Source organism: Mycobacterium sp. E796 (assembly GCF_001672815.1).
Classification (GTDB): domain Bacteria; phylum Actinomycetota; class Actinomycetes; order Mycobacteriales; family Mycobacteriaceae; genus Mycobacterium.
The window spans coordinates 1-49,914 of sequence record NZ_LZKK01000004.1 but is presented as its reverse complement, the minus strand read 5'-3'; the positions used below and the strand labels follow the sequence as shown (position 1 = coordinate 49,914).

Annotated in this window: 54 protein-coding genes, 4 tRNA genes and 2 pseudogenes; 20 read left to right on the top strand and 40 right to left on the bottom strand. The window is 64.9% G+C overall.

The annotated features are described in order from the left end of the window. Positions 1-180, bottom strand: a 180-nt coding sequence (locus tag A5706_RS31875) for a helix-turn-helix domain-containing protein (protein WP_231984904.1), incomplete at its 3' end; no start/stop codon positions are given. A 325-nt stretch (positions 181-505) separates the two neighbouring features. Continuing rightward, complete coding sequence (locus A5706_RS00390; RefSeq protein WP_255406284.1) at positions 506-1,228, bottom strand: FadR/GntR family transcriptional regulator; 723 nt, start codon at positions 1,226-1,228, stop codon at positions 506-508. 705 nt (positions 1,229-1,933) lie between these two features. Between A5706_RS00390 and A5706_RS00385 the strand changes: the two genes are divergently transcribed. Continuing rightward, positions 1,934-2,716 (top strand): SDR family oxidoreductase, encoded by a 783-nt coding sequence (locus A5706_RS00385; RefSeq protein ID WP_068125935.1) that lies wholly within the window; start codon positions 1,934-1,936, stop codon positions 2,714-2,716. A gap of 266 nt (positions 2,717-2,982) precedes the next feature. Here A5706_RS00385 and A5706_RS00380 read toward each other — a convergent pair whose 3' ends face one another. Next, a complete protein-coding gene (locus A5706_RS00380) occupies positions 2,983-3,336 on the bottom strand; it encodes a DUF732 domain-containing protein (protein ID WP_231984900.1) in 354 nt (117 codons plus the stop codon). Positions 3,337-4,006: 670 nt separating this feature from the next. Here A5706_RS00380 and A5706_RS35105 point away from each other — a divergent pair. Beyond that, a pseudogene (locus A5706_RS35105) lies at positions 4,007-4,117 on the top strand (CAP domain-containing protein); the annotation flags it as partial. Between the two features lie 203 nt (positions 4,118-4,320). Here the strand turns inward: A5706_RS35105 and A5706_RS00375 are convergent. Both A5706_RS00375 and A5706_RS31870 read right to left on the bottom strand, forming a co-directional pair. Beyond that, on the bottom strand, positions 4,321-5,184 hold the full coding sequence (locus A5706_RS00375; RefSeq protein ID WP_369831773.1) for an alpha/beta hydrolase-fold protein: 864 nt from the start codon (positions 5,182-5,184) through the stop codon (positions 4,321-4,323). Positions 5,185-5,248: 64 nt separating this feature from the next. Beyond that, entirely contained in the window at positions 5,249-5,689 is a 441-nt protein-coding gene (locus A5706_RS31870) for a lipoprotein LpqH (RefSeq protein WP_156766874.1), read from the bottom strand. A gap of 615 nt (positions 5,690-6,304) precedes the next feature. Between A5706_RS31870 and A5706_RS00365 the strand changes: the two genes are divergently transcribed. Then, positions 6,305-7,267, top strand: a complete 963-nt coding sequence (locus A5706_RS00365) for an AraC family transcriptional regulator (RefSeq protein WP_068125931.1) — start codon at positions 6,305-6,307, stop codon at positions 7,265-7,267. A 147-nt stretch (positions 7,268-7,414) separates the two neighbouring features. On the opposite strand, the gene A5706_RS32755 is transcribed toward A5706_RS00365, so the two are convergent. From A5706_RS32755 to A5706_RS00300, 13 genes are all read right to left on the bottom strand, one after another. Next, positions 7,415-7,636 carry a hypothetical protein gene (locus tag A5706_RS32755; protein WP_156766873.1) on the bottom strand — a complete coding sequence of 74 codons (222 nt, stop codon included), beginning with the start codon at positions 7,634-7,636 and terminating at the stop codon, positions 7,415-7,417. Positions 7,637-7,777: 141 nt separating this feature from the next. Continuing rightward, a complete protein-coding gene (locus A5706_RS00355; RefSeq protein ID WP_156766872.1) occupies positions 7,778-8,467 on the bottom strand; it encodes a hypothetical protein in 690 nt (229 codons plus the stop codon). 62 nt (positions 8,468-8,529) lie between these two features. Next, positions 8,530-9,225 (bottom strand): hypothetical protein, encoded by a 696-nt coding sequence (locus tag A5706_RS00350; RefSeq protein WP_082964090.1) that lies wholly within the window; start codon positions 9,223-9,225, stop codon positions 8,530-8,532. Then, on the bottom strand, positions 9,189-10,652 hold the full coding sequence (locus A5706_RS00345) for an MCE family protein (protein WP_068125927.1): 1,464 nt from the start codon (positions 10,650-10,652) through the stop codon (positions 9,189-9,191). Before A5706_RS00345 ends, A5706_RS00350 begins: the two co-directional genes overlap by 37 nt. A gap of 1 nt (position 10,653) precedes the next feature. Further along, positions 10,654-11,802, bottom strand: coding sequence for an MCE family protein (locus tag A5706_RS00340; protein WP_068125926.1), 1,149 nt, complete (start codon positions 11,800-11,802; stop codon positions 10,654-10,656). After that, a complete protein-coding gene (locus A5706_RS00335) occupies positions 11,799-13,190 on the bottom strand; it encodes an MCE family protein (RefSeq protein ID WP_255406283.1) in 1,392 nt (463 codons plus the stop codon). The genes A5706_RS00340 and A5706_RS00335 overlap by 4 nt, the downstream gene beginning before the upstream one ends. A 20-nt stretch (positions 13,191-13,210) precedes the next feature. Next, positions 13,211-14,617 (bottom strand): MCE family protein, encoded by a 1,407-nt coding sequence (locus A5706_RS00330; protein WP_068125948.1) that lies wholly within the window; start codon positions 14,615-14,617, stop codon positions 13,211-13,213. Then, on the bottom strand, positions 14,614-15,645 hold the full coding sequence (locus tag A5706_RS00325) for an MCE family protein (protein ID WP_068125925.1): 1,032 nt from the start codon (positions 15,643-15,645) through the stop codon (positions 14,614-14,616). The genes A5706_RS00330 and A5706_RS00325 overlap by 4 nt, the downstream gene beginning before the upstream one ends. 24 nt (positions 15,646-15,669) lie before the next feature. Continuing rightward, complete coding sequence (locus A5706_RS00320; protein ID WP_068125923.1) at positions 15,670-17,181, bottom strand: MCE family protein; 1,512 nt, start codon at positions 17,179-17,181, stop codon at positions 15,670-15,672. After that, a complete protein-coding gene (locus tag A5706_RS00315; protein WP_231984898.1) occupies positions 17,181-17,900 on the bottom strand; it encodes an ABC transporter permease in 720 nt (239 codons plus the stop codon). The genes A5706_RS00320 and A5706_RS00315 overlap by 1 nt, the downstream gene beginning before the upstream one ends. 128 nt (positions 17,901-18,028) lie before the next feature. After that, positions 18,029-18,796 carry an ABC transporter permease gene (locus A5706_RS00310; RefSeq protein WP_068125946.1) on the bottom strand — a complete coding sequence of 256 codons (768 nt, stop codon included), beginning with the start codon at positions 18,794-18,796 and terminating at the stop codon, positions 18,029-18,031. A gap of 29 nt (positions 18,797-18,825) precedes the next feature. Then, positions 18,826-19,401, bottom strand: a complete 576-nt coding sequence (locus A5706_RS00305; RefSeq protein WP_197517712.1) for a DUF305 domain-containing protein — start codon at positions 19,399-19,401, stop codon at positions 18,826-18,828. A 1,325-nt stretch (positions 19,402-20,726) separates the two neighbouring features. Continuing rightward, the gene (locus A5706_RS00300; RefSeq protein WP_068125918.1) at positions 20,727-21,230 is read right to left on the bottom strand and encodes a CAP domain-containing protein; all 504 of its coding nucleotides are present in this window, start codon (positions 21,228-21,230) and stop codon (positions 20,727-20,729) included. A 416-nt stretch (positions 21,231-21,646) separates the two neighbouring features. Between A5706_RS00300 and mihF the strand changes: the two are divergent. Further along, positions 21,647-21,951: pseudogene (gene mihF, locus A5706_RS00295) on the top strand (integration host factor, actinobacterial type); the annotation flags it as partial. Between the two features lie 112 nt (positions 21,952-22,063). On the opposite strand, the gene A5706_RS00290 reads toward mihF, so the two are convergent. From A5706_RS00290 to A5706_RS00280, 3 genes are all read right to left on the bottom strand, one after another. Beyond that, positions 22,064-22,891: a hypothetical protein gene (locus A5706_RS00290; protein ID WP_156766870.1), complete on the bottom strand. Its 828-nt coding sequence runs from the start codon at positions 22,889-22,891 to the stop codon at positions 22,064-22,066. A gap of 417 nt (positions 22,892-23,308) precedes the next feature. After that, a complete protein-coding gene (locus A5706_RS00285; protein WP_068125913.1) occupies positions 23,309-23,935 on the bottom strand; it encodes a TetR/AcrR family transcriptional regulator in 627 nt (208 codons plus the stop codon). 884 nt (positions 23,936-24,819) lie between these two features. After that, positions 24,820-24,894: transfer RNA gene (locus tag A5706_RS00280), tRNA-Val, on the bottom strand. Positions 24,895-25,071: 177 nt separating this feature from the next. Here A5706_RS00280 and A5706_RS00275 point away from each other — a divergent pair. The 3 genes from A5706_RS00275 to A5706_RS00265 all read left to right on the top strand — a co-directional run bounded on the left by A5706_RS00275 (position 25,072) and on the right by A5706_RS00265 (position 25,339). Beyond that, positions 25,072-25,144, top strand: a tRNA-Gly gene (locus tag A5706_RS00275). Positions 25,145-25,173: 29 nt separating this feature from the next. Then, a tRNA-Cys gene (locus tag A5706_RS00270) sits at positions 25,174-25,247 on the top strand. 17 nt (positions 25,248-25,264) lie between these two features. After that, positions 25,265-25,339 (top strand) — tRNA-Val (locus tag A5706_RS00265). A gap of 662 nt (positions 25,340-26,001) precedes the next feature. Here the strand turns inward: A5706_RS00265 and A5706_RS00260 are convergent. After that, positions 26,002-26,382 (bottom strand): hypothetical protein, encoded by a 381-nt coding sequence (locus tag A5706_RS00260; protein ID WP_068125911.1) that lies wholly within the window; start codon positions 26,380-26,382, stop codon positions 26,002-26,004. Positions 26,383-26,437: 55 nt separating this feature from the next. Here A5706_RS00260 and A5706_RS00255 point away from each other — a divergent pair, with 55 nt between their 5' ends. Beyond that, positions 26,438-26,923 carry a hypothetical protein gene (locus A5706_RS00255; RefSeq protein WP_068125910.1) on the top strand — a complete coding sequence of 162 codons (486 nt, stop codon included), beginning with the start codon at positions 26,438-26,440 and terminating at the stop codon, positions 26,921-26,923. On the opposite strand, the gene A5706_RS00250 is transcribed toward A5706_RS00255, so the two are convergent. Beyond that, positions 26,900-27,127 (bottom strand): hypothetical protein, encoded by a 228-nt coding sequence (locus A5706_RS00250; protein WP_156766869.1) that lies wholly within the window; start codon positions 27,125-27,127, stop codon positions 26,900-26,902. The genes A5706_RS00255 and A5706_RS00250 overlap by 24 nt on opposite strands. Positions 27,128-27,377: 250 nt before the next feature. On the opposite strand from A5706_RS00250, the gene A5706_RS00245 reads away from it, so the two are divergent. Continuing rightward, the gene (locus A5706_RS00245) at positions 27,378-27,971 is read left to right on the top strand and encodes a PE family protein (RefSeq protein ID WP_231984891.1); all 594 of its coding nucleotides are present in this window, start codon (positions 27,378-27,380) and stop codon (positions 27,969-27,971) included. Positions 27,972-28,026: 55 nt separating this feature from the next. Here A5706_RS00245 and A5706_RS00240 read toward each other — a convergent pair whose 3' ends face one another. Continuing rightward, positions 28,027-28,509, bottom strand: coding sequence for a hypothetical protein (locus A5706_RS00240; RefSeq protein ID WP_156766868.1), 483 nt, complete (start codon positions 28,507-28,509; stop codon positions 28,027-28,029). 147 nt (positions 28,510-28,656) lie between these two features. Here A5706_RS00240 and A5706_RS00235 point away from each other — a divergent pair, with 147 nt between their 5' ends. Further along, positions 28,657-28,965 carry a hypothetical protein gene (locus A5706_RS00235; RefSeq protein ID WP_231984889.1) on the top strand — a complete coding sequence of 103 codons (309 nt, stop codon included), beginning with the start codon at positions 28,657-28,659 and terminating at the stop codon, positions 28,963-28,965. 21 nt (positions 28,966-28,986) lie between these two features. On the opposite strand, the gene A5706_RS00230 is transcribed toward A5706_RS00235, so the two are convergent. From A5706_RS00230 to A5706_RS00205, 7 genes are all read right to left on the bottom strand, one after another. Then, positions 28,987-29,271 (bottom strand): hypothetical protein, encoded by a 285-nt coding sequence (locus tag A5706_RS00230; RefSeq protein ID WP_068125903.1) that lies wholly within the window; start codon positions 29,269-29,271, stop codon positions 28,987-28,989. 77 nt (positions 29,272-29,348) lie between these two features. After that, positions 29,349-29,849, bottom strand: coding sequence for a hypothetical protein (locus A5706_RS00225; RefSeq protein ID WP_068125902.1), 501 nt, complete (start codon positions 29,847-29,849; stop codon positions 29,349-29,351). A gap of 131 nt (positions 29,850-29,980) precedes the next feature. Then, positions 29,981-30,328, bottom strand: coding sequence for a DUF732 domain-containing protein (locus A5706_RS00220; protein WP_068125901.1), 348 nt, complete (start codon positions 30,326-30,328; stop codon positions 29,981-29,983). Between the two features lie 108 nt (positions 30,329-30,436). Then, positions 30,437-30,739 carry a hypothetical protein gene (locus tag A5706_RS00215; protein WP_231984888.1) on the bottom strand — a complete coding sequence of 101 codons (303 nt, stop codon included), beginning with the start codon at positions 30,737-30,739 and terminating at the stop codon, positions 30,437-30,439. Positions 30,740-30,874: 135 nt separating this feature from the next. Continuing rightward, the gene (locus tag A5706_RS00210; protein ID WP_068125898.1) at positions 30,875-31,168 is read right to left on the bottom strand and encodes a hypothetical protein; all 294 of its coding nucleotides are present in this window, start codon (positions 31,166-31,168) and stop codon (positions 30,875-30,877) included. Between the two features lie 10 nt (positions 31,169-31,178). Beyond that, complete coding sequence (locus tag A5706_RS32750; protein ID WP_156766867.1) at positions 31,179-31,382, bottom strand: hypothetical protein; 204 nt, start codon at positions 31,380-31,382, stop codon at positions 31,179-31,181. A gap of 25 nt (positions 31,383-31,407) precedes the next feature. Then, positions 31,408-32,574 carry a glycosyltransferase gene (locus tag A5706_RS00205; protein ID WP_068125896.1) on the bottom strand — a complete coding sequence of 389 codons (1,167 nt, stop codon included), beginning with the start codon at positions 32,572-32,574 and terminating at the stop codon, positions 31,408-31,410. 50 nt (positions 32,575-32,624) lie between these two features. Here A5706_RS00205 and A5706_RS00200 point away from each other — a divergent pair, with 50 nt between their 5' ends. Beyond that, on the top strand, positions 32,625-33,545 hold the full coding sequence (locus A5706_RS00200; protein WP_068125894.1) for a cation diffusion facilitator family transporter: 921 nt from the start codon (positions 32,625-32,627) through the stop codon (positions 33,543-33,545). Here A5706_RS00200 and A5706_RS00195 read toward each other — a convergent pair. After that, a complete protein-coding gene (locus A5706_RS00195; protein ID WP_068125892.1) occupies positions 33,542-34,495 on the bottom strand; it encodes an alpha/beta fold hydrolase in 954 nt (317 codons plus the stop codon). The genes A5706_RS00200 and A5706_RS00195 overlap by 4 nt on opposite strands. Then, entirely contained in the window at positions 34,492-35,124 is a 633-nt protein-coding gene (locus tag A5706_RS00190; protein WP_231984886.1) for a hypothetical protein, read from the bottom strand. The genes A5706_RS00195 and A5706_RS00190 overlap by 4 nt, the downstream gene beginning before the upstream one ends. 127 nt (positions 35,125-35,251) lie before the next feature. Between A5706_RS00190 and A5706_RS00185 the strand changes: the two genes are divergently transcribed. Beyond that, the gene (locus A5706_RS00185) at positions 35,252-36,277 is read left to right on the top strand and encodes a methyltransferase (RefSeq protein ID WP_156766866.1); all 1,026 of its coding nucleotides are present in this window, start codon (positions 35,252-35,254) and stop codon (positions 36,275-36,277) included. Positions 36,278-36,283: 6 nt separating this feature from the next. Here the strand turns inward: A5706_RS00185 and A5706_RS00180 are convergent, their stop codons facing one another. Next, positions 36,284-36,661 (bottom strand): DUF732 domain-containing protein, encoded by a 378-nt coding sequence (locus A5706_RS00180; RefSeq protein ID WP_068125942.1) that lies wholly within the window; start codon positions 36,659-36,661, stop codon positions 36,284-36,286. A 48-nt stretch (positions 36,662-36,709) separates the two neighbouring features. Further along, positions 36,710-37,636 (bottom strand): cytochrome c oxidase assembly protein, encoded by a 927-nt coding sequence (locus tag A5706_RS00175; RefSeq protein WP_068125889.1) that lies wholly within the window; start codon positions 37,634-37,636, stop codon positions 36,710-36,712. 421 nt (positions 37,637-38,057) lie between these two features. Here A5706_RS00175 and A5706_RS00170 point away from each other — a divergent pair, with 421 nt between their 5' ends. Beyond that, positions 38,058-38,861 (top strand): transglutaminase family protein, encoded by an 804-nt coding sequence (locus tag A5706_RS00170; RefSeq protein ID WP_068125885.1) that lies wholly within the window; start codon positions 38,058-38,060, stop codon positions 38,859-38,861. A gap of 25 nt (positions 38,862-38,886) precedes the next feature. Here the strand turns inward: A5706_RS00170 and A5706_RS00165 are convergent, their stop codons facing one another. From A5706_RS00165 to A5706_RS00155, 3 genes are all read right to left on the bottom strand, one after another. Beyond that, complete coding sequence (locus A5706_RS00165) at positions 38,887-40,521, bottom strand: fatty acyl-AMP ligase (RefSeq protein WP_068125883.1); 1,635 nt, start codon at positions 40,519-40,521, stop codon at positions 38,887-38,889. Positions 40,522-40,710: 189 nt separating this feature from the next. Next, positions 40,711-42,201, bottom strand: a complete 1,491-nt coding sequence (locus A5706_RS00160; protein ID WP_068125881.1) for a sodium:alanine symporter family protein — start codon at positions 42,199-42,201, stop codon at positions 40,711-40,713. Positions 42,202-42,303: 102 nt separating this feature from the next. Next, positions 42,304-42,636: a DUF732 domain-containing protein gene (locus A5706_RS00155; RefSeq protein WP_082964094.1), complete on the bottom strand. Its 333-nt coding sequence runs from the start codon at positions 42,634-42,636 to the stop codon at positions 42,304-42,306. A gap of 99 nt (positions 42,637-42,735) precedes the next feature. Here A5706_RS00155 and A5706_RS00150 point away from each other — a divergent pair, with 99 nt between their 5' ends. From A5706_RS00150 to A5706_RS00140, 3 genes are read left to right on the top strand one after another with little or no spacing between them, the layout of a single operon-like run. Further along, positions 42,736-43,473 (top strand): Clp protease N-terminal domain-containing protein, encoded by a 738-nt coding sequence (locus A5706_RS00150; RefSeq protein ID WP_068125878.1) that lies wholly within the window; start codon positions 42,736-42,738, stop codon positions 43,471-43,473. Positions 43,474-43,494: 21 nt separating this feature from the next. Next, the gene (locus A5706_RS00145) at positions 43,495-44,004 is read left to right on the top strand and encodes a hypothetical protein (RefSeq protein WP_068125873.1); all 510 of its coding nucleotides are present in this window, start codon (positions 43,495-43,497) and stop codon (positions 44,002-44,004) included. Then, positions 43,992-44,528, top strand: a complete 537-nt coding sequence (locus A5706_RS00140) for an N-acetyltransferase (protein ID WP_068125872.1) — start codon at positions 43,992-43,994, stop codon at positions 44,526-44,528. The genes A5706_RS00145 and A5706_RS00140 overlap by 13 nt, the downstream gene beginning before the upstream one ends. Here A5706_RS00140 and zapE read toward each other — a convergent pair. Continuing rightward, positions 44,485-45,561 (bottom strand): cell division protein ZapE, encoded by a 1,077-nt coding sequence (gene zapE / locus A5706_RS00135; protein WP_068125871.1) that lies wholly within the window; start codon positions 45,559-45,561, stop codon positions 44,485-44,487. The two genes, A5706_RS00140 and zapE, sit on opposite strands and share 44 nt — an antisense overlap. Here zapE and A5706_RS00130 point away from each other — a divergent pair. From A5706_RS00130 to msrB, 4 genes are read left to right on the top strand one after another with little or no spacing between them, the layout of a single operon-like run. Then, entirely contained in the window at positions 45,560-46,315 is a 756-nt protein-coding gene (locus tag A5706_RS00130) for a pyrimidine reductase family protein (RefSeq protein WP_068125869.1), read from the top strand. The two genes, zapE and A5706_RS00130, sit on opposite strands and share 2 nt — an antisense overlap. Positions 46,316-46,339: 24 nt before the next feature. After that, on the top strand, positions 46,340-47,899 hold the full coding sequence (locus tag A5706_RS00125) for an alpha/beta hydrolase (protein ID WP_068125937.1): 1,560 nt from the start codon (positions 46,340-46,342) through the stop codon (positions 47,897-47,899). A 13-nt stretch (positions 47,900-47,912) separates the two neighbouring features. Next, the gene (gene aftC, locus A5706_RS00120; RefSeq protein WP_231984884.1) at positions 47,913-49,250 is read left to right on the top strand and encodes an arabinofuranan 3-O-arabinosyltransferase; all 1,338 of its coding nucleotides are present in this window, start codon (positions 47,913-47,915) and stop codon (positions 49,248-49,250) included. A 9-nt stretch (positions 49,251-49,259) separates the two neighbouring features. Beyond that, entirely contained in the window at positions 49,260-49,670 is a 411-nt protein-coding gene (gene msrB, locus A5706_RS00115) for a peptide-methionine (R)-S-oxide reductase MsrB (RefSeq protein WP_068125865.1), read from the top strand. 38 nt (positions 49,671-49,708) lie between these two features. On the opposite strand, the gene A5706_RS31860 is transcribed toward msrB, so the two are convergent. Further along, positions 49,709-49,914: peptide-methionine (R)-S-oxide reductase (locus tag A5706_RS31860; RefSeq protein WP_197517711.1), on the bottom strand; the 206-nt coding region annotated here is incomplete at its 5' end.

Genomic DNA, 49,914 nt, shown 5'->3' with positions numbered 1-49,914 from the left:
TCGAGCATACAAGTCACGCTTGTTCGGAAAATAGTGATATAGCGTCGCTCTCGACACACCTGCGCGCGCCGCGATGTCCTCCATCGAGACGTCTTCATAGGGTGCTCGTGCGAACATCGCGGCGCCGGTGTCAAGCAGCTGTTCGCGACGCTGCCACGGCAGTAGCCGGTGCCTTGTCACGTGCCGACGATAGTTGATCATCAACACCCTCGACAACACATACAGGTAAATGATCCAACGATTAGAAGCAGGTGGGTTTGCCTCACCATCGTCGAAAGTATGTGACCGGGAGTATCGCGCGACAGGCGAAAAGCTCACACCATTGGACCAGATGATGAAGTCGTACCGACGACTCGTCGACGTCGTGGCAGTCCTCGAAGATGCACTGGTATGGCACATTGGCGCCGGCACATGGAGAACTCCGCCCGAGCGCCGGTTAGTGAGCAGGAGCAAACCAAGGCGCGAGACGTCCTCATGTGAGCCGCCTGCGGGGCGCCCCTACCCGTCAGTAGAGCAGGTCGATGACGCGATCTTGCTTTTGCGTCCTGGCAATATAACGGCGCGCGCTCTTCATGTGTTCGCGCCACGCCTGCTCGGCGCCCTCACCGTCTCGGGCCCGGATGAGTTCGGCGATTTTCTCGTAACCGCGCAGGGCCCGCCGATCGGCGCGGCGCACCTCGTCGCTGTCCGGCCCGATCTCGATTAGCGACTTCGCCAGTTCCCGCTCGATAATTTCCGAAAGCATGCCGATCACCGCGGTCAAGGTATGGTTCCCGGACAGCTCTACCAGCTTGACGTGGAACCGCACACCGGCCCTGCTGAACTCGCGGGGATCGTCCACCGCGGATCGGACGTCGTCCAGCGCAACGTCGAGTTGTTTGAGTACGTCCTTGGTTGCCGACTCCGCTAGCCGCCGCACCGCCGCCGGTTCGATGGTCAGACGCGCATCCCAGACGTCGCCGATCGTGGTGCCCGACAGCATCAGGATCATGCCGAACAGGTCTGCCACCGCATCGGGCCCGGGGAGGGTGACCCGGGCGCCGCCAGGCGGACCGCGGCGAATGGTGACCAGTGAATCACCTTCGAGCAGCCGAAACGCTTCCCGTAGCGTGGGACGCGACACACCGAAGCGCTCAATCAGTTCCGCCTCGGTGGGCAGCCAGTCACCGTCGACGAGTTCGCCGCGTGCGATCATCCGCCGGATTTGACCGGCTACCTGATCCGACATTTTCATGGGCCGGACTCGCTCATGAGCGCGGACTAGGCCGTCACGTTGCCATCCAGCCACGCCCGGTCCCTCCCAGAACGATGTCATCGGTCAATGAATACACACAATATAGCAAATGTAGCTCCGCCAGCTTTAGTCGCTTCAACGATCACGCGTCGCCGGAACCATCTCCGGACTCGTTGCGGCGCTCGTATCAGTGAATTACGCCGGCGCGGCCCCAGGAAGCGACGCTTTCACCCGATAGCGCGTCGACGAGCAGCCACTGCGCATCGGCATAACGTCGGTAAATGGCGTTTTCGCCCTATCCAGCCGCCCCGGCAACGTCGTCAACGTGAAGGCTCGACCAGCCCTCTCCCGCATACAAATTCGTCGCACCTGCCGTAGCCGGTTTACCAATCGTAACCCCGAGCTGCACCCGCCGTTCGCCTCAGCGTTCGACCACCCCGCTCGCGTGGAGTCGCCGGATCGACCGACCGTACCCCGCTTTCATCGATGTCCTTCGTCCGACCGAGTTTACGGCGCAGCGGCGAAAGCGAGGCAGCATTGCGGACGATCAACGTCCGTATTAGACTCCGGGCGGATCACACGCACAACTGAGCGTGCAGGGCACCGGCGTCGCGGGCGGGGCGCAGCGTGGTTCGGATCGTCGCGCACCGCATACGCATCCGCGTCCCGCATCGACCCATCAGAGGAAGGACCGATGAGATGAAGAAGGTCATCGTGACGGGGGCCGGTTCTGGGATCGGCAGGGAATTCACCAAGCTTTGCATTGAGGACGGCTCCTGCGTGCTCGCGGTCAGCCTCGTGCAGTCAGAGCTGGACCAATTGGCCGAAGATTACAGTTTCGCGGCGAGCCGCCTGGAGACGTTGCAAATGGATCTGTCGAAACCCGATGCGGCCGAAGCACTCTTGCGGTGGTGTAACGACCACGACTGGTTCCCCAACTGGCTGATCAACAATGCGGGTTTTGGGTGCTTCGGAGACGCGGTGGACCTGCCCACCGAACGCGTGGCCAACATGCTGGAGCTGAATGTCGTCACGTTGACCATGACATCGATGCTCTTCGGCCATGAGATGAAGCAACGACGCGGCGGCGCCATCCTCAACGTTGGGTCCACTGCCGGCATGGTCCCCTCCACCCGCATGGCGGCCTATTGCGCCAGCAAGTCCTACGTCAACACTTTCACGTATGCGCTGGCAGCAGAGCTCAAACCGTTCGGGGTAACGGTGACGTGCTTGACGCCGGGCGCCACGCAGACCAAGTTCGCTCAGGCCGGTGGAATCGACGAATTCACTGGAAAGTCAATGCTGCAAAACATGTTCAAGAATCACAAAGCGGGCTCACCCGCCGAAGTCGCCCGCGGTGGATACGATGCGCTCGTCGCCGGCAAGACTCAGGCGCTGGTCGGCAAAGGAGCTAGGCTTGCCGCACTGATGTCGCGCGCGGTGTCGCAGAAGCGGCTACCGACCCTGCTCAAAAATCCGTGACCGACGGGCCGGCATTTCCGGCGGGTTCCACGCGTCATTGATCACCGAAGAAGGTGTTGTCGCGAGGACTCATGCGACCGTGGGCACACGCACGGGGGTTGCGATCTCACCGGTCTCGATCGGCCGTGTCCCGGACGTGCACGCGCGGCCCGACTTGGAACGCTAACGCCGGTTGGGCGGTCATGGAATACCTTGGTCCCTGCCCGCGCCCACGCCAACCATTGTGCCAAACGGCGTCGTCAGGAACGCCGAAGTTCCAGAATGGACTACTCCGGCGGGGGCTGGTAGTGCGCCGCGGAGTTCCGCAGCTGCCAGATTTGCTCGGGGCACATCAGATTAACGGCGTTGGATACGAGATAATTCGCGGCGAATTCGTCACTCGGAGTGATGTCACTTTTCACTTCACTCATTACTTGGGCATAGCTTTCGCCCTGAGCCACTTTGTCGCAGATCGCATGCCCGTAGCCGATCGCGTCGTTGTTCGGGAAATTGTAGTGTCTCCTGACGGAAACGTCATACATGTATTCCACCTCGGGCGCTGGGGCGGCGTGCGCGCGAGGCATGGCTCGTTGGGCCGCTCCCGCAACGCCCGCTCCGCTGATTAGCAACGCGATCAGCAAGCCGCGCCCCATCCCACCTCGAAACCCTATCCACTCACCACGGCGAATCCTCTTGCCACTGGCCGCTCTACGTCCGCCACGGGATCCTCCTATACCGGGCCTCAACTCGCCCGCGAGACAAAAGCGAAGATTTAACACCGTATGATTTCTCCTAGTATAAGTTCGGCAGAAACCACTTTAGGACAACTAGGCAAGTTATGAAATACTCTGGGCCAGTTGGCATGCGGAGTCGAATCTGCGAGGCGAGTGCGTGGCGCCGTGCCGATCGTCTACGAGTGCTGGGTGACGACATGACGACATCTATAGCCGCCCGGGGTTCCCGACGGCACGACGGCGGTACATCATCCCTCAGTCCGGCTGGTCAGCTTGACTGAAGCCAGCGCGGCGTTCGACGTTTTCGCACGAGCAAACCGGTTGTACGCGCCGAGGGAGTCCGGCCGGGACGTCTCAGAGCTCACTCGAGCAGATCCAGGCCGCGTGCTGGTTACGGCCAATGATTGGGCCCGGCGGGTTTCTCGAGATCGACGACACGGTCTAGGCGTCGCTGCCAGGTTCGGTATTCGATATGAGCGCGACCGGAGAATCGCTCTCTGACAAGGCTTTTCATTTGGCGCCCAAACCTCTATATTCTGTATAGGACAGCAACAAACGAGTTAACGAGGCGCGGCATATGGACCCGAGCATTGATTACGACGCCAGTGACGAAATCGAGCACTTCTTCAACTGGCTGCCCTGGGCACTCAGAGGCGTCCACCCAGCGCCGGCCTATCCACCGGACTAGTTGACTCAACAACATTGGCCGCGGCTGCCGTGAGTCGCCGTCGGCGCGGCCATCGCCTCGGTATCAACTGAGCCAAGCCCTGGTACGCGTGGCAACACGAGCAACAAGCCGCCAGGCTCAACACGTGCGTGTGCCAAATGCACGATGGCGTGAGCTTGACGGTTAGCGCCACCCGCAACTAGCTCCTCGCGGCGCCGGCCTGGCTATCTGATGGTGGTGGCGAGGTGGCCCGACATCGCCGATAGTTGCGGCCCCCAGCTGCTCCAATCGTGCTGCCCACCACCGCTGATATCGAAGTGGCCACTGGTCCCGCGCACGGTGCGATAGTCCTGATAGAACGCGCGGTTACTGCCTTGGGCTTGATCGCAGAATCCGATCATCGCCGCCGGATCACTACATGTCAGGGTCGTCGGGCTGTAGACCCACACTTCAGTGTTGTTGTCGGCTAACAGCTGAACATGTACGTCGGGATCGTGCCACTTCCAACGGCCTAACTGAGGTGCGCCCCACATGTTGCCAGTATCGACCCCGCCGAATTGGGCCAAGCCAGCCGAAATGGCACCGTTCATGTCCGTGGCCGAGGGAGTGAGGAAGCCCGAGAGCGACCCCGCGAAGCGGTAGCGATCTGGGTGAAACTCCGCCATCGCCAATGCGGCGGTGCCGCCCTGCGCTACGCCAACGATGGCATGACCCCCGGGGGCGAGGCCTTTGTTCGCGGCCAACCAGTCGGGGAGCTCCTGGGACAAGAAGGTCTCCCACTGCTTGCTGCCGTCGTGCTCCCAATTTGTATACATGCTCCACGCGCCGCCTGCGGGCGCGACGACTGCGATGCCCTTACCCGATAAGGTGCTCATCGCATTACCGGCGGTGACCCAGTTGCTGACGTCAGGTGCGGCATTGAATGCATCGAGTAGCACGACCGCATGCGGGCCACCACCCTGGAAAGCGACGGGGATCTCGTGGCCCATGGCAGCCGACGGCACCATCAACGTCTCAACACCCGCCGCGTGCGCGGTCACGCCCGTCAACGAGCCGGCAGCCAGCACCATCGCCAAGGCTGCCCGCATCAACACTGCTCGCATTACCACGTACCTCACCTCGTTGCGTCCGCCTGGCTCACGCCACGGCCGATCAGCATGCCACGCGTATGGAGAATGTCCGGTTTGTCACCACGCTTGGCTTATCGACGTCAAAACCCCGAGCAACGCCGTCGAATGTGTACGTTTGGCCTACTAAGCCCGCCCGCGCGTCGCCCTGAACGTTCTCGTGATAACTGCCGGTGAAGCCCTCAACGTTGTTGATGGCAATCGATTTCGCCGTCAGACCTCTACTGGTATCGATGGCTATCTCGACTCCAGCGGACCGATCACCGATAAAGATCGTGGTGGCCGAACCACCCGGCGAATTGCAGGCGACGTGACTACTGCCAGAACCCGCTGCGGCATCAATCGACACCAGCGACGTGCCGGCGTTCAATGAGCCGCGGGGTTTCGGTGCAGCAGCCGGCGTCGACCCGCACCCGGCGATAGCCATGACTGCCGCCGCGACTGCGACCAACACCCCGTTGCGCATGCTCTTCACCGTTCATGAATGGTTGGACCCCGAACCTATCGTGACCGCGCCGCCGGACACCAGCCCTCAGATATAGATTCTTTAGTTAAACCCCGTCCGCCGCTCTGAGCTGCAACGCTGCAACCGAAGTATCTAGAGAATCTTGATCTTATGGTTGACAACATGTGTGATGCACACTACATTCCCCCGATGTGGTGGGGCGACGTTAGCGCGGAAGGAACAGCGGAGGTCGACGAGGGCGCCGATGGCAGGAACAGCAGAGGGACTCGGTGTGCACTGGCTCCCGAAGAACACAGATGCCGACACAAAGTGCCGGTTTTGTGCGTCGCAGTCCCAGCGGCAGAAACCCCGCTCGGTGTCGCGGTGCCAGGGCACGGTGGGATCGCCTCGGTCAGGACGTACGCTCGAAATGACACGCCGATGACCAGCCTCCTCAGAACGCCGACGCGCCCCTCGGTCTCAACCGGTGTATCCCATCGGCTAGCCCTGCACCGGTTGTCGCCAGTTGGGCAACCCGTCGCCTGCCGCGAGGCGCCGGTTCCAGGGGGGGACGGACACGGCCGATCCGTCATGGCTTACACACTTCCGGCTTACCGTGTTCGCGAATTCGCTCGAATGGCGGCCATCAAGCGCTGGGATATCCGGGCTGTCCTGTCCACTGCCGGCATCGCCCCAGCGTCTGTGCACCGGGCTTGCCCAGCGATCACACCGGAAATGGCCGCTGCGGTCCTCCGCCAATTGTGGGCGATGACCAATGACATGTTTCTGGGCCTCGGACCGCATCCGGTGTCGCGGGACACGGTGCGAGTGTTGGCATTCGCAATCTCGAGCGCACCGACGCTGGGAAGCGCCCTGACCCGACTCGAGCAATTCGCGCCGCTATTCGCCGGGTTGCCCGCCCCGGTTGTGTGCTCAGCGGGCGGTCGAACCACGCTGTCGCTGCGCCTCGACGAATTCGACGACACGCTATCGCTTGTTGCGGACTCAATTCTTATGGTCGCCCACCGCGTCATCAACTGGGCCACCCGCAGGCAGGTGGACCTCGAGCGTGTCGACGTTACTTATCAGCGACCACGCGGAGAGACCGATCACGATCTCATCTTCGGCGCTCCCACCTATTTCGGTATGCAGTGCAACGCGTTGACTTTTCCCACAAACGTCCTCACCGCACCGGTGGTGCGCCGCCAAGAGGAGATCGAGCAGTTCCTCACAGATATCCCGTCAACGCTTCTGTCGGAATTCGAATTCAATGCATCCCACGCGCTTCGGGTGCGCACCATGATCGAGCGTTGCTTGGGACACCATGTCTGCTCTGCTGACGAGATAGCTACCGCGATGGGGATCAGCCGCCAGACTCTGCGTCGTCGGCTGCAGGAGGAGAACACCTCGGTCAGCGCTATTCGAGATGACGTGCTGCACAAGGCCGCCCGAGACAGCTTGGCTCAAGGAGGGGAAACCGTGTCCGCACTGGCTGGCCGACTTGGCTTTTCTGAGCCCAGCGCTTTTACTCGAGCGTTCAGGCGCTGGACAGGAGAGTCGCCATCCGCGTTCCTGCGCCGACACGTGGCGATAGCGTGACCGCTGCTGTCCGGCAGCGCAATACGGCTGTAGAGCGGGCTCCGAGGAACGTAGATCAGGTTGTGTCGATAAGGGCGTTGAAATGATTCGGTGGTTGGCACTCCCAGTGGCAGTAGTGGCGTTGAATGCAACCCCCTGCGTCAACGCCTACGCTTCGCCGTCGGATGCCGGCGACACCAGCGGGGGCGGGCAATGCACCTGGCAACCGATACCACCAACCGTCGTGATGTTGTCCAACACCAAGATGGCCACGGCCGGGATGCAGATTGGCCCCTGCACCGTGGAGGGTAATCCCAGCGGAATGACGATATGCCTGTCGATCAAAGGTGAGAGTTCGGCCGGTCGATGCAAGGACACGATGAGCTCCATGCCAGTGCACGTCTATTATCCTTACGTCGCAGGCGCGACATATGTGACGAAAGGCATTGGCTGCGTTGAGATCTACGTCGAACCGTTCAAGCTATGCCAGACCTTCGGTCCGACCGAATACACGCTGTAGTGCTGCGGCGCCTACACAGGGTCAAACTCGGACATCATCCAACGATCATTGACCTTGTTCATCGTGACGCGCACGGTGGACTGTAGGTCAGTGGGCGGCTTGTCACCAACCGTGGTCGTCTGGTCGACGTACAAGAGCAAGACCGCGCGGTCACCGCTGGCCGACACCGCCGAGGCCGCCGGCACAGTCGCCACCGTTGAGATGTGCTGCTGATGCGAACCCGGGATCACCACTTTATTGATCAGATCCTCATACTGCCGCCGGAATGATCCGGTCAGGCGGGGGGCCGCCGCGGCCAGATCCTTGTCAACGGTCTCGGGTTTATAAGACAGCAAGGCGACAACGGTGCCCTTGGCTGCTTCTATGGATTCGGCTCTGGCGGCGGCACTTTCGTGCATGACTGCCTCCTGCCATTTCAGGAAAGCCGTAACGAGCGCCAACACCAGCGCCAAAGTAGGTAGCATCCAAAAGGCGGCGATTGGTGCCCAGCGCTTCTTGCGTTCGCGCGCGCCCAGCCCCCTACCCGCCGTCGCCAGGTCGGCGTTGCCCGCCTCGTCGGTAGGTTCTTGCGAATCCTCCACCGACTCAACCGTGGTGGTGGCCGCCTTCTGCGGATCGGCCTCCCGAGATGCTTTGTCGGAGCCGGCGCCTGTCACCGCCTCGTTCGAGTCATTGCCGGTGCGTCGGCTTCTGGAAAACATTTGAACAGAAATCCTTTCGAAGCCTTAGCGGAGGTCATTCGATTCGAGTGCTCGATGCCGCATCAGGGCACGAACTTGACGTCAGAAACTTTGACCTCATCGCCATCCTTATGCACAGAAACGCGCATTCGCCATGAATGTGGTTGTTGCTCTGGCTGATTGACCATCGTGGTCTTCACTGACATCGCCACCATCACCTGAGCGTCATTGCCAGACATCGATTCCAGCCCGGCACCGATGACCGTGCCGACCGACTTCGACTGCACCTTCTTGACCACATCGATGAATGGCTTCGAGCGGGCGGCAAAGTCTTCTTGGAAGGTACCCGTCGCTGAGTCCACGATGCGCTTGACATCGGTGTCCACGTGCTGCCAATCGATCGTTGTGAGATTCACAGCGCCTTGTCGCGCCACTTGAACGAACAGTTCCCGCTGCTCGTCGGCTTGGTGCAACTGATAGATCCGGAAACCGAACCAGCCGGCCGCCGCGGCCAGCGTGACGACCGTCGCTATGCCGATCAGCACCGCCTGCTGCACACGTGAAAGCGATCGTCTCGCGCGCGGCGCAACCGTCGCCGGGTCCGTTTCGCCCTCAGCGTTGTCTTCGGTACTGTCGCCGCCCGGGTGATGGATCGTCTCACCCGTAGCTTCGACGATGGCCTCGCCGGGGTCGCCGGAGCCACCCAGAGGGACGTCCTCGGTGCAATCCGGTTCTGATTGCGTCACTGCTCGTTCGGCGGCATCAACATGTCCTGCCACGTTTTCTCCTTTACGGCACCGCGCGCGAGATCCCTTTGGGTATAGATCTTCCCGTCGGGACCGACGTAGTCGCCTGTTGCTGGATCGTACTGCGCCGCGGCGATGGGCGGAAGCGGCGGCGCCGCGGGTGATGGCGGCGCGGCCCCGGACGGTTTGGCCGCCGGGCGCGGCTGGGGGATGTCTTGTCCGGTCGTTGTTGCGTTCGGGTCGCCCTTCCAGTTCCACCCGTCGTTTAGCGGCACATATTCTTCGTCACTTTCACACATCGCGGCCGTCGGGGCGCGCTTGCCGGGCTTGGTCTCACACGGATAGTTCCGCGCGCCGCGGACATCGGTTGGCGCGTCCTGCGGGATCCGGCAGTAGAGATCGCCGTTAGGACGGTCGGGGAAGTCCTGGGAGACCGGCGTACGGATCTGGCTGGATGGCAGGAAGCCCGTGGTGCACGGCTTAGGAATATTCAAGTTCAGGTTGAACGCCAGGAACGCGCCCGGTCTCTTGGTGAAGCGGTTCGGCGTCAGAGGGCCCTGGAATATCTCAACCCCGCGCGGCAGCAGGACGAGGACCGCCTCGAGGTCGGGCCGGTAGGTGACCGCGACCTGGTCAACGCTGACCAAGTTGGACAAAAAGATCGGCAGTGTCGGTTGTAACCGGTCGAAAAGTCCACGCACCTCAGCGGCCGCTCCGGGACCTTTATCCAAGATGCCCCGTACCGCGGCGTCCTTGTCGTGGAGCTGCGAGCTGATGCTGGCCAGGTTGGTGGCCCACGCTCGGATGGAATCAGAGGTGCGGGTCTGGCTCCCCAATATGGGCTGGGCGCCTTCGATCAGCGCGATCTGCGAGTCCAACGTTCTGCGAGCGTCGCGCGCCAAATTGGTTGATCCAGTCACCAACCGCGACAGGTCCGGCCCAAGCCCGGCGAACGCGGTGTATGACTCGTCCACCACTGTTTGGAGGTTGTCGCCGGGAATCGCCTTCAGCCCGCGGTTGGCGGCCTCGAGCAAGCCGTTGATGTCCGGCTGGACCTCGGTCCGATCCTGGGGAATCACGTCGCCGTTTTTGAGGGAAGGACCCGCCCCGCTTTGTGGGGATAGCTGCACGTACTGTTCGCCGATCGCCGACACGCTGTGCACCGAGGCCTTGAGATCGGCCGGGATCTTGAAGGCGGTATCAAGTTTGAGGACCGCTTCGGCGCCGTTCGCTCGCAGACGAACGGCGTCGACGCGTCCGACCTCGACGCCGTTGTAGGTGACATTGCCGCCGGGGTAGAGGCCCCCCGCCGCGGGCAGTTGCAGGGTCACGGTGTAGCGGTGCAGGTCGAAGAACGCTGTCGGGATCTGCATATAGCCGAAAAACATGACGGTCACCGACGCCACAGCGATGACGGCGAACACCGCCAGCTGGAGCTTGATCGTCCGCGTCAAACGCATCTCAGGGCCCTTGATCGAAGTGGTACGGCGCGACGAGCGGATTGCGCGCGGTGTACGGGCTGGGCATCTGGCCGAGCGTGCGGCCCCACTGCAGTTCCAATTCCGTCAACTGGCCCTCCCACCGAGTACCCGTGAACAGTCCCGCATCGAGACGACTCAGGGTCAGGTCGAAGATGCCGGTCAGGTTCGCGAAATCGCCACGCACCCATTTCGACAGCGTGTTCTTAGGCCAGGGGAACGTCGCGAAGTAATCCAGCGATCGGGTCAGTGCGGGTCCCGCGTCCGCCAACGACTTGAGCACCGGCCCTAGATCGTTGAGTTCTTTCACCACGTTTTCTTTGGTGCGGTTGACCGAGTCCGCCGCCAGGGCACCGAACTTGCCCACTTTGTCCAGCGCCTCGGTCAGGTTCTGGCGCTCATCTTTGAGGACAGTCAGCGCCCTGGGAATTGTTTGCAGTGCCTTATCGAGTACCGGCCTCTGGTCGGCGAACTGTGCGACCAGATTGTTCAGACTGTCCGTCGCCGCGATGATGTCGTCCTTCTGGTCGTTGAGGTATCCGACGAAGGTGTCAAGCTGCTCAATCAACTGCCGAAGATCCTGATCTCGGCCGCTAAAGGCGGTGCTCAGCGCGGCGGTGATGTCTTGGACCTGACCGAGTCCGCCACCGTTGAGCAACAGGGAAACGGCGCTGAGCGTTTTCTCGGTCGACGGATACGCCGCGCTAGACGACAGCTGAATCACCGATCCATCTCTGAGCTTTCCCTCGGGGGGGACGTTTGCGGGCGGCGCGAGTTCGATGTGGACCGAACCCAGCAAGCTTGTCTGACCGAGCTTGGCGGTCGCATTGGCGGGCAGATCGACGTCAGGGTCGAGGCTCATCGTGACCAGCGCATGCCACCCCTGCAATTCGATATCGGTGACATTGCCGACGGTGACATCCTTGACGCGAACGCGCGAGTTCCGTTCCAGATTCTCGACGTCACGCATCTCGGCGCGCACCGTGAACGAACCGGCACCACCACCATGCGTCCCCGGCAGGGGAAATGTGTTCGCGCCCTGAAAATTACGCAGGTAGCCGCATCCCGAAAATGTAGTGCAGACGACGGCGAGGATGGCCACGGCGGCACACCGCAGAGATATCGATCTCATTGTCCGCCCGTCGGGGGGGTCATCATGCCGGGCAGACCTTGCGCCGGGTTGGTCGCTATCGGCGTGGGTACGATCGGATCGCTCGCCAGCGGGCTGTCCGGTCGTGCCGGCACGTACGGTGCTTGGCCATCATTCGGATTCGCGCCGGCACCGTAGGCATTAAAGATTTGATTCGCCGGCGGCGGCGGGCCAGGTTGAGAACTCGGCGCTGGAGCTTGGCCATTGTCGCCATTGGGCGGGATGTAGTCAGGACGCAGCCAGTCTTCGCTGTAGGTGATCTCGTTGGCGTGCGCCACCGCGCCCACGAACGGGTTCATCCCGAGCGGCAAGAAGTTGTATTGCCGGTTTTTGATGATGGGCGCCAAGTACTGCACGCACAGCTTCGCTGATTGTTCGGCGTTCATTCGTGACGCCGCCTGCAGCGAGCCGCACAAGAACTGGATGGGGTTCGCGAAGTTGGTCAGCGCCAGCGCCCCCGTCAGCCCGCCTTGGGCGGGCTGGTAGATGTTGACGAAGTTCTGAAACGCCGTCGGAGCGACATGCAGCGTCTGTTTGATATCGGCGAGGCTTTCCACCACCGCAGACGACACCGCGGCCAGCTTGTCCGAGGTGGTGCCCAAGGATTCGCGGTTGTCGGCGACGAAATTCTGAACGTCGCCCGCGACGTCGTTGAGATCGCGCACCGCGCGAGCGACCTCATTGGGATCGTTGGCCAACAGATTGGTTACCGCAGCCAGGTTACGGTTCAGGTCAGCCATGGCACCTGAGCTGTCCTGCAGCGCCGACACCAAAGTGGCGAGATCTTGCAGGGTGCCGAACAGATCGCCGCTGTGGTCGCCTAGCGCACTGATGGCCTGGGCGAGCCTGATCACGGTCTGACGGATGTCGGCGCCCTGCCCGCGGAGATTGTTGGCAGCGGTGTTGATAAACGCACCGAGGGTGCTGGTGCCCCCCGGCTGAGACGGTTGCAGCGTCTGCGTCAGGCGTTGCAGTTGCTGGCGCAGATCATCGAACTCGACGGGCACCGCCGTGCGGTCCTGCGGAATAATCGTGTCATCGGACAGCTGCGGGCCGCCGGTATAGGCCGGTGTCAGCTCGATGGCGCGGGCGGTCACCAGGTTCGGGGACAAAATCACCGCTTTGGCATCGGCGGGCACCTGATACTTCTTGTTAAACCAGAACGAGACCTTCACCCGCGTCGGCTGCGGCTCGATCTTCTCGATTTTACCGACCGGTACGCCGAGGATGACCACGTTGTCGCCCTGGTAGATGCCATTGCTGTTCGCGAAATACGCCACCACGTCAATTCGCGCGGTTCTCGCGTCGGCGCCGCGCATCACCGCCACAGCCCCGCCGACAAGGGTTACCGCGAGCGCCGCCGCCAGCACCGTCCTTGCCTTCCTAGACCTCACCGCGCTCCTCCTTCGGCGGGCGAGCGTCCCGTGGGCGGGGAGACAGGCCCTGGCCCGCTTTGTCCGGGCTGCTGGGGCGCCTGCACCTCGCCGGGTGCCGGCTGCAGCGGCGGCGTTGTGGGCGGCGCGACAAACTGCTCCCCCGGCGGTGCGACTGCGGGAGGCCCGGGAGGCGGACCGCCGGGCGGCGGCGCGGGCGCCGGGTTGCGGTACGGATAGCAGCCGGGTCCAGGCAACGGCACGCCGGGCGGGCCGCACGGCTGGTCACCCGGGTTGCCCGTGATGGCATCGGGCAGATTGCGTCTCGGCGGCCCATCTTGACCGGTCCTGGGGTAGGGCAAGGGCAGCGGCGGTGTCGCCGGCTGGCCGGTGGGGGGGTCGGCGCGCTCGGTGGGTGCCAGGGTGGCCGGATCCAACCCGAGGTCTTTAAACGCCGCATCAATAAACGGCTGGATGAATTGGCCGGGGAGCAGGTTGGCGAGGTAGGCATTGTAGAACGGCCCCGACGCAACCGATTCGCCTAGTGACAACGCGTAGTTGTTGAGGCCCTTGATGGATTCCTGGATCTCCTTTTTGCGGTGATCAAGGATCGCCAGCACCCCGTTGAGTTTGTCCAGAGCGGGCTTGAGCGGTTGACGGTTCTCCTCGATGAAGCCCTTGACCTGCTGCGCCAGCGCGGACAAATTATGGGAAATCTGGTCGAGCGCCCCACTCTGCGTACGCAGTTCCGCAAGCAAGTTGTTGGTGTTGACGACGAGGTCGACCACTTTTTGGCTGCGTTCGGCCAGGACCGCCGTCGCTTTCTTCGCGTTCTCGAGCAAGGTCCGCAGTTGCTCGTCGCGGGCGTCGAGAGTCTGGGAGAACCGACCCACGCCCGCGACGGCTGCCCGCAGCTCAGGTGCGGTGTTGGCGAAGGTGTCCGACAACACTGCCAACGAGGTCGACAGCTGGTCGGTGTTCAGGCCGCTGATGGTTTTGGAGAGATCCCCCAGAGCTTCGGGTAGCTGGTACGGAGAGGTGGTGCGTTCCAACGGAATGGTCTGCGTGAGCTGACCGTCGCCGCGAGGGGTGATCTCGAGGACTTTGTTGCCCAGCAGAGTCGCTGTCTTGATCGCCGCTTCCGCGCGGTTACCCAGCCGGATGTGGTGGTCGATCTTGAAAGTGACCAACACCCTCGGACCGTCGAGGGTGACACTTTCGACCGTGCCCGCCTGGAACCCCGACACACGTACCTTGCTCTCGCTGGACAGGCCGCCCGCTTGCGTGAAATAAGCGGAATAGGTCGTGCCGGAGTCGAAGAGGGGCAGCTTCTGGTAGTTCAGCGCAGCGAGCATCAACGCGAGCGTCACGCCGATACCGACCGACCCGATCACAAACCGGTTGCGGTCAAAGAAGGGCTTCATCGGGGCGCGCACCTCCCGGACTTCTGTCCGGCGAGTTTGATGTAGACCGGTTGGCCCCCCTTACCGTTTACTTTCAAGATCAAGTCACAGAGGTAGAAACTGAAGTAGTCCCCGTAAAGCCCGAGTCGGCCCAAAATCTTGTAGGCGTCGGGCAGGGTGGCCAGCAGATTGTCGACGAAGTCGTGGTCGGCCACGACCAGTCCCGCGGTGCGGTCGGTCTGAGCGACGACCTGTTTCAGCGGCTGCCGGGCCTCGGCGAGCAGATTGGCGATCGAACCGGCGGCGGCATTGCTGTAAGCCAGGCCGTTGGTGACGTCCTGCTTTCGGGCTTCCAATCCGTCGACCAGAGCCGAAAGGGAGTCAATCGCTTGGGCGAACTGCTTGCTTTGGCCCCCGAGCGACCCGAGCACGGTATTGAGATTGCCGACGACTTGGCCGATGAGCTGGTCGCGGTCGGCCAGGGTACCGGTCAAGGCGGCGGCCTGGTCGAGGAAAGCGTTGATGTTGGCGCCCTCACCCTGGAAGGCGCTGATGAGCTGGCCGGTCAGCGCGTTCACTTGCTCAGGTTGTAACGCGCGAAACAGCGGACGGAACCCACCGACAAGCGCGTCGAGATCCAGCGCGGGCGCAGTGCGGTCGATGGGAATCGTGTCGCCGGGCTTAAGCCGACGCAACCCCCCGGGGCCCTCCCCCAACGCCAAGTACCGATTGCCGATCAAGTCCTGATAACGGATATCGACACGACTGCCCTCGGTCAGCGCCACGGTGTCACGGACGCCGAAGGCCACGCGGACAGTGCCGTCGTCGTTGATCGTGATGTCCTGCACCTTGCCGACTTCGACGCCGGCGATGCGGACAAAATTGCCGCTCTTGAGGCCCGACACGGTGGTGAAGATCGCGTTGTAGGTCTTCTCCTTCTGACCAAACCGAAGCTGGCCGAAGACCGCGAAAACCCCGACGACGAAGAAGCCGCATACGACTGCATAAATGGCGAGGCGCCAGAGCGTGCCGGTCAAGTGTTGTCGCATATCCGCCTTTCTCGTTCGCAGTTGTCAGGATGTCGGGACGTCCATTGGCGCCAACTCGTCGGCCGGGGACGCCGGCGACGGCGCAGCAGCCGGCAGTGGTGGAGGCGCGATCGGCACCGGGGTCGGCTGCACCTCCATCGGGTGCGCAGGCGTAAACGGCTCCAATCCAAACACCGGCCCCGGATCGCGCGGCTGACCCGGCGGCGGTGCCGACGGCAGCCCCGGATAAAGCGGTGCCCCATCGGGGGCGTACTGCTGCGCCCCATACTGCGGTGCCCCGGGGTACGGGACGGGGCCCGGAGCAGGACCGCCGGCGGTGTTCTTCAGGCTGGGCGGCTGGGGCGTCCCCCGCGTAGTCGGGAAGTAATTGGCCCACCCCGGAAATCCGATCCCCGGGTTAATCCGAATGTCGTTGCCCGTGCCATACCCGGAGTTGGTGACGACATAGCGGACGGGCCAGTTATTAGACACGTCAGGCAGCGATCCGCAGCCGGGCTTGCCACCCGGACCACCCTTTTGGCCGGTGATCGGCAAGTTATCCGGATATTTGTACGGATCGTCACCGAACAACAGACCGGCATCGAGAATGACGGAATAGCCATTTCCGCCGACGTTGTCGAGAAACTTGAAGTTAGTCATCAAGTTCTGCCCCCCGAGCAGAGTGCACGTCAGTTCGGGGTTGTACTTCATGAGCAGCCGCGTCGTCGGCTCGAGCATGTTGACGCCCTGGACCAGGTTGTCCCGGTTCGGCCCGATCAGGTTGATACCGCCGTTAGACAAGCCAGTCACATTGACCAGCAGCGAATCCAGCGACTTGGCATCGTCGGTGATGGTGGTGCTTGTCGTGCTCGCCGCGTCAAGCACGCGCAGGAGGTCTTTGGCCGCGGACGCATACGTGTCGTTGAATCCCTTGAACGCGCGCCAATCCTGACGGATGGTGTCGCTGCGGGAGTTGAGCTGCGACAGGTACTGGTTTGCATCGGTGATGGCTTCGCCGATCTGTTGGCCCTTGCCGCGCAGAGCATCGGACCAAGCGGACAGGACGGCGTGCAGCTTGGTGACGTCGATCTTGTCCAGCACCTCGACGAGGTTGCTGAAGGTGGTGTTCGTTTCGTCGCTGACCTTGCTGGCGAATAGCGTTGCACCCGAAGTCAACTGCCTGGAACTCGGGTTGTCCGGAGCGACGAGCTCAACGTACTTGGAGCCGAAGGCCGTGGGCGCGGTGATCTTGGCGCCCACGTTGGCCGGGATGTACCTCAGGTCGCTGGAATAGATTTCGAGGTCTAAGCGCACCGGGCTACCGGGACGGATCGCTTTGACCCGGCCGACGAGCACGCCGCGATACTTGACCTTGGCGTACGGGTCCATCACCAGACCCGATCGGTCGGCGGCCAAGGTGACCTTGGCGTAGGAGCGAAAATCGCGATTAAAGGCCAAGGGTGTGATCATCCCGATGGCAGCGATCACCGCGAGGAGGATCCCCGTCCACCACGCTGGATGCAAACCACTGACGCGTCGTTTCGTAGCCACCGTCATCAACCCGAAAGATTGAAGTTGCCCGAACGGCCGTACAAGACCAGTCCGGCGACCAACGTGACGAGAGTGGCCACCACTAGCGCCGTGCGCACCGCCCGACCGGTTGCCTCACCCACACCGGCGGGCCCGCCGCTGGCATGAAACCCGTAATAGGTGCACACCATCATGATCACCGCGCCCTGGAGCATGACCTGCACGAAGGCCCAAATCATGTCGGTGGGTTGCAGATAGGTGTGGAAGTAGTGGTCGTAGACGCCGACGGACTGGCCGTAGGCGTACCGGACTACCAGCCGCGTCGTGACGTTGGTCAAAATCGACGACAAACAGAACAGGGGAATGACGACGATCACCCCCGCCACCACACGCGTCGACACGAGATAGGCGATCGAACGGATGCCCATCACCTCCAGCGCGTCGATCTCTTCGCTGATGCGCATGGCCCCAATCTGCGCAGTCGCACCCGCGCCCACAGTGGCGGCCAAGCCGATCGAGGTGATCAGCGGGGCGACCAACCGGGGATTGATGTAGGCGGCGAAAAAGCCCACCAGAGCCTCGACGCCGACCCCGTTGAGCTGGCTGTAGCCCACCGTCCCGACCACGATGCCGGCGTTGGTCATGATGAACGCGACCACCGCGACCGCCCCGCCCATCAGGGCCAAGGCGCCAACACCGAGGCTCATCTGCGCGATCAGGCGCAGCACCTCCAGCGGGTACCGCATGACGGCTTCGCCGGTCTCAGCAACCGTTTTGACGTAGAAAGCGGTTTGTTCACCCAGCCGATTCCAGCCGTCACCGAACCTGCCCAGATTCCGGCTTATCCGTGGGAGTCGTTGCACTGCAGGCGCACTCACGATGTCACCGTCGTACCAATAGTCGTCAGCAAAGTGTTGATGACGATCAACGCCAAAAAGGTATAGACCACGGTTTCATTGACCGCGTTGCCGACACCTTGCGGGCCGCCACCGACAGTCAGCCCCTTATAACAGGCGATCAGACCGGCAGCCATCCCAAAGAACGTCGCCTTGATGAAACTGATCGAGACATCGGGTAGGCCAACCAGGAAGGTCAAGCTCGCCGCGAAGCTCCCCGGGTTGACATTGTTGACGAACACGGCAAACGCGTAAGTGGCGGCGAGGCCAACGAAACACACCACTCCATTCAGCAACAGTGCGTTGACAGTCAGCGCCACCACCCGAGGCAGCAGCAACCGCTGCACGGGATCGATGCCCATGACCTTCATGGCATCAATCTCCTCGCGGATAGTCCGTGCACCCAGATCCGCGGTCATCGCCGTCGCTGCGGCACCACCGACCACCAGCACCGTGGTCAAAGGCCCGGTCTGCGTAATGACACCGAGCGCCGCTCCCGTACCCGAAGCGTCAGCGGCCCCGATGTCCAACAGCAATACGTTCAGGATGAAGACCACCAGGGCATTGAACGGGATGGTCAGCGTGATGGCCGGAAACAGCGACACCCTTGCGACAAACCAGGACTGTTCGATGAACTCTCGCAACGAAAAGCGCTTGGTAAACAGCGCCACCAGCGTATCCAGCGAAAGCGCGAAGAAGCCGCCGACCTCGCGGACCGGCTTAGCGAAGGCCGACGTGGCCACCACGGGGCCCACCGCCCTTCTGCACCACTCTGTTAACCATCGCTTGCTGCATCTCTGATCTGGTTAAGCTGAGCGATCGCAGTCTTCTCCGCAGGCACCAACTGCCGCGCGAGAGTGATCGCGTCCGCGTTTTGTCCGGCGGCGGTCTCGCGGACAGCGGTATCGAGCGCACCGGCGTGCAGGGCGAGAGCGATGTCGAGCCACAACTGGTCGAACGCGCTGCCGCGGGATCCGGCCAGCCTGTCCATGGTGGCCGCATCGGCCACGCCTTGGGCCTCAGGCCGATCCACGCTGCCGGCCGTCGAACTGTCGGTATTCTGCGTCCACTGCACCAAAAGTGCCTGCGCCACCGTGAGTTCGGACTGCATAGCGGCCGCGCTGTTCCCGGCAAACGATGTGATCGCCGGACTAGTCGAGCGTTGCGGCACCAAACTCGACAACTTCATGCCTTGCCGGTGCTGAGCGGTCACCGCGCTGACGAACGCGTCATCGGCAGCGGTGTGGGTGGCTGGCTGGGCGTTGGAAACCGGAGCCTCACCGGCAGAAGACCCGACGTGCGTAGCCGCCACCGATCCGCTGCACGAACAAGCAGTCAGGGTCACGCTCACGATCACTGCACACGCCGAAACGCTGCGACGTGCAACGCCGCGGAAATCGCGACAACGCCCGGCCACTGTTCGCACACTGCGCGCGCCTTCGGTCGTTGTTCCCTGTAACAAATCGACTCGCTTCTGCCGTCAAACTCGGTGGCTAACTCATCCTCGGACTCAGGCCTCACACCAGCCCGCCGGACTTCCCGTGCCACACGTCCCCTCAATGCGACCCTCAAGCGGCACCACCGCCATCGCACCGCAGTCGGACCACTATATGCACTTAGTTAGATGTCTGGCGATGACCAGACGGATCAACTCAACTTGACATTTCGGCTCACAGTTTTTGACGGAGGTGATAGTTCCAGGTGTGCGGAGCGCCGACACCAGACGCCGACTCATCGTTCGGCCGAGGCAGGCTGCTGCCACGAAGCGCGCCAACGAAAGCTAGCCTCCGTGCCCCCTACCTCCGCTGGCCCGACCTAGTTACGCTGTGAGTTCGCTTCGATTGACCTCCAAAGGGTTCCGGTAGTCGCGCAGCCAGTGCGATACTGCGCAAAGCTGGTCTGACCGAAAGTTGAAAAACCATGCACGGTTTGATCTTCAGGGCGATCGTCGCGATAAGTGTTGCGGCAACCTGCATCAGTCTTGCCGCTCCTGTCGCCGCCGATCCCGGCAACGATTCATGTCCTCCCGCCAGCCCATTCTGCCGGCTGCTCCCAGCCTTCCCCAATCTCGACCACGACGTCGATCTGACGCAAGATCCCCAAGGCCTTGACGGCGCTACCGCCGTCCCCTCACCGCCCAGCCTGACCCAACCACCTCGCTAGCGGCGAAGCTGCAGTCGCGCCAACAACGGGCTCGCCATCGCCGCCGCAGATGAGCCCGGCCCGCCGAACACGGGTCGACGCAATAGAGCGCTCCCAAGCCTCGACACCCAAGCGCCCTCGAAGTGACACCGGCAAGGCTGTTGCCTCCGGCCGGCCGACGTTGAAGACGTGTGATCGCCCCCGGCTGGTCTCGCTCTCGACATCTGCAGCATCGGCGGCCAGATGGAAATCCAAACACCCACGAAGACAACGATTATGACGCGGCGGCGCTAGCCCGACTCGAAAAGTACTTCGGCGAGTGATACCGGTTGTCACCGGCAGTCGATGGCGAGATTTCGCGTTTGACTGACTATGCAGACGAGCGCACAACTGCCTGTGCAACACTCAGGCCGGTGAGAGGCTTTGGTTCACCTCGACTTGTATCACAGGGGTGGTCTGAGTTGCATGGCCAGCTCATCTTGGCGCCGGTCTGACGCGCGAAAGCGACGCCTCGCGGGGACCAGTTGTGCCCGTCTAACCCTGGTTCGCGACATCACCCTTGCCGTAAACCGCAACGACGACCGTTCGATCAAAACTGCTTTCCGACCACACCCCGATGTCGATATAGGAACAGTCCGTCATGATGGCGTGGTAGTCAGGCCGGTAGTACCACTGGTTGATCAACTCAATGCCGCTCATCGCCAGCGCGGGATTCGTCGCGACGGTTTCGGCGACCGGGCCACGGTAGCCCGCATTGCGGGCCCGGTCGGCCACCGAAGTTCCGTCCGACCCAACATCGCCGTCAAGCGCATGGTTGTTGAGCACGTCGTCGGTATGCCATTGGGCCGCCAGCCGCAATTTCGGATTGATCACGATGTCGGTGGGGCAACCGGCTTGCTTTTGCAGGGTATAGACGTCCTCGACCACGCCGTTGTTGAACCTGGCGTTGTCGGCTCGTGCCACAGGGTCGGCGAAAACGGTGCCGCCGATGACCAGTAGAGCGCCCGCGCACCGGCAGGCGACCGATCGAGTCTGCATACGAACCTCCCGAGATGTCGGCGCCCCCAGACGTGCGGCGAGGTGAGCCCTAGCCGAGTATCGTGCTGACTCGCCGCAGTTTGGTCAACTAGATCATCTAGCTAAACCCGATTGACGGCGAGCGATGACGATGTTCGCCGATGCAGACGCACAAGTCCTCGGCCGCAACACATCGGTCCGGCCTTGGGCGCTGAATGGCTGCACTCTTCCAACCATCCCGCTCATCAAGTCCGATAGCGCGGCTACCCCCCGGACCGCTGCTTCGGACGGCCCCGCGCATTTCTCATTCACTCCGGTCACTACGCTCATGACGAATTCCCCCGTACGACCGTCGTTCCCGCGCATTAGAACGGATGCGGTCGTCAAATCCACGACCAGGTTTAGCGAGTGGACGTGACCACGAGTTCGGAGCGATCATGCCTCTCTCTCAGTTGACTACTCAGCAGCGCGCCGCGGTTTTGGAGAAGACCCGTGCCGGCCGGCGTCAGCTCACGGCCCGGTTCCAGAGGGGCGATATCGACCGCAGGCAAGTGCTCGAGGATGCGGAAACGGATGATTTCTCGGGCCCCATGAAGGTGTCGACGCTGCTGGAGGCATTGCCGAAGGCGGGCAAGGTCAAAGCACGGAAGATCATGACCGAGCTGGAAATACACCCAGCTCGGCGGCTCAGGGGTCTGGGGTTCGTCAGCGCGCGGCCCTACTGGACAAGTTTGGCGCCACAGATAGCAGCGCATCGGCGCGGTCCAGCGCGCCAGCCCGTCGCATAGCCCAAGGCTGCGAACAGTCGCGACGTGTCGCCGTATGGCATCCGATGACCAGATTCACGCGGAGCCTCAGTGGCCGCTGGTGATCCAGGCGCCCGGGGCGCCGGTAAACCATGAATCCATGGCCGCACCCAATAGCGGAGTCCAGATAATCCACATCAATTCCGATGCCAAGGCAATGACGGCCGCGTACGCAACGACGATCACCACCCTCTCGCGCAGGTGCACTGGCCGACTGCGGACGACAGACAGCGTCGCAGTGCCCCCACGGCTCCCGTCCGGTTCAGCATCAGCAGACTGATCGTGCATCGAATTGTCGGGGCGCATGCGGAACATGTCACCGCTACGGCGATCCCAGAGGTAGCGACAGCCCACGTACATAAACAAGGTGACAGTGCCCGCACACGGGCCGTTGGTGATTGGCATGCCACCGAGCGTCCAGCCGGAATTCTGGTCCCAGAAGTAGGTCCACAATTGGACATATGTCGTCGCGGGGTATTCGACCAGGATATTGAACAATCCTCCACCGATAAATATCACTAGGTATTGCCACCGCCCGAACCGGTGCTGCAACCGTCCCGAGAGCGGCAAGAGCACCAGGATTGGGATTGCCCAATACCAGCCGTAGGCCAATGGCATCACCAACGGCAGACTCACTCCGTGGATTGTCCACAGACTGACGAATCGGTGGTCATAGCCAAGCTCGAGCGGTCCGATGTCCTCGTACCACTCCCACATAAAGCTGAACAGGGAACCAACGACTACGGCATAGAGATGCCACCTCGCCGCGGAATCATCCCGGTAGCGTTGCTTGATCATCCCGAAGATCACCACAAGGGCTGCGACACAGAAGATTTCGAAGGCGTAAACGGCCCACACCGGTGTGTTGCTCGTCATTCTCCAACTCCTTGCACGATGCTCCCGGCTCTGACAACGATCTAGGCACAGTCGCGACTATGGAGCCCACTTTCCGACGAAAATAGATCGCAAGATCTATTGTTGTCAAGGGGTCGCACGCCGTTGCGCAGATCATGAGCGCAGCGTCAGACATGGACGCCCCGACTAGACGCGGGCGCATCCGCAAGGCGCCGATGCACACGCTTGCGGTACGCGGAAGGATCCGAATGCCGGCGAGCCCACCGCTTACTTGCCTGCGTAGCATCATGGCGGGATTGGCGACGCCCGACAGGGCATCACCAGCTATTCAACGAGAGATGATCCACACTGGCGCAATATGTTCCGTGCACTTCGACGGACGACAACCGTGGACAACGACCAACGGTGCACGCAACAGCGGCCCGTGGCGCGGGGGTATCAGGTCGGAGGAAGCCGAGTGAGACCGTCGAGCACGATTGTCCGGAACACCTGCTGCGCCCGGTCGTAGTCCGCGAGGTCAGGCGAGACTCTGCCCAAGCGGATGTATCCCTCGACCACCCCACGAAGCGCTAACACTTCGGCGTCGCCTACGCGTCGGCCCCCCAGCGAGTGCCAGAAGTCCATCAGTGGTGACGCCACTGTCGCCAGTGAATCCAGTTCGGGATGCGTACGCACGGCAGCCTCTACGTCGAGCAGGAGATCGACCAGATGCGGTTGTGTTCGGTAGACCTGATTAATGCCAGCCAGGACCGCATCGAAGTTCTCGGCCAAGGTCGCGCAGTTGTCCGCACCCGCCTTCCGCATCCGGTCCAGTAGCTCACTGACGCCATCGCGCACCACGGTGATGTAGAGGTCGGCTTTGTTCGCAAAGTAGTGATACATCGTTGGTGTCGAGACGCCAGCCGCCTTGAGTATGTCGCGATTGTTGGTTGCCGCATATCCGTTCTGCGCGAACTCCTTTGTCGCCGCTTGCAGCAGTGCGGTCCTGGCGTCGAACTGCCCCTGTGGAGGACGGCCGGCCTGCCGCCGGACGCTGCGGGAGATCGCGCGCTTGGGCGTCACCATGCCTCACCGCAGCGGGCACGGGCGTCCCCGAGGGAGACGGGATGCAATGTGCACCACACCGCGAACACTGCCACCGACGCCTCCTTCCGCTGTTGCACTCCCATCTAACCACCGCTACTGCGGCGGCACTCTGCATGCAACCACTGCGGCACCAGTGCACGCCTGGCGTAGGCAAACCCGCACGCACACAGCATGTTTTGACCGCCCGTCGTCGTACTGTCGATGCCGGGCAGCACGCGGGTGCGTTCGCAGTGGCGCCGCACTATTGCCTTAATACATCGCGGTCGCATCGCCCAAAGGTTCACGTCTGGGCCTCGAGAACTGGAAGCGCTCGGTGCGCTGGCGTTCCGCGGTCACCGCGATCGGGCGCGAGAAGTTACGCGTCCACGACTTGCGACACACCTACGCCTCGTTAGCGCGGCGAGCCGGTGCGGCCCTTCGCCTGCTCCAGTAAGCGATGGGCCACGCCTCCATCACCGTCACCGCCCATACGTACGCCGACCTGTTCGACGACGAGCTGGACAACATCGCCGCGGCGCTCGACTCTCTCAGCGGCTTTTAGCGCCCGTAGGACTCGCCGCCGCGACTGGGGCCACCGGGTGAGCGAACGACAGCGCTCGACCCCGATTTGGCACAGAAAGTTGGGCGATGCCGCACGACCGCGTTCTCGACTGTCGCGATTCGGGTGGCAAGCGATCCGAGAGTCGCCAACTACCCACGCACTCCTGTGACCACACGGCCTGATGGGACTTCATTCATCGCCGCTCGAGCAGGCGATCTTCCGCCGTACGGCCACTGCGCGAACTTGGCCGCATGAACGGGCCGAACGCCCGGCCATGCGTGGTGTCCCGTGATGCATTTGTGCCCGCTAGCTGCACTGATGTTGGTGGTCCCGGCTGGGATCGAACCAGCGACCTTCCGCGTGTGAAGCGGACGCTCTTCCACTGAGCCACGGGACCCGGCGCCGAGGGGCGAACGACGTCGAAGAGTAGCACGAATCGCAGAGCGCCGAACTCGCCGCGTGCGGCGGCGGCCGCGCTAGCCTAGAGCCGCAACGTAACCAAGAGATTTGTGCGTGCCCGCTCAGGTGGACTATCGTCGTCCTTCGCGACGGGCGACGATCTCGCCCGTTGCGCGCGGACGTAGCGCAGTTGGTAGCGCATCACCTTGCCAAGGTGAGGGTCGCGGGTTCGAATCCCGTCGTCCGCTCGAAGGTGCAAGTGGCATCAATCCCCAGCGGTGGAGTGGCCGAGTGGTGAGGCAACGGCCTGCAAAGCCGTGCACACGGGTTCGATTCCCGTCTCCACCTCCAAGTTTTGACCCCCCAAGGCGCGATTAGCTCAGCGGGAGAGCGCTTCCCTGACACGGAAGAGGTCACTGGTTCAATCCCAGTATCGCGCACCAGCATCATCGCAGCTTAATGGCGGTTTCTGCGTCGAATTTCTCAGAGTGCGGGCTATCTGCGGGCTAACCGTTTCGACCTCGGCGGGCTGGCGACCTACCCAGGCATAGCAGCATGAGTGACAACATCGCGGCGTGCAATGCGGCTGCCAGTCGACTCGACGCCGAACGAAACAGTTGATTGTTGGGGGGCCGAACTAGGGAGGCGTCACGCTACAACCCGTTGCTTGAGCGATGCGGTGCTGACCTCGGGCTGTTCCTATGGGACTCGGTTCAGCCCCCCAAGGGGTAAGCCTGACGCCCGGGCCGCAAGAGACGGCATTGTTTTCCGGAGTTAGTCGTTTTTCGGCCAGTCTCCGCCTGGTTCCTTCGCTCTCTGGCTGAGGCTGCTCAAATAACTTATTGCCATCTGCCGCAACCGCTGCGCGATTTGACGATCCTCTCGTGCGAACTCGCGGTGGCGAGCCGCGTGTTCCGAATATCTGTCCGCACCTGCGCGGTTTTCGGCTAATTTCTCGTAGGACCTGGCGGCTCGATCGTGACTGTCTGCCGATCTGTCGAAGCTGTCTGCCGCCGACTGCTGGGCGTCCCGCGCCCCGCGCCGTACTCTCGCGACTCGTTGAGCGTGGTGGGATGCTTCTTCGGGATATCCGCGCGGGCCAGGACTAGTCATCGATGCGATGTCGTTCGCTATCTGCCATCTCGCGCTCGATATCGGACTGCTCCCGCTGGGCAGTGGCTGCTAGGCGCGCCGACTGTTCGTCCATGCGTTCCAGGCGCTCGCGTTCGCGGTCTACCGCCGTGCCTTCGCGTTCGTCCGCGCGGCGCTCTCGTTCGTCTGCCAGCTGCTCGCGTTCGTTTGCGGTTCGCGCCCGCTCATCAGCGATCCGATCTCTCTCGTCAGCCAACCACTCGCGCCGTGCGAGTTGAGCCTCACGGTGCGCGAGCGCCGTCTCGCGCTCATCGAGTTCGGCAGCCAGGTGCTCGAGCTCTTCTGCCCTGCGATCAAGCTGACCGGCCTTGTCGGCAACGTGCTCACCCTCCACGATCCTGCCCTTCGCTCGTCGACTCGCCGGGGGCGCTCTCAGCCACTAACTTCGCATGCTCGCGCTGGCTCGCGGCCAGTTGCCGTTCGACTTCGGCCTGCTCGCGAAGCGCCGCCGCGTGCTGTCGTTGGACGCTTTGCTCCGCGCGCTCGCGGTCGCCAGGCGGGGAGTCATCCTCCAATTCGCTGACCTCTGCGACACGCTCGCGCTCGTCTGCGATTCGTTCGCGCTCGTCCGCCAAGGCTTCGCGCTCGTCTGCGATTCGTTCGCGCTCGTCCGCCAACGCTTCGCGCCGATTAGCGACGCCGACTCGCAACGCTACATAGCGTGCCAGGCGCTCGACTCCTTCGGTCAGTTTCTCTCTCTTGGCCGCAAGCGCCTCGCGTTCCCCTGCGAGATGTTCGCGTTCAACCGCAATGCCCTCGCGCTCTTCGGCGATCCGTTCGCGCTCAATTGCGACACTCTCGCGTTCGCGTGCGGCGCGTATGAGCGGCTCACTCATGGCACGGAAACACCGCTACGTTTCGGGCGGAGAAATTAGGCCGGGCAAGGTAGTCATGAACGGCATGAGCGGTCGAGGTGCGCCGCCGATGATCGTTTCGCCGAAAATCTCGTGCCAAAGCTGGTGATACGCGAACTCAACGCGAGGATCGTGTGGGGCGCTGGCGGTTGCCGGGCAGATCTGGTGCTCCCATTCGATCATCGGCTCAGCTTCCACTCTGAGATGCTTGAGCGCCAGGGTCAAAAGGCACCGCATCCGATTACACAGAGTATCGATTTCGAGACTTACACAAGGAAGCCCATCGGCCGGCGTCAAAGCGTTCTGGCAGTTTCGGTTGGTTTACTAGCTGCAGCTCGGCCAGCTCATCGCGGCGACCTCGACGGGCTGCGGTTCGGTGCGGCGGCGGGCCATCGGGCGCGATGTTTTCAGCAATGCGCAGCGGTTGTGAATTGGCCATGCGGTCTGTGTGAATCGGCTAGACGATCCGTGTGAATTGAAGCTTACGATCTGCTTCTCAACTCTGATGCCGTGGCGATTCGGGCCGTCGCTGTGTTTGGTTGGAGGTCGGGATGCCGTTTGTGATCGCGGCGCCGAAGATGATGACTGCGGCGGAGATTTGGCAACCATCGCCTCGAACGTCAACGCGGCCCACATGGTGGCGGCGGCCCTGACGACTTCGGTGTTACCCGCCGCCGGCGATGAGGAGTCGGTGGAGATAGCTCGCGTCTTCTCGGAGCACGGTGCCAGCCATCAGGCGCTGACCGGACAGGCAACGGCGTTCCAGGAGCAGTTTGTGCAGCACTTGACTGCTGGCGCGTTTTCCTATGCCGGCATCGAGGCCCGCCTCGCCCAGTTCCTTCCTGCAGAACTTGCCCGCGGACGCGAGCCTGATTGCCAACTTTATCGCCACCACCCCGCCCGAATGGCTGCTCCTCGGATTCGTTGGCCCCTTACTGGGATTCATAACGTCGCCCATTTGGCTTCCGATTGCCGGCATTGGATTGCTGATTTCCTATACCTTGTCGAGACGGGCGCTATCACGTTCTCGCCGATGACCTCCCCGCTGTGGCCCGGCATGATCATCTAGGGCAGACGGTTCCATGACCGGCGTCTTGGGCAAACGCAGCTCAAAGCGCCTTTTGTCAGAGCGCTTTCGTCAATCGGAAGCTCAAGGTATATGACTGTGGCGGATGGTCGCAGACGGGCTGCCTTTGGATGACTTGGACCGTGCCGGTCAGGGTGTTCGCATCCCAGGCGTAGTGCGCGCTCGCCGCGTCGCCTTCCGTCACACCGCCCCTACACACGATGTCCTCGGTGCTGTCGAGTGTCCATTGACCGTCCATCAACATCGCCCGGCCACTGACGCCCGCCGCCGGGCTCGACATGTCGGCACACCCGTCCCCGCATGGGGTGAAGTACCAATTCTCGGTAAATGTGCGGCCGCCCCCGGGATCGGTGGTGGTCTTCATGTAGTGGCCGCTCATCACCGGAGCGGCGGACGCGGGACCGGCGCCCGCGACAGCTACGGCGGCGAAGGTGGCTGCCGTGGCAACACCTCGGGCGCAACGAGCGCCCGCCACGTCAGCACCGGCCAGGCCGGCGGCCAGCACATCAGCCCACGACACGCGTTTAGCTTGACACCACCACGGCCTGCCGTGGCAGTCCAAGCATCAGCTGCTTACCCTCCTTCATGCAGGGCAGGAAATTAGCTGTCGCGGGCGCGGCGATAGTTCTCGCAGGTTGCGGCGGGTCAGGCGAGACAGCAACGACCGGTGACGGCCGCGGTGGAAATCACGAAAACGGTCACCGTGACCGCTCCATCGCCGCCGTTCGCCCCCAGGACCGTCATCGAGACCGACGGAACCTATCGCGTCGGCATCGACATCGTGGCAGGCACCTATCGCTCGGGCGGTCCCAGCCCCGAAGGAGGATCCGATTGCTATTGGGCGCGGCTGAGCAGTCTCGGTGCAACCCACATCATCGACAGCGACATCGGCACCGGTCCTCAGGTGGTGATGATCACGCCAACCGACAAGGCATTCCTGACGCGGAGCTGCCAAACCTGGCACAAGACAGACTGATTGGCTCTCGACGCGTCGCGACTACGGATTCTCCTCGATGACGCATGCCACAATCGTGGCGGCCGTCTGCTGGTCGAAACCCATCCGCGCCACCTTCTGAGCCTCCGCGTCGGGGGAAACGCCCGATTTGAGGTCCTGCTCGATAACTCCGGCGCGCTGGAAGTTTTGCGGGTCCGGTTCACTCAGCGGGAGTTGCTTGATGCCCGCGACGCAACGATTGAAACCGCTGATGTCGGCGTGAGCGGGCGACACCCCGAGCAGCGCGATAGCCGTGCCGACCGCGGCAGCGAAATAGGTGAAACGCATGCTCGCATCGTATCGCCGGGCATGCCGGAGGCAAAGGGCTAAGCGAATTGAATTGCAGCGCAATAGCTTAGAGCAATTCACGCCCGCTCGGCCTTCATGTCCATGTCGATCGTGCCCTGGCACGCGCCACTGAGGATCTCGGTGTGCATGACGCCGGAAAGCGATCCGTCGGGTTGGGGCGTGTAGCGCACGGTGGAGTGCGCCGGATTCCATTGGATGCTGGTGTCGGGCATCATGCAGTCCCACTGGAAATCGCTGACCTGCGTCCACGACGATCCGTCCCAGGTGAATTGGACCGGTTGCGGAACCGTCGGGTTGCTCGGCGGCGGCCCGCTGACGATGGTGGCGACGCACTTTCCGCCGGTACAGCTCGAACGGAACCCGTAGGTGTCGGTGTGCTGCACCTCGGGGTCACCGACCGCCATGCTGGTCCCGGACTTCGGGCCCACCATGAACGTGATCGCGTACGTGCCATTCCAGGACGCCGCGTCGGCGGACGCCGGTGGCGCAAGCGGCAGGGCGATCGCGAGCGCGGCGGCGCACAGCCCCACGAAGCAGCGCCGACCATTCGGGGCCATCGGCTCCTCCTCTCAGTCCGCGACAAATTTCGGAACTAGAGCGAAGTGCATGTACCCCATCTATACCCTTATTCCGCGCCGTCACCTAGACGCGTACGGGCAAAAAAGTTAGACGTCAGCTAATGCGCCGCTCAGCAGTGAGCGGCCCAGCATCGCTGCAGCGGGCAATAGGTCGCATGCGCGATTCTCACCATGGACCCGATTTCTCCGAACGTGACGTTTCTCGGGTCCAAGGTGGAGTGGATGTTTTGGGTGATCTGGTCGTACGTCCAACCCCACCCAAGATCGTCGCAGATGAGCCGCCCCATCGCGGTGAGGGCCTCGTCGTGGTCGGGCGGCCAGCTGAAGCCGGCGGCGCGCAGTTGAGAGAGGTACGCGTCGTCAGCGGGATCGGCGCTCGCGATCGCAGTGCCGGAAACCAGGACGGCGCCGGTCATGACGGGGATGGCCAGCGTGGCCAGCCAGCGAAGTGAGGACATTTGCTGCGCTCTCTTTCTCCTCGGCGTTGAGGGGGCCGTAGCAGAATAGAGACAGCCGGCAAAAAGCAGATTATGCGGAGCTGAATAGTCGGCTTTTCGGGCGATTATCTACGCAGCGTGCGGGTGACGCGGCAGCGCCTGCGCCGCAGCCTCATTCGCGTCGTATTGGCCGGACCACTCCGAACGAAGCTGGGTCACCGCGGCCGCGGGCGCGTCGTGTCGCTCGAAGCGGCGCTCGATCTTCCGGTAGATCCACGCGACCGCGCTCAGCATCCCGACCGCGGCGACCAGGACGGCGACGGCGTCGCCGAAGGCGATCAGGAGGATGATGCCGCCGAAGATCCAGAACGCGGCGCCCTCCAGGTCGCGGGTCCCGTGGTGTCCGTAGATCGTGGTCGTGATGTGCCGCATGTCCGCCTCGCTCCGATTCGGGTCGTCGTCTGATGAGACAACCGTCCCGTGCAACACCGGAGCGACGGCTGGGCTGCCCGAATCCGCGGCAATCGTGACCGACGTCACGGGGCGGATCACCCGATGGCGCGACGCCTATTCGTCGCCTTCGTCGTCGTGGTCCGCCTCGACGTCATCGTCGTCGTCGTCTTCGTAGTCCTCGTCGTCTTCGTCGTCGTCGAAGACGTCGAGCTCCAGGTCGAGGGGGTCGTCGCTGTAAGGGTCGACCACGTACTGCTGCCAGTAGCCCGGGGAGAAGTAGATTTTGTCGGCGTGGTCGGCGTCGTCGCCGACCTCGACCATCAGGATTCCGTCTTTGATGTCGTAGCCGAATGCGTTGGGGTATTGGACACCGCCGTCGGCGGTTCGGATGTGAACGTCATATGCCACGCGCGGAAGTCTACGGAGTTGGTGGCGGTGACGGCGGGCCAGGCGGCGGGGGTTGCGACGGCGGCGGCGGTTGCGGACAGTCGGGTTGGTAGATCCACACGCCGCCCGTGCGCGTCCACGTGATCCCGCAGCCCAGCGGCACCGCCCCGGGTGCGGCAGCCGGCGCAAGAAGGGCGGCCATCAGTCCGGCCGCCAAGGCCAGCTTCACCCCCATTTATCCAGCGTGGGATAGGCGGCGGCTAGGCGCAACTCGTGGCGGTGCCTTCCAGCAGATCGGCGGCGCGGGCGACGCTTTGGACCGACGTGGTCATCCGGGCGGCGACGTCACGGGCGCCCACGGCGTAGTCCGGGGCGAGAACAGACCGTAGGTCGGCGACCAGCGTTTCCCGGCTCGTCATCGAAAGCTGGCGCGCGACACCGACTTTCAGCCTTTCGATGCCGGCCGCCCACAGCGGCTGGTCGAGCCAGAGCCACAGGACCACCGCCGGGATTCCGGCCCGCAGGCCCGCCGCCGTCACACCGGCGCCGCCGTGGTGCACGACGGCGCGGCACGCCGGCAGCACGACCGCATGGTTCACCGCGTCCACGATCTTGACGTGATCGGAGCGCGGCAAATCGGCAAAGTCGTTGGGGCCGCTGCAAATCAGCGCCCGCTCCCCCAGCTGCGCGCAGGCCGCGACGATCATGGCGACAAGCTCCGCCGGAGCCGAGACCGGCGTGCTGCCCAGGCCGAAGCAGATCGGCGGTGTCCCCGCGGCGATCCACTCCACCACCTCGTCGTCGGCCGGAGCCGGCAACTCGAGCGTCAGCGCGCCGACGAAGGGCCGCCGGCCGTCCGGCTCGACCCAGTCGGCCGCCGGGCCGGGCAGGCAGAGCTCGTCGTAGGCCTGGATCTCCAGCGACGGCGGTGAGGTCCCCTCCGGCAACCCCAGCTCGCGGCGCTGGGCCGCCGCGATGTCCTTGACCATGTTCGAATACAGCACCCCGGTGGAGAACACCCGCGTCGGGAAGAGATGCAGCGCGGCCAGCGGAATGCCGCGATGCTCCGCGACGGTGGCGGCCAGCTCCTGCTCGTTGAAGCCGGCCACCAGCAGGTCGGCGTCGGTCGCGAGCGCCGTCAGCGTGGCGGCTTTGTCCGCCCAAACCCGGGTGAGTTGCTCCATGACCTCGGGCAACGCGGCGAACGGGTTGTCGACGCGGCGGACGAAATTGGCGGCCGAGTCCATCCGCTCCCGCGTGTCCGGTCCGTAGGCGACCGCGGTCAGCCCCGCCGACTCGACGAAGCCGACCTTGTCGGGCGACACCGCCGTGCGGACGTCATGGCCCCGGCGCTGCAGCTCGCGGCCCGCCGCCACGCAGGGCTCGACATCGCCCCGGCTTCCGTAGCCCACCACCACGACCTTCACGGACGGAACCTAACGCACGCCGTGGACAGCAAGCTCGTAGCCTTGGCGGTATGCACGTAATCAACGGAGTCCGCGACCCGGCGGCGAGCTTCCCCCTGGAGATCCTGGCCGACGATGCGGGCGAGCGCCGCCAGGCCAACCGCGCCGTCGCCGTCAGCGCGGTCGGATTGGCGCTGACCGGCCTCGTCGAACTGGCCATCGCGCTGGTGTCCGGATCGGTGGCGCTGCTCGGCGACGCGCTGCACAACCTGTCGGACGTTTCGACCAGCGCGCTGGTGTTCGTCGGTTTCCGGGCGTCACGCAAACTGCCCACCGAGCGCTATCCCTATGGCTACGAACGCGCCGAGGACCTCGCCGGCATCGGTGTGGCCCTGGTGATTTGGGGCAGCGCCGCGGTCGCCGGCTTCGAAAGCGTCACGAAGCTGCTCCGCCACGGCGGGACCGGGCACCTGGGCTGGGGCATCGCCGCCGCCGCGGTGGGCATCGCGGGCAATCAGCTGGTGGCCCGCTACAAGCTGGCGGTGGGCCGGCGGATCCGGTCGGCGACCATGGTGGCCGACGCCAAGCATTCCTGGCTCGACGCGTTGTCCTCGGCCGGCGCGATGCTGGGGCTGATCGGCGTGGCGCTCGGCTGGGGCTGGGCGGACGCGGTCGCCGGGATCGTCGTCACGGCGTTCATCTGCCACGTCGGCTGGGAGGTGACCACCGACATCGCGCACCGGCTGCTCGACGGCGTCGACCCGGAAATCATCACGACCGCCGAGACCGCGGCCACCGCGGTTCCGGGCGTCATGCACGCCCACGCCCGGGCCCGCTGGACCGGGCGCACCCTGCGGGTCGAGGTGGAAGGCTTCCTCGACCCGAAAACCCCACTCGCCGAGGCCGATCGGATCGGTCGCAGCGTGGCCGCGGCGCTGACGCCACAGATCCCCGAGATGCACAGCTTCAGCTGGATCGCGCGGGCTGCCTAAACGCGTTGCGCCGGAAACGATTCGACGACCTTGATCAGTTCGTCGGGCGCTTCCCAGTTCAGCAGGTGTCCCGCGTCGGGCACGGTGACGAGCCGCGCGCCGGGAATGCCCTCGGCGAGCCGGCGCGAATGACTCGTCGGCGTCGTGCGATCCGCGGAGCCGACCATCACGGCTGTCGGTACCGCGATCTCGCCCAGCCGCGGGTAGCGATCCTCCTGTGAGAAGGCCCGAACAATCGGCAGCAGCGGCCCGTGTTCGTCCAGGTGTTGGTTGAAGAAGTCGATGAACACCGAGACCATCGCCGGTGACGGGCGCGCGCCGCACTGCGCGGCACCGAACAGCGTCCCAATGGTCTGGTTGCGCATCAGCCGTTGCAGGACACCGTATTCCAGCAGCGGGATCTGCAGCCGGTTCTGCGGCGCCCCGTCCAGGATGCGGCCCGCCCAGGTGGCGAACAGCACCAGCCCGCGCAGCCGCGGCGCCACGTCGGCGTGGTCGAGCACGGCGCGGATGGTGACGAATCCGCCCATCGAGTGCCCGACGAGGACGCCGTCGCGCACGTCGAAGTGCTGCAGGACCGCGGCGAGGTCGGCCGCCATGGGTTCCGATCCGATGCCCTCGGAGCCGAGCGTGGAGCGCCCGTGGCCGCGCTGGTCGAACGCGATGACGCGAAATCCTCTGGCCTGCAGCTCATCCCAGACGAAATTCCATTCGAGGACCCGCGCGGTGTAGCCATGGACGAGGACCACCGGCGGGCCCTGCCCCGCGACCAGCGCGTGCAGCACAGTCCCGTCGGGCCGGGTGATCCGGACGGGCTCGCCGTCCTGCTCGGCGAGCAGCCGTTCGCGCGGAAACGGATCCGGGTTGCGCGCTATCCGCGCGGCCATCGCCCGCGCGGCGCCCCAACCCAACACACCGGCCGCACCGAGCGTGGCCAGACCCCTTCTCACGACGGCCGGGTGGCGCAGCAGTCGGGCGGCCCGCTCTTGATCGCGGCATCCTGCTTCTTGGCGAGATCGAGAACGAAGTCCGATTGCAGCGGATCGTTGGGCCCGCTCTCGAACTCGAGGACCGCGAAGACTTTGCCCTCGGTGAACATCACGATCGCCTTCGACTTGGCGCCGTCCGGCGACGGCCCCACCGCGATCTGGCCGCCCGTCCCCACGTCGGCCGGCGACGGCGCCGCCTTCACGCTCAGCTCCTGAATGCCCTTGGCGCTCTGGTCGAGCGCCTGCGACGCGGCTGCGGCGTCGGGATAGACATAGATCGTGTCGTCGACCTTGCGGGTGCCGGCCTGGTTCATGAACACGCCCTCGGTTCCCGCGGGGTTGGGCACGGGCAAGGTCTGAGACAGGGTGAAGGTGTCGCCCGGCACGACGATGTCGGTCGGCTTGATCAGCAGGTTGCTGTAGTCGGAAGGCTGGGCGGTCGGGCTGCTCGATGTCGGCACGGCGGAGGTCGACGTCGCGGACGACGTGGTGGACGAGGGGGCTGACGACGGGCCGGACGACTTGTTGCCGCCACAGCCGGTCGCCGCGACGCCGACCACCAACGCGCTCGCGGCCAGGCCGGCCGCCATCACCGATACCTTCATTCCCATTGGCTCCTCACGATGTTTGCCGATCTCTCGCGCAACATAGCCGATGCCAAGCCGGTTCGTGCAGCGGAACGTCCAAGATCCCGGCAATCCGTGCGAGACTCCGCACATGACTTCACTCGACACACCGACGGCCCACCCCGCGGAGACGATGCAGGAACTCGTCCTGGCCGCCTGGATCTCGCAGGGCATCACCGCGGTCGCCGACCTCCGAGTCGCCGACGCGCTGGCCGCCGGACCGCTGCCCCTCGACGAATTGGCCACCGCGGTCGGGGCCGATCCCGACGCGCTGGGCAGGCTGCTGCGCGCCCTGATCACCAAGGGCATCTTCGCGCGACGCGACGACGGCCGTTACGAGCTGACGTCGCTGGCCGAGCAGTTGCGCTCGGACGTGCCGGCCTCGATGGCCGCGATGGCGCGGTTCGTCGGATCCCGCCAGCACCGCGAGCATTGGAGCCTGCTGACCGACGCGATCAGGACGGGCAGGTCCGGCGTTCCGGCGTTGCGCGGCAAGGACTTTTTCGACTACCTGGGCGACGAGCCGGAGTTCGCGCAGATCTTCAACGATGCCATGACGGGCCTGTCGGGCTTGTCGATCGGTCCCGTCGTCGACGCCTACGACTTCACCCGGTTCGGCACCATCGTCGACGTCGCCGGCGGCCACGGCCGGCTGCTCGCCGCGATCCTGGCCTCGGCCCCTTCCGCCCAGGGGGTGCTGTACGACCTGCCGGAGGTGATCGCGGGGGCCTCGGCTTTGTTGCGGGAAAACGATGTCGCAGAACGGGTCCGGCTCGCCGAGGGCTCGTTCTTCGACGGCGTGCCGGCCGGCGGGGATGCCTACGTGCTCAAGCACATCATCCACGACTGGGACGACGAGCCGTCCGTGCGGATCCTGCGCAACGTGCGGTCGGCCGCCGCCCCCGGGGCCACGTTGCTGCTCGTCGAGACGGTCATCCCCGAAGACGACAGCGCATCGGTAGCCAAGTGGGTGGACATGGAAATGCTCGTCATCAACGACGGCCGAGAACGCACCGCCGGCGAGTACCGCCGCCTGTTCGACGAGGCCGGCTTCGCGATGACCGGCGTCATCGACACCGCGTCGCGGTTCAGCATCATCGAGGGCCGCGCGGTTTAACCGGGGCTAGTCACCGACCGCGCCCTCGGGCTTGGGGCCGCGCCCCTCGCCGGTGATGTACTTGGGGCAGTAGGCGCCGAGCGCGATCACCGTGAACTTGGCGGCGCCGTTGCCGGTGAACCCGTTGCGCTGCTGAAGGTTTCCGATGATTTCGTCCTCGGTCGAGCCGGTGTCCTCCAGCTGGCACAGCGTCTTGGCGGCCGAAATCGCGGTGTTCGGGTCCTGATAGGTAATGCCGGCGAACTTGAGCGCGGACAGGAAGTCGGCGTCGGTGGCCGGATCGGCGGCGGGGGCCGGATCGGTGGCGGGGTCGGGGTCGGCGTGCGCCGGCGCGGCCAGACCGAGCACGGTGACCACGGTTGCTATCCCCCACAGCAGTCTCATGACGCCGCCATCGTGCCAGACTCGCGCCGTTCCCGCATCCCCGACCACCTAGCGGTGCCGGAATCGCTCGCGCAGTTGGGGATCGTTTTCCCACCACAATCCCGACGGCGCGGCGCTCTCGGTTTCGGTCGCTTCGGCCGCGTCCAGCTCTGCGTCCACAACGGCCGCGTGCGTCTTCTCATCCCGGGACAGCGCACGCATCAGCAGCAGCACGAACGGCCACCCGACCAGGTCCCCGAGAATCCACAGCACGCCCGCGCCGATCGTCTGGTCGAGCCGCTGATCGGGCCCCCACGACCGGTGCAATTCCGCGTAGTACGCCGCGCCGATCAACGAGCCCTGCCAGATGACCAACCCGAGCACCCCGTCACCCAGGGCCTCGACGACGGTGATCAGCAACGAGATGGCCTGGGAGTACCTGCGGGGAACGGGATCCGCCTGCAGCCGGGCGTAGAAGTAGCCAAAACCGATCGCCACCAACAGGATTCGGGTGGGCGCGCCTATCCATTCGTTCTCGAGCGACTCCGTGTACCAGGGCGTCAGGTAGAGCAGCCAGGGGGTGCCCAGCATCGCCAGCGATGTGGTCAGCGGATGCGCGAGCACCCGCGCGAACCGAGTCGCCAGCAGCCGGTCGAGGCGGTCGCGCCCGGTTTGGCCGAACGCGTCTCGCAGCACGGTGACCGGCTTGGCCTGCGCGATGAAGAACGGCACGACGTAGAGCAACAGCAGGACCTGCAGCGCACGCATCCAGAACAGGGCGTAAGCGTAGACGCCGATCGCGCTCATCGTCGCCAGCGCCCACAGCGCCGCGCCCGCCCCGAAGCAGCCGGCCTGCGGCGGTCGGACCGATCGCGCGCGCCGGTAACACCAGGCATATACGGCGGCCACCAGCACGATCGCCGCGCCGGAGGCCCAGTCCAGCTGCCAGCTCTGCACCAGGGCGGACCACGTCAGCGGTCCAGGATCGACGCGCATGGCCTATCAGCCTATTGCCGCCCGCCCGCCTGCCGGCGCCCCGCCCGTCCTGAACGCCTTCTTGCTGGGGCTGCGGGTGGTTTCCCGGCGCTCGCGTGTAGATTGGTTGGTAAGCCGTTCGTATTGAGCACCGCCACCGCCGACATTTTCTGTGGAGATGAGCAGCTCACGAATCGATCGCCCGAACCAATTGAGGAACCCTGCATAGATGAATTCGTCTGATCTGTTTTCACATCGCTACGAGCCCGAAGTCGTGTCCGAGACCGCTCGCGACTCGGAACCGGTGCAACTTCCAACTTTCTCCGACCGACCCAACAGAGATTCCCAGGCGACGACGCCACCGTCGTGAATCGCTTGACCGGGACGCGGCGCCGCGCTTGGCCGCGACCGAGGGTCGACTGTCAGGCGACAGGGGGGACAGATGAGACGAGAGGTCGCCGCTGAGCTCGAGGTCGAGATCACCGCGCCGACGACCTTGGAATTCCAGATCGCCGTTGCACCGCATCCCAACACCGAGGTATCCGAGTCGATGTCATTTGTGTTGGACGGAAAGCCTCTGCAACCGTTGGAGATCAGCGGTGTGCACGGCAACCGCATCCACAAGATGGTCGTCCCCGTGGGTGACCTCAAGGTCGACTACGCGGCGACGATCGTTGGGCAAACCGACCCGGCACCGGTGACAGAGTACGACCTATCGATGTACCTGCGTCCGAGCCGCTACGCCGAGTGCGACAAGTTCTTCGGTTTCGCCGCAACCGAATTCGGCAGGTACATCGATTCGGCGACCCTGTTGGAGAAGGTTTCCTCTTGGGTCGGCGGCCGGCTGAACTATGTACCAGGCTCGAGTGACCCCATCGATGGCGCGGCGGATACCTTGCTCTCGGGTGCCGGTGTATGTCGAGACTTCGCGCATCTCGTGGTGGCGCTGTTACGGGCCGTCAAGGTGCCGGCCCGCGTTGTTTCCGTGTATGCGCCCGGCTTGTACCCGATGGACTTTCATGCGGTAGCCGAGGCGTTCGTCGACGGACATTGGCGAGTGGTCGACAGCACTCTCTTGGCGCCGAGGCAGAGCCTCGTGCGCATCGCCACTGGCCGCGATGCCGCCGACATCGCCTTTCTCGACAACCACAACGGCGCGATCACACTGGGCAAACTGGTGGTGACCGCCTTCGTTGACGGTGACTTGCCCAGGGACTCGATCGACCAGCTGGTGTCGATCCGCTGAAGCCGGTGGACGAGACGCGGGCAATTCAGCTGACGAGGCCCAGCGCGTGGGCGCGCCGCAGCTTGCCCGACGGGGTTTTGGGGATCATCCCGGGCTGCAGCACCGCCACGTTTCGGGGGCGGACGTCGACCTCGGCGAACACCTCGTGCGCCACCTGGCGCTCGATGCGGCGCACTTGCGCCTGGTCGTCGTACTCCTTGGATTCCACCGCCACCGCGAACGTCTCGCGCGATTGCCCGGCGTCGAGTCGCACCGCGACCGAACAGCCCGGCCGCACGCCGGCGACCCGGCAGGCGGCACGCTCGATGTCGGTCGGGTAGATGTTGCGGCCAGCCATGATGATCACGTCCTTGAGCCGCCCGCACACCACGACATTGCCGTCCTCGGTGAGATAGCCCAGGTCGCCGGTGTCATACCAGCCCCGCTCATCCTGCGCGGCGATGAACCCGGCCGCCGTGGTGTAGCCATTGGTCACCGGTTCACCGCGCACCTCGATGACGCCCACGCCGCGCGGCGGCAGCACGCCCCCTTCCTCGTCGAGGACGCGCAGCTCCAAGCCCTCGAGCGGCCGGCCGAGTGAGACGAGTCGGCGGGTATGTCCCCTGCTCGCGGGGACCGCGCGGTGCAGGACGGCCAGCAGGTCGGCGTCCACCTCGTCGACGAGCATGCCGCCACCGCACGCGGAGAACGACACCGCAACTGTCGTCTCGGCCATGCCGTAGGCGGGGATGATCGCCTCGGGTTTCAACCCGAACGGCGCCCCGGCCTCGCAGAGGTCCTCGACGTCGAGCGGGTCCACCTGTTCCGCGCCCGACAGCGCCCACCGCAGCGAGGACAGGTCGAAGTCCCCGGGTGTGGCCTGTCTGCGCAACCGCTTGGCCAACAGGTTGTACGCGAAATTCGGCGCGGCGGTCATGGTGCCCTTGTATTTGTCAATCAGCTTGGCCCACAACAACGTATCGCGCAGGAAGTCCATCGCCGTGACCTTCACCAGCTCGGCGCCGACGTACATCGGCACCGTCAGATAGCCCGTCATGCCCATGTCGTGGAAGCACGGCAGCCAGCTCACGATCACGTCGGTATCGAGGTCGAAGTCGCAGCCGGCCATCATCGCTTTCGCGTTGGCGACGATGTTGGCGTGCGTGATCTGAACCGCCTTGGGCGATCCCGTCGAGCCCGATGTCAACTGCATCAGCGCCACGTCGTCGTCGCAGGTGTCGACGGGCCCGACCGGGGCGTTCGCGAGCAGCGTCTCGACGGTGAGCACCGTCGTACCGAGACCCGACAGCACCGGCACGGCGGCCATGAACGGCTCCGAGATGACAACGGCTTTCGCCGACAGCATGTCGATGACGCCGGTTGTCTCCTCGGCCCAGCGCGCCAGGTCGGTGCGCGGGGTGGGCTGATGCAACATGGTCACGCTGGCGCCGCGCATCCAGATGCCTTGCGCGGTGGGCGCGATCTCGACCGGTGCGCCCGCGAGCACGGCGACAGCGTCGCCCGGCCCGATGCCCGCCGCCGCCAGCCCACCCGCCACCCGACGAGCCCGCGCGTGCACTTCTGCCCAGGTATGCCGGGCGGGCGCCTGCGGCTCGCCGGTGACCATCCCCTTGGGGCTCGACCGCGCGTTTTCGTACATCGTCTCGGTAAATCGGCTCACGGCGATCCTTTGGCTTAGGTGTTTGCGGGCGCGCTAGGAGTTTTGGAAGCCGCGGGAGTGCTAAAACCCTTCGTATTCAGCCCAGATGGCATGTCAGACGTGCTGACTGTATCGGGCCAATGCCCTGCGCACCGCGGAGCGCGCGGAATTCGGTACAGATCGTGACAATTGGGGCCGAACCGGCGACGGCTACGCCGCCGGCCGGCTCAGCCGCAACGAGTCGGGCAGCGCTCCGACCTGCCGGCGCTCCGGGGCTTCCCAGATGTCGCCGGCCAGAACGCCGGGCAGCCCGGCCTCGCTGGCGATGAAGACGGGATGGGCGCCACGCAGGGACTGACGGTGGAAGTCGCGCACCGTTGCGAACGCCCACTTGCTCAGCAGGGAGATTGCGACCAGGTTGGCGATGGCCATCAGCGCCATCGTCAGGTCGGCGAGCGCCCACACCAGCTTGAGCTGCGACATCGCGCCGAACACGATCGCCCCCAGCGTCACGACCTTCAGCGCGTTGGTGGCCAGGTGCCGGCCGCCCAGGAAGAACAGGTTGGCCTCGGCGCAGACGTAATTGCTGAGCACCGAGGCGAATCCGAACACGAAGACCACGGCCGTCATCACCACGGTGGTCCACGACCCGAGGCCGGCGGCGATCGCCGACTGGGTCAGGCTGGCGCCCGCGATCGAGCCGGTGTGGGCCGGATCGTAGACGCCGGGACCCGCCATGAGCACGATGAACGCCGTCGCCGTGCAGATCACCATGGTGTCGACGAAGACGGCGAGCGACTGAATCAGACCCTGCTCCACCGGATGTGACACGGTCGCGGCGCCGGCGATGTTGGGCGAACTACCCATCCCCGCCTCGCAGGCGAACAGGCCGCGCTTGACCCCGGTCAGCATGGCCGTCGCGATGCCGCCGGCGAATCCGCCCGCCAGCTGCCTGATTCCGAATGCGCCGCCGACGATCTCCTCGAGGACGGCGGGCAGCGCGGAGATGTTGACGGCCACGATCGCCAGGGCCAGCAACGCGTACGTCAGCGCGGCGACCGGAATGACCCACTCCGCGAATTTGGCGACGCTGCGCACCCCGCCGAAGAGCACCGCCACCGCCAGCACGGCCAGACCCGTTGTCGTCCAACCGATGTCGACGCCGTGCGACGATTTCAGCACGCCGCTGATGGCGTTGGTCTCCACCATGTTGAACGCGGTCGAGAACGTGACGACGAGCAGCACGGCGAACAAGACGCCGCCCGCCCGTGAGCGCAGGCCGCGCCGGATGTAGAACGCGGGGCCACCCCGGAAGGCGCCGTCGTCCGAACGGACCTTGAAGACCTGGGCCAGGGTCGCCTCTATCAGCGCCGTGGCCATGCCGACCCCGGCCACCACCCACATCCAAAAGATGGCGCCCGGCCCGCCCACGGTGAGCGCGATCGCGACGCCAGCGATGTTTCCGGTGCCCACCCGGGACGCGAGGCCGACGCAGAAGGCCTGAAAAGACGAGATCCCACCGTCTTGGCGGTGGGATCTGCGGAGCTGGCGAAGCATGCGCCCGAAGTACCGGATCTGAATGAATCGGGTGCGCACCGTGAAGTAGATGCCGACGCCGATGAGCAGGTAAACGAGGACATGACAACTCAGGGCATTGCTCAGCGGGTCGATCACCCGTGCCTGAACGAAGTCCAAATCCATCCCCCACCTGGGCCGCTGCTCGCAGCAGACTAAGCACGAAATGTTGACGTCAGGTTTCGTTAACCCGCCGTTGGCCGGCGTGTTTGTAAAAATCCAGTGACGCTACGAGGCGCCGTCGACCTTCCCGCCACTGGCGGCCAGGGTTTGCGGGCAATACACGTTGGCCGCGATCGCGGTGAACCGGGCCGCGTTGTCCCCGTGCAGCCCGGGGTTCTGGGCCTGGATCGTCTTGACGACGTCCACCATCTGCGTCCCCCTGCTCACCGCGTCGCACACCCATTTCCCGGCACCGATTGCCGGTCCCGGGTCGGGGAAGGTGATGCCGGCCGCGCGCAGCGAGGTGAGGAAGCTGTCGTCGGTGTAGTCCGCCCGCGCGGGCGCGGCCATGCCGACCAGGGCGGCAAGGCTCGTCAACGTGAGAATCAACGGTTTCACGGCCCCCTGATCGTGCCAGAGGCGACGGACGGCCGCACCCAAAACGGGGCGTCAACTTGAGGTTGACAATCTCGCATTCGTCAACCTACCGTTGACGGCATGTCCGAACCGACCCCGATCGCCTACCCCGTCCGCCTCGACGAGCTCATCAACGCCATCAAACGGGTGCACCCGGACGTGCTGGACCAGCTCGCCGACGCCGTCCTGGCCGCTGAGCACCTCGGCGAGGTCGCCGACCACCTGATCGGGCACTTCGTCGACCAGGCCCGCCGCTCGGGAGCCTCCTGGACCGACATCGGCAAGAGCATGGGCGTCACCAAGCAGGCCGCCCAAAAGCGGTTCGTCCCCCGCGCCGAGCCCACCACGCTGGACCCCGAGCAAGGCTTCGGGCGGTTCACGCCCCGGGCGCGCAGCGCGGTGGTGGCGGCCCAGAACGCCGCGCACGAGGCCGGCAACAGCGAGATCACCCCCGACCACCTGCTACTCGGCCTGCTCACCGACCCGGCCGCGCTGGCGACGGTGCTGCTGAAGAAGCAGAAGGTGGACCCCGACACGATCCGGGCGGCCGTCAGCCTGCCCCCGGCGGCCGGCGAACCCCCCGAGCTCATCCCGTTCAGCGGCCCGGCGCGCAAGGCGCTGGAGCTGACCTTCCGCGAGGCACTTCGCCTGGGCCACAACTACATCGGCACCGAACACCTGCTGCTGGCGCTGCTCGAACTCGAGGACGGTGCGGGGCCACTGCACCGGTGCGGCGTCGACAAGGAGCGCGTCGAGACGGATTTGGTCGATGCGCTCGAATCGCTGAGCGCCGGGAGCGACCCCTCCCCTTCGCCGTAGCGCCTGTGCAATCATGCGAGGATGCGCCGCTGGCTGATTGCCTTGTCCACACTGATCGTCGCGATCGCGAACGTCCCCGCGCCGCGCGCGTGGGCGGGTGACGCGCCGATCGGTCACCTCGGCGACACCCTGCGGGTGGACACCGGCAAGTACATCGCCGACGTCACCGTCAGCAGCGTGGCCCCATGCGACCCGCCCCCGGGATTCGGCTACACCCGCGAGGGCGTTCCGATCAAAAGCTTCCCGGGCAGCACCGTCGACCGCGCCGATGTGACGATTCGCGCGGTCCAGGTGCCCAATCCGTTCATCATGGCGACCGAGTTCAGCTTCGACGGCGTGACCCCGTTCGCCGACGCCTACAAGCCGCGGGCCTCCGACGCGCCCGACGCGCTGGACAACGTCCTCGTCAATGCGCCGAACGGGGCGATCGTGCGCGGCGCGGTGTATTGGGACGCCTACCGCGACCCGGTCTCCACCGTGGTCCTGCTGGACAAGAAGACGGGCTATCACCTCGCCCAATGGAATCTGTGATCCGCGGGGAATCTCTGACGCTCGCGACGGGTTCGGTTGACGCCGGGGACCTGGCTGCCGTTGCTGCGCAAACCTTTCCGCTGGCCTGCCCGCCCGCGACGGCCCCTGACGACATCGCGTCGTTCATCAACGCCAACCTGTCGGCGGAGCGCTTCGCGGAATACCTGGCCGATCCGGATCGCGCGGTCATCACCGCCGCGCGGGGCGGCCGAATCATCGGCTACGCCATGGTGATTCGTGACGGCACCGACTCCGCCGAGCTGTCGAAGATCTACGTGCTGCCCGAACACCACGGCACCGGGGCGGCGGCGGCGCTGATGGAGCTCAGCGTGGCGACCGCCGAAAAGTGGGGCGCGCACCGCGTCTGGCTGGGCGTCAACCAGGCAAACCAACGCGCGCAACGCTTTTACGCCAAGCACGGCTTTACGGTCAACGGCACCAGGACCTTTCGGGTGGGCGCCCGCCTCGAGAACGACTACCTCATGGTTCGCGACCTTGGGTCAGCGCCACCAGCCGCGACGTAGCCCGCAGATATTTCTTTCGATAGCCACCGGCCAGCATCTCCTCGCTGAACACGGTGTCCAGCCGCGCGCCGGAGGCGACAACCGGGATGCCGGCGTCGTAAAGCCGGTCGGTCAACGACACCAGCCTCAGGGCCACGTTCTGGTCGTCGATGCCGTGCACGCCGGTCAGGAACACCGCCGTCACGCCCTCGATCAACGTCAGATACCGCGACGGGTGCATGGTGGCCAGATGCGCGCACAGCGCGTCGAAATCGTCCAGCGTCGCCCCCTCGACGGTCGCGGCGCGCGCGACGACCTCCTCGTCCGACAGCGGCTGCGGCGCCGGTGGCAGCCCGCGATGCCGGTAGTCGGGCCCCTCGATCCGCACCGTGGTGAAAATGCTTGCCAGCGTGTTGATCTCGCGCAGGAAGTCCTGCGCGGCGAAGCGGCCCTCGCCGAGCTGCTCGGGCAGGGTGTTCGAGGTGGCCGCCACCGACACCCCCCGCTCCACCAACGAGGAGAGCAGCCGCGAGATCAGGGTGGTGTTGCCGGGATCGTCGAGCTCGAACTCGTCGATGCACACCGCCGTGTAACCGGCCAGCATGTCGATGCATTCGACGTAGCCGAACACCCCGGCGAGCTGGGTGAGCTCGCCAAAGGTGGCGAACGCCTTGGGTGTTGGCGGCTGCGGCCCTTCCCCCGGCAGTTGATAGTAGGCCGAGGCGAGCAGGTGCGTCTTGCCCACGCCGAAGCCGCCGTCGAGATACAGCCCGACGCCGGGCAGCACGGCGCGCTTGCCCAACAGTTTTCGGCGGCCGGCCCGCCGCTCCACGGCCTCCCGGCAGAAGTCCTGGCAGGCCGCGACGGCGGCCGCCTGGCTCGGTTCCCCCGGATCGGGCCGATACGACGCGAAGCTCACGTCCGCGAACGTTGGCGGCGGCCGCAATTGGGCGATCAATCGCTCCGGCGACACGGTCGGATGCCGATCCACCAGATGCCCCACGCGGCCCCCGTGCATGCAGGAACTGTAGCGGCGTGCTGCAATCAAGCTCATGCCAGAGACCCGGTTGACGCTGCTCGGGTCGACGCGGGAAATCGACGACGCCGAACTCGCCCGCCTCTACGGCTATCCGGACATCGACGGCACGTGCGTGCGGGCGAATTTCATCACAAGCGTGGACGGCGGCGCCACCGCCGACGGCAGCAGCGGCACCATGGGCGGGCCCGGCGACCGGCAGATCTTCAACCTGCTGCGCGAACTGGCCGACGTGATCGTGGTCGGCGCGGGCACGGTGCGCATCGAGGGCTATTCCGGCGCGCACCTGGCCGTCGCGCAGCGACAGGGGCGGCAGACCCGCGGGCAAAGCGAGGTCCCGCAGCTGGCGATCGTCACCAAGTCGGGCCGCCTCGACCGCGACATGGCGGTGTTCACCCGCACCGAGGTGCCGCCCCTGGTGATCACCTGCGCGGCGGCGGCCGCGGAGACGAGCCGGCGACTCGGTGACCTGTGCGAGGTGCTCGACTGCTCCGGCGGCGATCCCGGTGTTGTCGACGAAGCCGCCCTGCTGGCGGCCCTGGCGGCGCGCGGCATGCGCCGCGTGCTGACCGAGGGCGGCCCGATGCTGCTCGGCGCGTTCGTCGACCGCGACCTGCTCGACGAGCTGTGCCTGACCATCGCGCCCTACCTGGTCGGCGGGCTGGCCCGGCGCATCGCGACGGGCCCGGGCCAGGTGCTGACCCGCATGTGCCGCGCCCACCTGCTCACCGACGACGCCGGCTACCTATACGCCCGTTACGTCCGGGGCTGAAAAGTCGAAGCTACTGTGGTCGGCATGAGTCGGCATATCGCGTCCGCCACAATCCTGGTGGCGGTGAGCGCGCTAGTCGCCGGCTGCGTCCCCGGCCTGGGCGCGGACCCGCGCTTCGCCACCGATTCCGGCGCCCGACCGCAGGGTGCGGCCACCTCGAAACCCCCGCCGGCCGGTCCCCCGCCGATCGCCGCACCCAAGAACGACCTGTCCTGGCGTGACTGCACGGCGAAGGTGTTCGGCGACGCGGCTGTCCCCGCGGCACCCGGCGTGCAGCTGGACTGCGCGAACTACGACGCCGACCTCGACCCGACGGGCGGCGGGTCGGGAACGCTGAGCATCGGCGTGGTCCGCGCGCGCTCGGACAAGACGCCGCACGACGCCGGGCCGCTCGTCTTCACCACGGGCTCGGACCTGCCGTCGTCGACGCAGCTGCCGGCCTGGCTCGCCCGGGGCGGCGCCGACGTGCTGCAAACCCACCCGATCGTGGCCGTCGACCGCCGTGGCATCGGCATGTCGAGCCCCATCGACTGCCGCGACCAGCTCGACCGCCAGGCCATGCGCGACCAGGCGCAGTTCCAGGCCGGCGACGACCCGGTCGCCAACCTGTCCGACATCTCCAACACCGCCACCACCAACTGCACCGACGCCATCGCCCCGGGCTCCTCGGCGTACGACAACTCGCACGCCGCCTCCGACATCGAGCGCCTGCGCAGCCTGTGGGACGTGCCGGCGGTCGCGCTGGTCGGGATCGGCAATGGCGCCCAGGTGGCGCTGGCCTATGCCGCGTCGCGGCCCGACCGGGTCGCCCGGCTGATCCTCGACTCCCCAATTGCGTTGGGCGTCAACGCCGAAGCCGCCGCCGAGCAACAGGTCAGGGGCCAGCAGGCCGCGCTCGACGCGTTCGCCGCGCAGTGCGTCGCCGTCAACTGCCCGCTGGGCCCGGACCCCAAGGGCGCCATCAGCGCGATGCTGGCCGACGCCCGCGCGGGCAAGGGGCCCGGCGGCGCGCCGGTGTCCGCGGTGGCCACCGCCATCGCCGTCGCGTTGGGCTTCCCCTCCGGCGGACGCGTCGGCGCCACCCAGAGCCTGGCCGGCGCGCTGGCGGCCGCCCGCTCCGGGGACGCCAACCAGCTGAACAACCTCATCGCCCACGCGTACGCCCTCACCGACTCGGACGGCCAGTTCGTCAACTCCTGCAGCGATTCCATCAACCGGCCGACCCCCGACCGGGTGCGCGAACTCGTGGTGGCGTGGGCGAAGCTGTATCCCCAGTTCGGCACCGTGGCAGCGCTGAACTTGGTGAAATGCGTGCACTGGCCCACGATTCCGCCGCCCGCGGCGCCCAAGGACCTCAAGGTCGACGTCCTGCTGGCGGGCGTGCAGAACGACCCGATCGTCGGCAACGAGGGGGCCGCCGCGACCGCGGCGATGATCATCAACGCCAACGCGGCGAGCAAGCGGGTGATGTGGCAGGGCATCGGCCACGGCGCCAGCATCTATTCGCCCTGCGCCGTCGCGCCGTTGATCGGCTATCTCAACAGCGGCAAACTGCCCGGGACCGACACCTACTGTCCCGCCTGATACTTTGCGCTTCGTGACGGCAGCTGACTCGACCCGAACCGGCCTGCGCGATTCGCTGCTGGCCGCGTTCCGTCCCCGCACCAGCGCACCGAGCACCGCGGCGGTCGTGCGGTCGGTGTTGTGGCCGTTGGCCATCATGTCGGTGCTGCACCGCAGCATCATCCTCACGCTCAACGGCAACATCACCGACGATTTCAAGCCGGTCTATCGGGCGGTGCTGAACTTCCGGCGCGGCTGGGACATCTACAACGAGCACTTCGACTACGTCGACCCGCACTACCTGTATCCGCCCGGCGGCACGTTGTTGATGGCGCCCTTCGGATACCTGTCCTTCACGCCGTCGCGGTATCTGTTCATCGGAATCAACACCGTCGCGATCCTGCTCGCCTGGTACCTGCTGCTGCGGCTGTTCAAATTCACGCTGTCCTCGGTGGCCGCGCCCGCCCTGCTGCTGGCCATGTTCTGCACGGAAAGCGTGACGAGCACGCTGGTGTTCACCAACATCAACGGCTGCGTGCTGCTGGCCGAGGTGCTTTTCCTGCGGTGGCTGCTGGACGGCCGGGTGGGCCATCAGTGGTGGGCGGGAGCGGTCATCGGGCTCACGCTGACGCTGAAACCCGTGCTGGGACCGCTGCTGTTGCTGCCGCTGCTGAACCGCCAGTGGCGGACGCTGGTGCCCGCGATCGTGGTTCCGGTCGTCATCAACGCGGCCGCGTGGCCGTTGGTCAGCGACCCGATGGACTTCGTCACCCGCACGCTTCCCTACATCGGCGGCGTCCGGGACTACTTCAACAGCTCGATCGAGGGCAACGGGGTGTACTTCGGGCTGCCCACCTGGCTGATCGTGTTCCTGCGGGTCCTGTTCACGCTGCTCGCGATCGGCGCGCTGTGGCTGCTGTACCGCTACTACCGCACCCGGGACCCGCTGTTCTGGTACACCAGCTCCTCGGGCGTGCTGCTGCTGTGGTCGTGGCTGGTGCTGCCGCTGGCCCAGGGCTACTACTCGATGATGCTGTTCCCCTTCTTGATGACGGTGGTGCTGCAGAACTCGCTGATCCGCAATTGGCCGGCGTGGCTGGGTGTGTACGGGTTCCTGGCGCTGGACGACTGGCTGATCTACCAACACATGCGGTACGGCCGCGCGCTGCACTACCTGAAGATCACCTACGGCTGGTCGCTGCTGCTGATCGTGGTGTTCACGGTGCTCTACTTCCGTTACCTGGACGCCAAGGCCGAAAACCGGCTGGACGAGGGCATCGATCCTTCTTGGCTGTCCGTTGACCACGAGCGCGACGCGGTGATCGCAAGCGCGGCGGAGCCGGGCGCAGCGGGTCACCGCCATTCGAGCTAGCGTGGACGCATGACTTCCCCCAAGCTGCAGCTGACCGACGACGAGTGGCGGCAGAAGCTGACGCCCGAAGAGTTCCACGTGCTGCGTCAGGCCGGCACCGAGCGGCCGTTCACCGGTGAATACACCGACACCAAGACCGAAGGCATCTACCAGTGTCGGGCGTGCGGCGCCGAATTGTTCCGCAGCACAGAGAAATTCGAGTCGCACTGCGGCTGGCCGTCGTTCTTCGACCCGGCGAACTCCGACGCGGTGATCCTGCGGCCCGACCATTCGATGGGGACGACGCGCACCGAGGTGCTGTGCGCGAACTGCCACAGCCACCTGGGCCATGTGTTCGCCGGCGAGGGCTATCCGACGCCGACCGATCAGCGGTACTGCATCAACTCGATCTCGCTGCGCCTGGTGCCGGCGGGCGCGTAGCGCGTTCTCCGTTGGCGGGATGTGCCGACGTGCCCGCCTCAGAGCGACAACGTTATTGGCCGCGCGGTAGCCCGCGCGGCACCCCCGCGAGTTGTCGCTCTGAGGCGGGCAGAAAGCCAACCCCGACCGTCCGGTGACAAAAGTGACGGGTGAGGCGTCAACCCCTGGCCGGCGAACACATGGCCCAGGTGGCTGTGGCAGTTCGCGCACAGCACCTCGGTGCGCGTCGTCCCCATCGAATGGT

Excerpts from the sequence above, each read along its gene's own strand:
- A5706_RS00390 (WP_255406284.1), bottom strand. The coding sequence starts at position 1,228 with ATGTCGGATCAGGTAGCCGGTCAAATCCGGCGGATGATCGCACGCGGC.
- A5706_RS00385 (WP_068125935.1), top strand. The coding sequence starts at position 1,934 with ATGAAGAAGGTCATCGTGACGGGGGCCGGTTCTGGGATCGGCAGGGAA.
- A5706_RS00375 (WP_369831773.1), bottom strand. The coding sequence starts at position 5,184 with ATGCGGGCAGCCTTGGCGATGGTGCTGGCTGCCGGCTCGTTGACGGGC.
- A5706_RS31870 (WP_156766874.1), bottom strand. The coding sequence starts at position 5,689 with ATGCGCAACGGGGTGTTGGTCGCAGTCGCGGCGGCAGTCATGGCTATC.
- A5706_RS00365 (WP_068125931.1), top strand. The coding sequence starts at position 6,305 with ATGGCGGCCATCAAGCGCTGGGATATCCGGGCTGTCCTGTCCACTGCC.
- A5706_RS32755 (WP_156766873.1), bottom strand. The coding sequence starts at position 7,636 with ATGGAGCTCATCGTGTCCTTGCATCGACCGGCCGAACTCTCACCTTTG.
- A5706_RS00355 (WP_156766872.1), bottom strand. The coding sequence starts at position 8,467 with ATGTTTTCCAGAAGCCGACGCACCGGCAATGACTCGAACGAGGCGGTG.
- A5706_RS00345 (WP_068125927.1), bottom strand. The coding sequence starts at position 10,652 with ATGCGTTTGACGCGGACGATCAAGCTCCAGCTGGCGGTGTTCGCCGTC.
- A5706_RS00340 (WP_068125926.1), bottom strand. The coding sequence starts at position 11,802 with ATGAGATCGATATCTCTGCGGTGTGCCGCCGTGGCCATCCTCGCCGTC.
- A5706_RS00330 (WP_068125948.1), bottom strand. The coding sequence starts at position 14,617 with ATGAAGCCCTTCTTTGACCGCAACCGGTTTGTGATCGGGTCGGTCGGT.
- A5706_RS00325 (WP_068125925.1), bottom strand. The coding sequence starts at position 15,645 with ATGCGACAACACTTGACCGGCACGCTCTGGCGCCTCGCCATTTATGCA.
- A5706_RS00320 (WP_068125923.1), bottom strand. The coding sequence starts at position 17,181 with ATGACGGTGGCTACGAAACGACGCGTCAGTGGTTTGCATCCAGCGTGG.
- A5706_RS00315 (WP_231984898.1), bottom strand. The coding sequence starts at position 17,900 with ATGCGGTACCCGCTGGAGGTGCTGCGCCTGATCGCGCAGATGAGCCTC.
- A5706_RS00300 (WP_068125918.1), bottom strand. The coding sequence starts at position 21,230 with ATGCAGACTCGATCGGTCGCCTGCCGGTGCGCGGGCGCTCTACTGGTC.
- A5706_RS00290 (WP_156766870.1), bottom strand. The coding sequence starts at position 22,891 with ATGACGAGCAACACACCGGTGTGGGCCGTTTACGCCTTCGAAATCTTC.
- A5706_RS00285 (WP_068125913.1), bottom strand. The coding sequence starts at position 23,935 with ATGGTGACGCCCAAGCGCGCGATCTCCCGCAGCGTCCGGCGGCAGGCC.
- A5706_RS00255 (WP_068125910.1), top strand. The coding sequence starts at position 26,438 with ATGCTCGCGCTGGCTCGCGGCCAGTTGCCGTTCGACTTCGGCCTGCTC.
- A5706_RS00230 (WP_068125903.1), bottom strand. The coding sequence starts at position 29,271 with ATGCGTTTCACCTATTTCGCTGCCGCGGTCGGCACGGCTATCGCGCTG.
- A5706_RS00225 (WP_068125902.1), bottom strand. The coding sequence starts at position 29,849 with ATGGCCCCGAATGGTCGGCGCTGCTTCGTGGGGCTGTGCGCCGCCGCG.
- A5706_RS00220 (WP_068125901.1), bottom strand. The coding sequence starts at position 30,328 with ATGTCCTCACTTCGCTGGCTGGCCACGCTGGCCATCCCCGTCATGACC.
- A5706_RS00215 (WP_231984888.1), bottom strand. The coding sequence starts at position 30,739 with ATGCGGCACATCACGACCACGATCTACGGACACCACGGGACCCGCGAC.
- A5706_RS32750 (WP_156766867.1), bottom strand. The coding sequence starts at position 31,382 with ATGGGGGTGAAGCTGGCCTTGGCGGCCGGACTGATGGCCGCCCTTCTT.
- A5706_RS00200 (WP_068125894.1), top strand. The coding sequence starts at position 32,625 with ATGCACGTAATCAACGGAGTCCGCGACCCGGCGGCGAGCTTCCCCCTG.
- A5706_RS00190 (WP_231984886.1), bottom strand. The coding sequence starts at position 35,124 with ATGGCGGCCGGCCTGGCCGCGAGCGCGTTGGTGGTCGGCGTCGCGGCG.
- A5706_RS00185 (WP_156766866.1), top strand. The coding sequence starts at position 35,252 with ATGACTTCACTCGACACACCGACGGCCCACCCCGCGGAGACGATGCAG.
- A5706_RS00180 (WP_068125942.1), bottom strand. The coding sequence starts at position 36,661 with ATGAGACTGCTGTGGGGGATAGCAACCGTGGTCACCGTGCTCGGTCTG.
- A5706_RS00175 (WP_068125889.1), bottom strand. The coding sequence starts at position 37,636 with ATGCGCGTCGATCCTGGACCGCTGACGTGGTCCGCCCTGGTGCAGAGC.
- A5706_RS00170 (WP_068125885.1), top strand. The coding sequence starts at position 38,058 with ATGAGACGAGAGGTCGCCGCTGAGCTCGAGGTCGAGATCACCGCGCCG.
- A5706_RS00160 (WP_068125881.1), bottom strand. The coding sequence starts at position 42,201 with ATGGATTTGGACTTCGTTCAGGCACGGGTGATCGACCCGCTGAGCAAT.
- A5706_RS00150 (WP_068125878.1), top strand. The coding sequence starts at position 42,736 with ATGTCCGAACCGACCCCGATCGCCTACCCCGTCCGCCTCGACGAGCTC.
- A5706_RS00145 (WP_068125873.1), top strand. The coding sequence starts at position 43,495 with ATGCGCCGCTGGCTGATTGCCTTGTCCACACTGATCGTCGCGATCGCG.
- A5706_RS00140 (WP_068125872.1), top strand. The coding sequence starts at position 43,992 with ATGGAATCTGTGATCCGCGGGGAATCTCTGACGCTCGCGACGGGTTCG.
- A5706_RS00130 (WP_068125869.1), top strand. The coding sequence starts at position 45,560 with ATGCCAGAGACCCGGTTGACGCTGCTCGGGTCGACGCGGGAAATCGAC.
- zapE (WP_068125871.1), bottom strand. The coding sequence starts at position 45,561 with ATGAGCTTGATTGCAGCACGCCGCTACAGTTCCTGCATGCACGGGGGC.
- A5706_RS00125 (WP_068125937.1), top strand. The coding sequence starts at position 46,340 with ATGAGTCGGCATATCGCGTCCGCCACAATCCTGGTGGCGGTGAGCGCG.
- msrB (WP_068125865.1), top strand. The coding sequence starts at position 49,260 with ATGACTTCCCCCAAGCTGCAGCTGACCGACGACGAGTGGCGGCAGAAG.